General features: G+C 51.5%; 50 protein-coding genes (2 of these 50 running past the window's edge). 18 read left to right on the top strand and 32 right to left on the bottom strand.

Annotated features, from left to right (window positions below; genetic code table 11):
• Positions 1-29, bottom strand: the beginning of a protein-coding gene (locus JT719_RS08680; RefSeq protein WP_207432496.1) for a sensor histidine kinase. The gene continues 1,084 nt to the left of window position 1, outside the view; the window shows 29 of its 1,113 coding nt (coding positions 1-29); the start codon lies at positions 27-29; its stop codon lies off the left edge, out of view.
• A gap of 438 nt (positions 30-467) precedes the next feature.
• Here JT719_RS08680 and sugE point away from each other — a divergent pair, with 438 nt between their 5' ends.
• Positions 468-794: a quaternary ammonium compound efflux SMR transporter SugE gene (gene sugE / locus JT719_RS08675; protein WP_207432495.1), complete on the top strand. Its 327-nt coding sequence runs from the start codon at positions 468-470 to the stop codon at positions 792-794.
• Positions 795-863: 69 nt separating this feature from the next.
• Here sugE and JT719_RS08670 read toward each other — a convergent pair whose 3' ends face one another.
• The 5 genes from JT719_RS08670 to rsfS are packed head-to-tail and all read right to left on the bottom strand — an operon-like array spanning position 864 to position 5,679.
• The gene (locus tag JT719_RS08670; RefSeq protein WP_207432494.1) at positions 864-1,691 is read right to left on the bottom strand and encodes a hypothetical protein; all 828 of its coding nucleotides are present in this window, start codon (positions 1,689-1,691) and stop codon (positions 864-866) included.
• On the bottom strand, positions 1,672-2,451 hold the full coding sequence (locus tag JT719_RS08665) for a UDP-2,3-diacylglucosamine diphosphatase (RefSeq protein WP_207432493.1): 780 nt from the start codon (positions 2,449-2,451) through the stop codon (positions 1,672-1,674). Before JT719_RS08665 ends, JT719_RS08670 begins: the two co-directional genes overlap by 20 nt.
• A complete protein-coding gene (locus tag JT719_RS08660) occupies positions 2,435-3,085 on the bottom strand; it encodes a LutC/YkgG family protein (protein WP_207432492.1) in 651 nt (216 codons plus the stop codon). The genes JT719_RS08665 and JT719_RS08660 overlap by 17 nt, the downstream gene beginning before the upstream one ends.
• Positions 3,086-3,124: 39 nt before the next feature.
• On the bottom strand, positions 3,125-5,233 hold the full coding sequence (gene ftsH, locus JT719_RS08655) for an ATP-dependent zinc metalloprotease FtsH (RefSeq protein ID WP_207432490.1): 2,109 nt from the start codon (positions 5,231-5,233) through the stop codon (positions 3,125-3,127).
• Positions 5,234-5,280: 47 nt separating this feature from the next.
• Positions 5,281-5,679, bottom strand: coding sequence for a ribosome silencing factor (gene rsfS / locus JT719_RS08650; protein ID WP_207432487.1), 399 nt, complete (start codon positions 5,677-5,679; stop codon positions 5,281-5,283).
• Between the two features lie 40 nt (positions 5,680-5,719).
• Here rsfS and JT719_RS08645 point away from each other — a divergent pair, with 40 nt between their 5' ends.
• The 4 genes from JT719_RS08645 to rlmB all read left to right on the top strand — a co-directional run bounded on the left by JT719_RS08645 (position 5,720) and on the right by rlmB (position 11,515).
• On the top strand, positions 5,720-6,484 hold the full coding sequence (locus JT719_RS08645) for a biotin--[acetyl-CoA-carboxylase] ligase (RefSeq protein WP_207432485.1): 765 nt from the start codon (positions 5,720-5,722) through the stop codon (positions 6,482-6,484).
• Between the two features lie 182 nt (positions 6,485-6,666).
• A complete protein-coding gene (locus JT719_RS08640; protein WP_242693108.1) occupies positions 6,667-7,299 on the top strand; it encodes a T9SS type A sorting domain-containing protein in 633 nt (210 codons plus the stop codon).
• Between the two features lie 123 nt (positions 7,300-7,422).
• Positions 7,423-10,431: a glycosyltransferase family 117 protein gene (locus tag JT719_RS08635; protein WP_207432483.1), complete on the top strand. Its 3,009-nt coding sequence runs from the start codon at positions 7,423-7,425 to the stop codon at positions 10,429-10,431.
• A gap of 271 nt (positions 10,432-10,702) precedes the next feature.
• Positions 10,703-11,515, top strand: a complete 813-nt coding sequence (gene rlmB / locus JT719_RS08630) for a 23S rRNA (guanosine(2251)-2'-O)-methyltransferase RlmB (RefSeq protein ID WP_207432481.1) — start codon at positions 10,703-10,705, stop codon at positions 11,513-11,515.
• A gap of 138 nt (positions 11,516-11,653) precedes the next feature.
• Here the strand turns inward: rlmB and JT719_RS08625 are convergent, their stop codons facing one another.
• Positions 11,654-12,730, bottom strand: coding sequence for a mannose-1-phosphate guanylyltransferase (locus JT719_RS08625; protein ID WP_207432479.1), 1,077 nt, complete (start codon positions 12,728-12,730; stop codon positions 11,654-11,656).
• 1 nt (position 12,731) lies between these two features.
• The gene (locus tag JT719_RS08620) at positions 12,732-13,700 is read right to left on the bottom strand and encodes a KpsF/GutQ family sugar-phosphate isomerase (protein WP_207432477.1); all 969 of its coding nucleotides are present in this window, start codon (positions 13,698-13,700) and stop codon (positions 12,732-12,734) included.
• Between the two features lie 69 nt (positions 13,701-13,769).
• Between JT719_RS08620 and recQ the strand changes: the two genes are divergently transcribed.
• The 3 genes from recQ to JT719_RS08605 all read left to right on the top strand — a co-directional run bounded on the left by recQ (position 13,770) and on the right by JT719_RS08605 (position 18,889).
• Positions 13,770-15,947 carry a DNA helicase RecQ gene (gene recQ / locus JT719_RS08615; RefSeq protein WP_207432475.1) on the top strand — a complete coding sequence of 726 codons (2,178 nt, stop codon included), beginning with the start codon at positions 13,770-13,772 and terminating at the stop codon, positions 15,945-15,947.
• 173 nt (positions 15,948-16,120) lie between these two features.
• Positions 16,121-17,425 (top strand): phosphoribosylamine--glycine ligase, encoded by a 1,305-nt coding sequence (gene purD / locus JT719_RS08610; RefSeq protein WP_207432473.1) that lies wholly within the window; start codon positions 16,121-16,123, stop codon positions 17,423-17,425.
• A 180-nt stretch (positions 17,426-17,605) separates the two neighbouring features.
• Complete coding sequence (locus tag JT719_RS08605) at positions 17,606-18,889, top strand: acetyl-CoA hydrolase/transferase family protein (protein WP_207432470.1); 1,284 nt, start codon at positions 17,606-17,608, stop codon at positions 18,887-18,889.
• Positions 18,890-19,080: 191 nt separating this feature from the next.
• Here JT719_RS08605 and JT719_RS08600 read toward each other — a convergent pair whose 3' ends face one another.
• The 4 genes from JT719_RS08600 to JT719_RS08585 all read right to left on the bottom strand — a co-directional run bounded on the left by JT719_RS08600 (position 19,081) and on the right by JT719_RS08585 (position 22,803).
• A complete protein-coding gene (locus JT719_RS08600; RefSeq protein WP_278251857.1) occupies positions 19,081-19,497 on the bottom strand; it encodes a BrxA/BrxB family bacilliredoxin in 417 nt (138 codons plus the stop codon).
• Between the two features lie 220 nt (positions 19,498-19,717).
• On the bottom strand, positions 19,718-20,824 hold the full coding sequence (locus JT719_RS08595; RefSeq protein ID WP_207432468.1) for a cytochrome-c peroxidase: 1,107 nt from the start codon (positions 20,822-20,824) through the stop codon (positions 19,718-19,720).
• A 4-nt stretch (positions 20,825-20,828) separates the two neighbouring features.
• On the bottom strand, positions 20,829-21,587 hold the full coding sequence (locus tag JT719_RS08590; RefSeq protein WP_207432466.1) for an MbnP family protein: 759 nt from the start codon (positions 21,585-21,587) through the stop codon (positions 20,829-20,831).
• A 103-nt stretch (positions 21,588-21,690) separates the two neighbouring features.
• Positions 21,691-22,803 carry a cytochrome-c peroxidase gene (locus JT719_RS08585; protein WP_207432464.1) on the bottom strand — a complete coding sequence of 371 codons (1,113 nt, stop codon included), beginning with the start codon at positions 22,801-22,803 and terminating at the stop codon, positions 21,691-21,693.
• A gap of 388 nt (positions 22,804-23,191) precedes the next feature.
• Here JT719_RS08585 and rpsT point away from each other — a divergent pair, with 388 nt between their 5' ends.
• Positions 23,192-23,449, top strand: a complete 258-nt coding sequence (gene rpsT / locus JT719_RS08580; protein ID WP_066617290.1) for a 30S ribosomal protein S20 — start codon at positions 23,192-23,194, stop codon at positions 23,447-23,449.
• A gap of 241 nt (positions 23,450-23,690) precedes the next feature.
• Here rpsT and pyk read toward each other — a convergent pair whose 3' ends face one another.
• Both pyk and JT719_RS08570 read right to left on the bottom strand, forming a co-directional pair.
• Positions 23,691-25,121 carry a pyruvate kinase gene (gene pyk, locus JT719_RS08575; protein ID WP_207432462.1) on the bottom strand — a complete coding sequence of 477 codons (1,431 nt, stop codon included), beginning with the start codon at positions 25,119-25,121 and terminating at the stop codon, positions 23,691-23,693.
• Positions 25,122-25,124: 3 nt separating this feature from the next.
• Positions 25,125-25,550, bottom strand: coding sequence for an IPExxxVDY family protein (locus JT719_RS08570; RefSeq protein WP_207432460.1), 426 nt, complete (start codon positions 25,548-25,550; stop codon positions 25,125-25,127).
• 178 nt (positions 25,551-25,728) lie between these two features.
• On the opposite strand from JT719_RS08570, the gene JT719_RS08565 reads away from it, so the two are divergent.
• The 5 genes from JT719_RS08565 to JT719_RS08545 all read left to right on the top strand — a co-directional run bounded on the left by JT719_RS08565 (position 25,729) and on the right by JT719_RS08545 (position 30,900).
• Positions 25,729-25,965, top strand: coding sequence for an acyl carrier protein (locus JT719_RS08565; protein WP_048919546.1), 237 nt, complete (start codon positions 25,729-25,731; stop codon positions 25,963-25,965).
• Between the two features lie 77 nt (positions 25,966-26,042).
• Entirely contained in the window at positions 26,043-27,296 is a 1,254-nt protein-coding gene (gene fabF / locus JT719_RS08560; RefSeq protein ID WP_207432458.1) for a beta-ketoacyl-ACP synthase II, read from the top strand.
• Positions 27,297-27,388: 92 nt separating this feature from the next.
• Positions 27,389-28,051 (top strand): ribonuclease III, encoded by a 663-nt coding sequence (rnc, locus tag JT719_RS08555; protein WP_207432456.1) that lies wholly within the window; start codon positions 27,389-27,391, stop codon positions 28,049-28,051.
• 209 nt (positions 28,052-28,260) lie between these two features.
• Positions 28,261-30,123, top strand: a complete 1,863-nt coding sequence (gene nadE, locus JT719_RS08550) for an NAD(+) synthase (RefSeq protein WP_207432454.1) — start codon at positions 28,261-28,263, stop codon at positions 30,121-30,123.
• A 150-nt stretch (positions 30,124-30,273) separates the two neighbouring features.
• Positions 30,274-30,900 carry an HD domain-containing protein gene (locus JT719_RS08545; protein WP_242693107.1) on the top strand — a complete coding sequence of 209 codons (627 nt, stop codon included), beginning with the start codon at positions 30,274-30,276 and terminating at the stop codon, positions 30,898-30,900.
• Between the two features lie 72 nt (positions 30,901-30,972).
• Here the strand turns inward: JT719_RS08545 and JT719_RS08540 are convergent, their stop codons facing one another.
• The 9 genes from JT719_RS08540 to JT719_RS08500 form a co-directional block, all read right to left on the bottom strand.
• On the bottom strand, positions 30,973-33,390 hold the full coding sequence (locus tag JT719_RS08540; RefSeq protein WP_207432452.1) for a TonB-dependent receptor domain-containing protein: 2,418 nt from the start codon (positions 33,388-33,390) through the stop codon (positions 30,973-30,975).
• A 357-nt stretch (positions 33,391-33,747) separates the two neighbouring features.
• Positions 33,748-36,270 carry an outer membrane beta-barrel family protein gene (locus JT719_RS08535; protein WP_207432450.1) on the bottom strand — a complete coding sequence of 841 codons (2,523 nt, stop codon included), beginning with the start codon at positions 36,268-36,270 and terminating at the stop codon, positions 33,748-33,750.
• A 332-nt stretch (positions 36,271-36,602) separates the two neighbouring features.
• Positions 36,603-37,520: a carboxypeptidase-like regulatory domain-containing protein gene (locus tag JT719_RS08530; protein WP_207432448.1), complete on the bottom strand. Its 918-nt coding sequence runs from the start codon at positions 37,518-37,520 to the stop codon at positions 36,603-36,605.
• A gap of 322 nt (positions 37,521-37,842) precedes the next feature.
• On the bottom strand, positions 37,843-40,383 hold the full coding sequence (locus JT719_RS08525; RefSeq protein WP_207432446.1) for a TonB-dependent receptor: 2,541 nt from the start codon (positions 40,381-40,383) through the stop codon (positions 37,843-37,845).
• A gap of 384 nt (positions 40,384-40,767) precedes the next feature.
• Positions 40,768-41,457, bottom strand: coding sequence for a hypothetical protein (locus JT719_RS08520; protein ID WP_207432444.1), 690 nt, complete (start codon positions 41,455-41,457; stop codon positions 40,768-40,770).
• Positions 41,458-41,476: 19 nt separating this feature from the next.
• Positions 41,477-42,232 (bottom strand): LVIVD repeat-containing protein, encoded by a 756-nt coding sequence (locus tag JT719_RS08515; protein ID WP_207432442.1) that lies wholly within the window; start codon positions 42,230-42,232, stop codon positions 41,477-41,479.
• A 4-nt stretch (positions 42,233-42,236) separates the two neighbouring features.
• Positions 42,237-42,743: an LVIVD repeat-containing protein gene (locus JT719_RS08510; protein WP_207432440.1), complete on the bottom strand. Its 507-nt coding sequence runs from the start codon at positions 42,741-42,743 to the stop codon at positions 42,237-42,239.
• A gap of 330 nt (positions 42,744-43,073) precedes the next feature.
• The gene (locus JT719_RS08505) at positions 43,074-43,400 is read right to left on the bottom strand and encodes a 2Fe-2S iron-sulfur cluster-binding protein (RefSeq protein ID WP_207432438.1); all 327 of its coding nucleotides are present in this window, start codon (positions 43,398-43,400) and stop codon (positions 43,074-43,076) included.
• Between the two features lie 3 nt (positions 43,401-43,403).
• Positions 43,404-44,417 (bottom strand): NAD(P)/FAD-dependent oxidoreductase, encoded by a 1,014-nt coding sequence (locus JT719_RS08500; RefSeq protein ID WP_207432436.1) that lies wholly within the window; start codon positions 44,415-44,417, stop codon positions 43,404-43,406.
• A gap of 197 nt (positions 44,418-44,614) precedes the next feature.
• Here JT719_RS08500 and lgt point away from each other — a divergent pair, with 197 nt between their 5' ends.
• Positions 44,615-45,445 (top strand): prolipoprotein diacylglyceryl transferase, encoded by an 831-nt coding sequence (gene lgt / locus JT719_RS08495; RefSeq protein WP_207432434.1) that lies wholly within the window; start codon positions 44,615-44,617, stop codon positions 45,443-45,445.
• 109 nt (positions 45,446-45,554) lie between these two features.
• Here the strand turns inward: lgt and JT719_RS08490 are convergent, their stop codons facing one another.
• From JT719_RS08490 to yidD, 7 genes are all read right to left on the bottom strand, one after another.
• Positions 45,555-46,385, bottom strand: a complete 831-nt coding sequence (locus JT719_RS08490; RefSeq protein WP_207432431.1) for a hypothetical protein — start codon at positions 46,383-46,385, stop codon at positions 45,555-45,557.
• Between the two features lie 202 nt (positions 46,386-46,587).
• Positions 46,588-47,169 (bottom strand): peptide-methionine (R)-S-oxide reductase MsrB, encoded by a 582-nt coding sequence (gene msrB / locus JT719_RS08485; protein ID WP_207432429.1) that lies wholly within the window; start codon positions 47,167-47,169, stop codon positions 46,588-46,590.
• A 215-nt stretch (positions 47,170-47,384) separates the two neighbouring features.
• Complete coding sequence (locus JT719_RS08480) at positions 47,385-47,990, bottom strand: tetratricopeptide repeat protein (protein ID WP_207432427.1); 606 nt, start codon at positions 47,988-47,990, stop codon at positions 47,385-47,387.
• A gap of 32 nt (positions 47,991-48,022) precedes the next feature.
• Positions 48,023-48,577 (bottom strand): metal-dependent hydrolase, encoded by a 555-nt coding sequence (locus JT719_RS08475; protein ID WP_207432425.1) that lies wholly within the window; start codon positions 48,575-48,577, stop codon positions 48,023-48,025.
• A gap of 123 nt (positions 48,578-48,700) precedes the next feature.
• The gene (locus JT719_RS08470) at positions 48,701-49,138 is read right to left on the bottom strand and encodes a nucleoside deaminase (protein WP_207432423.1); all 438 of its coding nucleotides are present in this window, start codon (positions 49,136-49,138) and stop codon (positions 48,701-48,703) included.
• A complete protein-coding gene (locus JT719_RS08465; protein ID WP_207432421.1) occupies positions 49,135-49,878 on the bottom strand; it encodes a DUF4184 family protein in 744 nt (247 codons plus the stop codon). Before JT719_RS08465 ends, JT719_RS08470 begins: the two co-directional genes overlap by 4 nt.
• A gap of 182 nt (positions 49,879-50,060) precedes the next feature.
• The gene (yidD, locus tag JT719_RS08460; RefSeq protein WP_207432419.1) at positions 50,061-50,291 is read right to left on the bottom strand and encodes a membrane protein insertion efficiency factor YidD; all 231 of its coding nucleotides are present in this window, start codon (positions 50,289-50,291) and stop codon (positions 50,061-50,063) included.
• Positions 50,292-50,356: 65 nt separating this feature from the next.
• On the opposite strand from yidD, the gene JT719_RS08455 reads away from it, so the two are divergent.
• From JT719_RS08455 to JT719_RS08445, 3 genes are all read left to right on the top strand, one after another.
• Positions 50,357-52,663 (top strand): S46 family peptidase, encoded by a 2,307-nt coding sequence (locus JT719_RS08455; RefSeq protein WP_242693106.1) that lies wholly within the window; start codon positions 50,357-50,359, stop codon positions 52,661-52,663.
• Between the two features lie 159 nt (positions 52,664-52,822).
• Positions 52,823-53,662 carry a PorV/PorQ family protein gene (locus JT719_RS08450; protein WP_207432417.1) on the top strand — a complete coding sequence of 280 codons (840 nt, stop codon included), beginning with the start codon at positions 52,823-52,825 and terminating at the stop codon, positions 53,660-53,662.
• Complete coding sequence (locus tag JT719_RS08445) at positions 53,659-55,758, top strand: ComEA family DNA-binding protein (protein WP_207432415.1); 2,100 nt, start codon at positions 53,659-53,661, stop codon at positions 55,756-55,758. The genes JT719_RS08450 and JT719_RS08445 overlap by 4 nt, the downstream gene beginning before the upstream one ends.
• 28 nt (positions 55,759-55,786) lie before the next feature.
• On the opposite strand, the gene JT719_RS08440 is transcribed toward JT719_RS08445, so the two are convergent.
• Both JT719_RS08440 and JT719_RS08435 read right to left on the bottom strand, forming a co-directional pair.
• A complete protein-coding gene (locus tag JT719_RS08440; protein WP_207432413.1) occupies positions 55,787-57,313 on the bottom strand; it encodes a hypothetical protein in 1,527 nt (508 codons plus the stop codon).
• A 28-nt stretch (positions 57,314-57,341) separates the two neighbouring features.
• On the bottom strand, positions 57,342-57,671 hold the 3' end of the coding sequence (locus tag JT719_RS08435) for a hypothetical protein (RefSeq protein ID WP_207432411.1). Its footprint extends 1,209 nt past the window's final position; 330 of the gene's 1,539 nt are visible here — the last part of the coding sequence; its start codon lies beyond the right edge, outside the window — the gene reads right to left on this strand; the stop codon is at positions 57,342-57,344.

The raw sequence follows: 57,671 nt of genomic DNA, 5'->3' as shown, positions 1-57,671 counted from the left end.
CTGTCCAAAAGCTCGGTAGAGAGAATCATAGTTCAAAACACAATTGATGACCATACCCCAGTTTCAATTGCTGAAAGGCACGTTCTGCTCATGGTATTATTAATGTTCTAATCTCTGGATAGCGGCGTACTTTTGAAAAAACAGGCGCAAAACAGCGTAGCTGGTTAGTGTAAGAAACCTCGAAATTAATTGTTCAGGAGGACTTTTCCTTTAAACAACGTCTCAGGGCCAAAAACATGATTTGTCCAGATTCAGGAGAACAAAAGTCTGGAAGCACTACCTGCCTGCGGCTTTTTTCATAAGTTTGCCGTAACAGAGAAAGCAATATAGCTTTCCCGCTAAGTTTGCAAGTAGAAGTATTGCCCTCAAGTACGCAATCAAATCCTGACCAAAACGGAAATTAACGTGCTGAACCTGTGGTAACTACCTCCTGAGCATCCGTACACATACTAGAAAAGATGAAGAGAATGAATACAGCCTGGATCTACCTTATCATAGCCGGCCTCTGCGAAATTGGCTGGGCCATAGGCCTGAAGTACACCGAAGGATTTACCAAGCTTTGGCCTACCATCATTACGGTGGTGATCATGATTCTGAGCTTTGTGTTACTGGCCCAAGCTATGCGTACTCTGCCGGTGGGTACTGCCTACGCTTCCTGGACCGGAATTGGGGCCGTAGGAACCGCCATTCTAGGCATGATTCTGTTCAATGAGCCCAAAGACGTGATCCGGTTGGTGTGCATCGGGCTGATTATTGCCGGGGTGCTTGGGCTTAAGTTTCTGGCGAAAGAATAAGCCTGCCGCGTATCTGCGGATAGCTTCCGTTTCAGGCTGGATTTTCTGGAATCAGGCCTGAAACGGGAGTTACTTTTTACGGTAAGCGAAAAGTGAATCGGTGGTGAGCAGGTAAATAAACTTATCGCCCACCAAAACCTGACGGTAAGGCTGGGCTTGTTCTGGCAGGGCCACGGTGCGGGTCTGGAACGTGTACAGGTGCTGGAACTGAAGCTGGTTATTGGAGAGATAATACAGTTCATCGCCCACAAAGCCCACGTACGTAAGGTTAGGGTAGGGAAGCTTCTTCTGGTAATTGCCCATGTTGTCAAACACGTAAATGCCCGAGAGCCGGTCTACCATGTACAGCTTGCTTTGATACTCGCGCAGGAACGTGATGTCGTGCTGCCGGCGGTCCAGCAGCAATTCCAAAGGGTTCTCAAACACCGCCCGGTTCACGCGGGTATCAATTTTCAACAGCCTGAAGGTGGTCTCGTCAAAGAGCCAAAGCCGGTCATCGGCGGCTAAGGTAGCGGCCCTGATGGTGCCATCGGTGTATTCTCTCAAGTCGGCCAAACCTAGGGGCGTCAGAAAACGGTCCAGCAATTGAACGCGCTGGCGGTCATCGTAGAACACCGAGATTTTGGCCGGGCTCCAGGCCTCTACCATGGCCACTCTGCCCTGCACCGGCGGCGAGAACGTGTTCACCACCTTGCCCAGCGTATCTAATTGAATAATATTCTGCCTGGTGTCTGATAGATAAGCGCGGTCAAACCGATCGATGGATAGCAACGCATTTCCCTTGGCGGGCAGCTGAAACGCCAACGACCAGGTTGGGGCGGGTGCCTGACTTAAACCCGTTTCTGGCCTCAAAAAGCCAGAAAGCAGGAAAACCAAGCTAAGCAGGCTGCTTTTCAAAATACGTAAGGGTAAGTTCCTGACCATCATAGACTGCATAGGAGCAAAAATTGACCCATTCTCCCAGGTTCAGGTAGCGGCTGCGTTCGCCAATGGGTAAATCCAGGGGCAAATGCCGGTGCCCGAAGATGTAGAAATCATGGTGCTGCCGTCCTTCCACGCGGTTACAGTAGTGCACCAGCCACTCGTCATCGCCTTTGAACACCTCGTCTACCTTGGTGTTCTGGATGCGGCTTTTGCGGGACCAGTAACTAGCCAAGCCAATGCCCATGTTGGGGTGAATACGCGCGAAAAACCATTGGCTCAACGGGTTGGCAAACACCTTTTTCAGGACTTTATAGGTGTAATCCTTGGGGCCCAGACCATCGCCGTGCCCGATGTAGAACGTATGGTTACCAATTCTGGTGGAAATGGGTTTCCGGATGATGGGGATGTTCAGTTCCTTGGGGAAGTAGTCAAACATCCACATGTCATGGTTTCCCGTGAAAAGGTAGATGGGAATGCCGCTGTCCGCGATTTCGGCCAGTTTTCCCTGAAGTCTGATAAAACCGCGTGGGATGGCGTGGCGGTACTCAAACCAGAAATCGAAGATATCGCCCAGCAGGAAAATGGCGTGGGCGTCTGTTTTCACCTGATCTAACCACCGCACAATTTTTTTCTCGCGCACCAGGCTGGACTCCGGGTTGGGAACCCCTAAGTGGAAGTCTGAGGCAAAATATACTTTTTTACCGGGGGGTAAGACGTCAATCGGAGTGATCATCAACGAGGAACAGAATGAGTTCTTTGGGGCCGTGGGCGCCCATGACAAGGGTTTTCTCAATATCGGCGGTACGGCTGGGGCCGCTCACCAAAGACAGCATGGACGGTAGCCGCTTGCCGTACTTCTCCTGCACAAACTGCAGCGCCTGCTTTATATCGGGTACCAACTGTGACAATTTGGCCACCACTAAGTGCATGGCCGGGTACACTGAGAGCCTTCTGCCGCTGGCGTTAGCCGAGGAAACCAGGATACTTCCCGTCCGCGCCACCAGCGCCTCACAGGTAGTCAAGGCCGCCTGGGCGTTGTTGATGAAGTCGTCTTCGGTGCCGTTGAAGTTGATACCGCCCGCGTGCAGAATCTTCTTGAGCGTGGGCTCCCACACGTACAGGTTGTCAATGCCGCGCTCTTTCTTGAACTCAAACAGCTGGTCAAAGAAGTCTTCCTCGTTCTCGCAGTACACAAAGGTGCCGCTGTTGCGGATGAACGTCTCGGCGAAGAGCACGGAGAGGTCTTCCAGCAAAGGCCCGTACACCGAGGTGCTGAAGTCAGGGGTAGGAGGCAGAAAAGGCGCTGACTTAGCCAGCGCCTCTCTTACCTTGCGGAGCACAATCTCTTTGGATTTAGCTTCGTACATGTTTGTTTTTCGGTTTTAAGCCTACTTTTCAGAAAAGAGCTACGAATTGAACGTAGTACCTTCTCCGGTGGAAGTTGGTGCGCCCGTTGGCTCTGCTGCCGTAGGCGTGTCTTCCTGGTTTTGCTGCGCTCCGGTTGGAGTGGTAATGTGGCTTTCACCGGCCAGCTCGCTCTGGGTTTTACTGCGGTCTGTGCCCGCCGTATGCGCCTGATAGGTGGTAAGGCCATCAAATGGACGCTTCCCAACCAGACGCTCAAGGTCGTTCTGGAAGATGATCTCTTTCTGCAACAACTCCTGCGCCACCAACTCCAGTTCATGACGCTTGTCGGTCAGCAACTGAATGGTGCGGTTGTAGGCATTCTCTACCAGCAATCTTACCTCGTTGTCAATGGTCTCAGCGGTTGTTTCTGAGTACGGCTTGGTGAACGTGGTGTCAGGCTGCTTAGAGTCATAGAAAGACAGGTTCCCGATGCGTGGGTTCATTCCGTACATGGTCACAATGCTGTAGGCCATTTTGGTGATGCGCTCCAGGTCACTCAAAGCACCGGTAGAGATCTTCCCGAACACGATCTGCTCAGCGGCACGACCACCCAGGGCCATGCACATCTCGTCAATCAACTGCTCAGTGGTGTACAGGAACTGCTCTTTTGGCAGGTACTGGGCATATCCCAGCGCGGCAACACCACGCGGCACAATGCTCACTTTCACCAACGGGTCGCAGTGCTCCAGGAACCAACCGGCAATGGCGTGACCAGCCTCATGATACGCCACAATTTTCTTCTCTTCCGGAGAGATGATTTTGTTTTTCTTCTCCAGACCACCAATCACGCGGTCAATGGCGTCATTGAAGTCCTGCATGTCAATGGCCTTCTTGTTACGGCGGGCCGCAATTAAGGCAGCTTCGTTACACACGTTGGCAATCTCAGCTCCGGCAAAACCAGGCGTCTGAGCGGCCAGTTTACGGGCGTCAATGCCATCGGCTAATGAAAGCGGGCCTAAGTGTACGCCAAAGATCTGGGTACGGCCGTTGATGTCTGGCTTGTCAATGCTGATCTGACGGTCGAAACGGCCGGGGCGCAGCAAGGCAGAGTCCAGGATGTCAGGACGGTTGGTAGCAGCCAGGATGATTACGCCGGAGTCAGTGGCGAAACCGTCCATCTCCACCAACAGGGAGTTCAGGGTGTTCTCACGCTCATCGTTACCGCCTGGCATCTGCCCGCGGCTCCGTGAACGACCAATGGCATCGATCTCGTCAATGAAGATGATACACGGGGCTTTGGCTTTAGCTTGCTTGAACAAGTCACGCACGCGGGCAGCACCCACCCCCACGAACATCTCCACGAAGTCAGAACCTGACAGCGAGAAGAACGGTACATCGGCCTCACCGGCAACGGCTTTGGCTAACAAGGTTTTACCGGTACCCGGAGGGCCTACCAGCAACGCACCTTTCGGGATTTTACCTCCCAGAATGGTGAATTTAGTGGGGTTCTTCAGGAACTCTACAATCTCCTGGATCTCTTCTTTGGCTTCTTCCAGCCCGGCTACGTCTTTGAACGTGATTTTCACCTTGTTCTCGGCGTCAAACAGGGCGGCGCGTGATTTTCCGATGTTGAAAATCTGCCCTCCGGCACCCCCAGTGGCCATACGGCGCATCAGGAACCAGAAGCCTACCATGAGTAGGATGAAGAACGGCCAGCCCATCAGGAGCTCTAAAAGGCCAGTTCGTTTCTCAATCTCCAACGGCACACGCTGCTCGCGCGGAATTTCGGCCTGCAGTTTGTCAAGATCCTGCTTAAAGCTTTCAGCAGTGATGATAGGGAAGTGGTAGTGAGCACCTTGGGTACTCATGGTTAATCCGCCACGATTCTCCAGCTCAGCTCTGTATTTTTCGTTTTTCAAGGCTTCCTCTTTCAAGGTCACCTCCACCATGTTGTTGTTCACAACGGCCACTTTCTTCACGTCCTGCGCCAGGAGCATTTCCTCAAAGCGCGGCTGACGGATTTCTACCGTTGCGTTCAGGTTGTTATAGTAGGTAAGTCCGAAAATAAAGATCACGAGCGCTGCCAACACCCAAATCTGCATGGTTGGGCGCGGCGGAGTGGTGGGGATTATTTTCCTTTTTTTCTTATTCTCTGGTTTGTCTGTCATGGATTGTTCTCTTCAATAAAAAGTAAACCTCCGGGCCGGAGCTTTGTTTAAACAACGGCCGAGGTAGAGTCTTCCGTAGACTCTACGTGCGTAATTTCGGCATCGCCCCAGAGTTCTTCCAGTGCGTAGAAATTACGTTTTTCCTTCAGGAAGATATGGGCCACCACGTCTACGTAGTCTAGCACCACCCACTCACGGTTGGTACGGCCTTCACTCTGCCAAGGATGCTCTTTGGTTAGTTTGAAAACTTCTTCTTCAATGGAGCTGGCAATGGCATCCAACTGGGTGTCTGAGCTAGCTGAGCTAATGATGAAGTAGTCTGAAACGGCGTTTTTCAAAGATTTCAGGTTAAGAACGACAATATCGGCTGCTTTCTTTTCCTGCATACCTTTTACCACCAGTTCTGCCAATATGTCGGAATTGTCCTGAATCGTGTTTTGTTTCATTTGGGAAATATAAATTTGATCTTCAAAAATACTAAAGTCTTTGCAAAAATTTTCTCCTGAAACCCTGTTTATAGGCCAGCAACTGGTTTTTTTACCAGAGTGCGCCTCTACCAACACAGAGGCACATGAGCTTCTTTACAAAAATGGGGCCACGGATGGTTGCGCCATTGTGGCGGGCGCCCAAACCGGCGGACGCGGCCAACGTGGCAATACCTGGGACGTGGAACCTGACAAAAACATTACGTTATCTGTCATTTTAAAGCCAACTTTTTTAGAGGCACAGCAACAGTTTTCCTTGAACGTTGCGGTGTCTCTGGCTGTCCTTGACCTCTTACGCGCCCATCTGCCTTCTGGTGCTTGCCTCAAGTGGCCTAATGATCTCTACTGCCACAACCGCAAGGTAGGGGGCATTCTGATAGAAAACTCCATCAGTGGCCGCTTTTTGCAGCACAGCGTGGTAGGCATTGGGCTAAATGTGAACCAGGTAACTTTTGCGCATCCCAAGGCTTCTTCACTGGCCTTGCTTACCGGAAAGCAGTTCCCGCTCCCGAAAGTAACAGACCAGTTGCTGGAAAACCTAGAGCGCCGGTACCTGGCTTTGCGCAGCGGGGCCGCTGAGGCACAGAAACGGGAGTACCTGCAGTACCTGTTCCGTTACCAGGAGTGGCATCCGTTTGAAGTAAGAGGGCGGGTAGTATTAGGGCAAATTACCGGGGTTGACGCTGCCGGACGGCTGGCAGTATTGATAGAACAGAAATTGGAGTTCTTCCAGTTCCAGGAAATCAAGTTTGTGATTGAAGATTAAGCGTTTTTGGCTTAATTTTTGAACAGTTGGCCTAAAATAATCTTGGATGAAGAAAAGGCAGGATTGTTCTTTTTGAAGTCAAATATGGGAAAAAAACTATGAATTAGTTTGAGGTTTAGACATAGGTTCTTATATTTGACCAGATCGGAAAAATAGGCACTAACCTCTTTGCAATATATGGCATGAAAATCTTTACGCGCGTTTTCCTGGGGCTTTGGGCTTTGGGCTTGGTTTTTGGCAGCAAGGCGGCTTCATTGGGGGTGATTCCAGGTGGGTTGCCATTAGGCACTCGCACCACAACTACCTCAAGTTCTGACACGGTTTTCCTGAGTTGGCGTACAGCTGCTCCTATAACGGTGACAGAGATGGTAAAATTGCCCGCGTTGAACATGCCTTCGCATAACCCCAATGCTAAAAAGTATACTCCATTTCTTTACCTGACCAAAAATAGCGGGGCCATGGCCCTGAAACCCGGTGTAAGAAATGTCTCTACTTCTTACGCAAGCACCAGCCGGAACATTGTTGTTAACCAAGGCACCAAAGACGGCAAGCTGATTCCCTCTTTGAATGCGTATCCTAACCCTTCCAGAGGAGTGACCAGGATCTCGTTGAGCGCGCTGGGAGATGACAACTATAAAATCAGGATTTCCAACGCCATCGGGAAAGTGTACAAGGAGATTCCCGTAACGCAGCCCGCCACCACTGAGACCATTGTGGTGGATCTTTCGCCGCTGCCCGCCGGGGTTTACTTCTACAGCTTGTTGGTAAACGAGAAAATGGTGGAAACCAAACGACTTATCTTGCAGCAGCAATAAAAACTGCGCATCTGAGTTATAGAAGAGCCGGCTTTTTGCTGGCTCTTTTTTTATTTATTGACCTGTGCAGAGGTTAGACGTTCAGAAAATTGCTAATTTCGAGGGTTCAATCTTAAACACATCATGTTGCAATACAATCGGATCAACAATCTGGTGGGTTGGCTGGTATTTGCGGTGGCTACTATTGCCTACGTTCTTACACTGGAGCCAACGGCCAGTTTCTGGGACAGTGGAGAGTTCATTGCCTGCTCTTATAAATTGCTAGTACCGCACCCTCCGGGAGCCCCTTTTTATCTGCTCTTAGGCCGTATCTTCTCTCTGTTTGCGGGTGATCCTTCGCAAGTGGCCTGGTGGGTGAATTTACTGTCTGCCCTTTCCAGTTCCTTTACGGTGTTGTTCCTGTTCTGGACCATCACCATCCTGGCCCGTAAACTATTAGTGCCAGCCCGCCGTCCCAGCACCATTGGGGCGATGGCTACCGCTACTGCGCCAGAAGAGACCTTGGTGCCTACCTTAGGGCAGACCATTGCCATCATGGGAGCGGGAGCTGTGGGAGCCCTGGCGTTCACGTTCTCAGATTCATTCTGGTTCTCTGCGGTAGAAGCCGAGGTATACGCTTTGTCTTCGTTCTTCACCGCCTTTGTGGTGTGGGCCATGCTTCGTTGGGAAAGCCGTGCCCATGACCCTGCCTCTGATAAATGGCTTATTCTCATTGCCTACATGGTGGGCTTGTCTATTGGGGTGCACTTGCTGAACCTGGTAGCTATCCCTGCTTTGGCGTTTATCTTCTTTTTCCAGCTTAAAAAGTATTCCAATAAGGGTGCCATCATCACGCTGGTGGTGAGTGCCTTGATCTTAGGAGTGGTACTGGTGGGGATCATCCCTGGCTTGCCTTCCTTGGCAGGTAGCTTTGAGGTGATGTTCGTGAACAGCTTCGGGTTGCCGTTTGGGTCAGGGGTTATCTTCTTTGTGGCGCTGTTCATTGGAGCCATTGTTTGGGCCGTGCGGTATGCCATCCGGACCGGAAACCGTACTCTGCACACCGCGCTGGTGAGCTTTATCTTCGTTTTGATCGGCTACTCCTCTTACCTGATTATCCCAATCCGCTCGGGCTACGACCCTACCATTGACGAAAACGACCCTGAGAACATTGTATCGTTTGTGTCTTACCTGAAACGGGAGCAGTACGGGGACCGTCCGTTGCTGTTAGGGCCACAGTTCAACGCTGAGCCGGTTGACCAGGAAGAGGGCGCTGCCCAGTACATCAAAGGAAAAGACAAGTACATTGAGGTGGGTCGTAAGGTTGAGCCAGTGTACGATTCAAAAGACAAAGTACTGTTGCCACGTTTGTACAGCAACCAGCCGGGCCACATTGCCCAATACAAAAAGTGGGTTGATGTGCAGGAAGGCCAGAAACCATCCTTCGGGGAGAACATGAGCTTCCTGATCCGGTACCAGATGGGCCACATGTTCTGGCGTTATTTCGGCTGGAACTTTGTAGGTCGTGAGGGTGATATCCAGCAGTCTGGGGTGTTGTGGCCGTGGGAAAGCTCAGAAGGCCTGCCAGACCGCGTTGCCGAGAGCAAAGCCCGCAATAACTTCTACATGCTGCCGCTGGCGCTGGGGATTATCGGCTTGATTTTTCAAATCAGGAGAAAACAGCGCGATGCCTTTGTGGTAGGATTGCTGTTCTTCTTCACCGGTTTGGCCATTGTGATTTACCTGAACCAGCCGCCTATTGAGCCACGCGAGCGCGACTACACCTTTGCCGGTGCCTTTTATGCGTACTGTATCTGGATTGGCCTGGGCGTGTTAGCCATTGCCGATTTCCTGCGCAGAACGGTTAAGTCTGACGTGTTGGCCGGGGTGGTAGCTACTGTGATTGGCCTGCTGATTCCGGGAATTATGGCGGCCCAAGGCTGGGATGACCATGACCGGTCAGACCGTTACCATTCCGTAGACTCGGCCAAGAACCTGTTGAGTTCGGTGGCGCCTAATGCCATCCTGTTCACCAACGGCGACAATGACACTTTCCCGCTGTGGTACGCCCAGGAAGTGGAAGGTTTTAGAACCGATGTGCGCGTAGCCGTACTCAGCTACATGAACACCGACTGGTACATTGACCAGATGAAGCGCCAGGCCTATGAGTCTGATCCGTTCCCGATGATCCTGGAAAACGAAAACTATCGCCAGGGCATCAACGACTATCTACCGTACGTGGAAAGACCTGAGGTTGCCAGCGGAATCGACCTAAAGCAATACATCCAGTTAGTGAAGCAAAACCACCAGGCACTGCAGATTGGTGACCGGGCCGGACGTACGTACCTGTCTTTCCCAACCAAAAACTTCTTCCTGAATGTAGACAAGCAGGCCGTGATTGCCGCCAATGCGGTACCTACGCAGTACCAGGATTCTATTGTAAGCCAGATGCGCTGGACCATTGACAAAGGTGGTTTGGAGAAAAAGCACCTGGCCATTCTGGACTTGATTGCCAACAACAACTGGAAACGCCCGGTGTATTTCTCTACAACCGCTGATAACTCAGATTTCTTAGGACTGGATAATTACCTGCAGTTGGAAGGATTAGCCTACCGCGTGGTACCGGTGCAAAGCAGAAACACAGATCAGTTGGGCTACATCGCCAAGAACATCATGTATGACAACATGATGAACAAGTTCAGCTGGCGTAACCTGGACCGCACCGATATTTTCTATGATGAGAATTACCTGCGGTTCCCGGCCAATGCCCGTGACAAGTACTACCAGTTAACCATGGAGTACCTGAAAGCCGGCGACAAAGCCACGGCCAAAAAGATCATGGACCACGTCTTTGCGGTTTTCCCAGACAAATCCATCCCGTATGACTACTACGTGCCGCCGTTTGTGGTGCCGTTGTACGAGGTAGGGGAGCAGAAACGGGCGCAGGAGATTGTGAACACCATGGCGGCCCGGGCCGATAACTCGCTCCGCTATTACTTCACGCAGAACTCCATGTTTGAGACAGAGATAAGAATCAACCTGTATATCCTGCAGCAGCTGATTCAGGTGGCCCGCCAAGTGGGCATGACCCAGAAAGCCACCGAGATTGAGCAGAAGTTCATGCAGTACTACGGACAAATGGGAGGTAGCTAAGCTGCCCCAGTTCAAAAAGAAAGGCCGGTTTCTCAACCGGCCTTTCTTTTTGGCTTTTGTTTTCGCTTTGTTTTTAATAAAACAGAGGAAAAACCAAGTGATTATTTGGCACCTGCTGTGGGCTGAAGAAAATAGGATGCTACTCTCTTGCAGTTCCTTTCGTTAAAGGAAAAGACGGTGAAGGGAGCATCTGGCAGTTATTAACAGAAATACGGCTACCTTTGCAGCCAATTTTAAATGCAGCTCAACTGCTAGTCAACGCATAACATCCATGGAAAATAGAAATTACAGAGATAGATCAGGTGGCGGTAGGCCGAGGTTCCACAGCCAACCCAAAGCCGATAAAATGGAGATGATCTTCGGTCTGCGGCCCATTCTGGAGGCTTTGCACGCCGGCAAAACCATGGAGAAAATCTATCTGCTGAAAGGCACCAAGCACAGCATTAGCCAGGAAATCACAGATCTGGCCAGAGAAGCCCAGATTCCTATTTCATTGGTGCCTAATGAGAAACTGGACCAGCTCACCCGCAAAAATCACCAGGGTGCGGTGGCGTACCTTTCGGCTATTTCTTACTCTCCGCTGGATGAGATTGTGGCCTCTCTGTTTGAGAAAGGCAAAGATCCCCTGTTGCTGGTGCTGGACCGGATTACGGACGTGCGGAACTTCGGGGCCATTGCCCGTAACGCCGAGTGTATGGGTGTGGATGCCATTATAATTCCCAGCCGTGGGGCCGCCCAGATCAATGCCGATGCACTGAAAACCTCGGCTGGTGCCTTGAACCTGATTCCGGTATGCCGGGAGGCCAACCTGAAGGACACGCTTCATTTCCTGAAACAGTCTGGCATACGGGTAGTAGCCTGTACCGAGAAAGCCGACGATAACCTCACCAATGCCGCCGTGGATCTGACCGGCCCTATTGCCATTATGATGGGCAGCGAAGAAGACGGAATCTCCCCTGAATACCTGAAAAGAGCCGATGTACGCGTGAAAATCCCGATGCTGGGCCAGGTACAGTCATTGAATGTGTCGGTGGCCAGCGGTATCATTTTGTATGAGGCCCTGAGACAGCGCCAGCAAGCGTAAGCCACTGTGTTTTCCAATACTATCAGTTGGCTGTTTTAGCAGTGTTTTTCTGAAAACTGCCTCAAAACTAATACCGAGTAAAAACAGAAGGGCCCCTGCTAGCAGGGGCCCTTCTGTTTTTACTCGCTTAAAGATATTCTAAATGAAGTTCTGTCCTTTCATGGCCTTCGCATCGGCTACAAAGTCTTTTACTTTCTGCTCATCTTCCCGGCGGCAAACCATGAAAACATTGTCATGGGAGGCCACAATATAATCTTGCAGGCCTTGCAGAACCACTAACTGGTTTTCAGGGGTTTTAATGATGCAGTTGTTGACATCATACAGTAACACGTTGCCGTTTACCACGTTGCCCTCGGGGTTCTTTTCAGAAAGGCTGTACAAAGAGCTCCAGGTACCCACGTCTGACCACCCAAAATCGCCCAGGATCACAAACACATTGTTTGCTTTCTCCATAAGGCCGTAGTCAATGGAAATGTTGCGGCAATGCGAATAAGCTCTGTTGATAAAGTTGTCTTCTTCCTCGGTGTCCATTTTAGAGAGGCCTTCTTCAAAGGTCTCGGCCATGTCACTGAGGTATTCCCGGAACGCTTTGATGATGGTTTGGGCGTTCCAGATGAAGATGCCCGAGTTCCAGACAAACTCGCCGCTGTCAAGAAACATTTGCGCAATCTCCAGAGAAGGCTTCTCAGTAAAGGTCTTAACCTTTTTAAGGGTATTCTCCGGGTCGTCAATGAACTGGATATAGCCGTAGCCGGTATCAGGGCGGGTGGGTTTAATACCCAACGTGACCAGAATATCGTTTTTGGCGGTGGCTTCCAGCCCTTCCCGCACGCAGTTGATAAAAGACTCCTCGCGCAGGATCACGTGGTCTGCCGGAGCAATCACAATGTTTGCGTTAGGGTTCTTCTTGGCAATCTTATAGCAGGCGTAGGCAATACACGGGGCGGTATTGCGGCCAATGGGCTCCTGCAGAATGCGGCTTTTGTCAACCTCGGGCAAATGTTCCTGCACCAGATTGGCATAATCACGGTGCGTGACAACATAAATGTTTTCAGGAGGGCATATCCCTCTGAAACGTTTCACGGTGGTTTGGATCATGCTCTCGCCGGTTCCTAATACATCGTGAAACTGTTTAGGATGGTTCACACGGCTAAACGGCCAGAAGCGGCTTCCAATTCCGCCCGCCATGATCACTACAAAGGTATTTTGATTCATTTTATACAAGTCCTTCTTTCAAAAGGTCGTGCAGGTGCACAAATCCTGCAAAGGCGCCAGTTTTGGTAACGATTAACTGGGTAATATTCTTTTTCTGCATGATGGCTAATGCTTCTACCGCGTACTCATTGCAATCAATGGTGAGCGGGGAAGGTGTCATGATGTCAGACGCGATGATACCGGAAAGGTTCTCAAAATTAGAAAGCATTCGCCGCAAATCTCCGTCTGTGATGATGCCCACCAGGTTATCGGCTTGGTTTGTGACGGCGGTGGCGCCTAATCTTTTAGAAGAGATCTCAATGATGATCTCTTTGAGGTTGGCGTCTGTCTTCACCTTTGGGGCGGCGTTCTGGGTGTAAATATCGCCAACTTTGAGGTACAGGCGTTTGCCCAGAGAGCCGCCCGGGTGCAGGGCACCAAAATCTTCGCTGCTGAAATTGCGAGATTCCAGCAGGCAAACCGCCAAGGCATCGCCTAAGGCAAGATGCGCGGTGGTACTGGTGGTAGGAGCCAGGTTATTAGGGCAGGCTTCCCGCTCAATGGTGGCGTTCAGGATAAAATCAGCTTGCTGTGCCAGGTAGGAATCAACGTTGGAAACCAGCGCCGCCAATTGTACTCCTTTGCGCTTGAGCAACGGTACCAGCACCTTTATTTCTGGGGTGTTGCCGCTCTTGGAAAGGCAGATCACGAAATCCTCAGACTGGATCATTCCCAGATCTCCGTGGATGGCATCGGCGGCGTGCATGAACAGCGCCGGAGTGCCCGTAGAATTAAGGGTAGCCACAATTTTAGACGCAATGTTCGCGCTCTTTCCAATTCCCGTGACCACTACGCGCCCTTTAATGGCTAAAATTGCTTCTACACAGGCCTCAAAATCCGAATTTATATAATCGGCTAGTTTGAGTACCGCGGCTGCCTCTTCGTGCAACACTTTTTTTGCGATGCTTTTGATATTTTTCGTGATATTCAAGTTAGATTTGTATTAGACAAGACAACAACTGATAGTACCAACCCTTGTTTGTAACAACAAGCTTAATTCATGTTAGTAAAACAAGAATCATTAAAGAACAAATTAAAGGAAGTTTTCGGCTATAGTCAATTTAGGGGCAACCAGGAGGTGATTATAGAGAACATCATGGCGGGCAAGAACACCTTTGTGATCATGCCAACCGGTGCCGGGAAGTCCCTGTGTTATCAATTGCCAGCCCTGGTAATGGAGGGGACGGCTATTGTTATTTCGCCGCTCATCGCTTTGATGAAAAACCAGGTAGACCAACTGAATGCCTTTGGAGTAAACGCGCAGTTCCTGAACTCTACCCTGTCAAAAGCAGAGATGAACAAGGTGAAGAAAGAAACCGTGAGCGGCGATGTGAAACTGCTGTACGTGGCCCCGGAATCTCTCACCAAGGAAGATACCCTGGATTTTCTGAAGCAAGCCAAAATCTCTTTCGTTGCCATTGACGAGGCGCACTGTATCTCTGAGTGGGGCCATGACTTCCGCCCTGAGTACCGCAAGATCAGAGGCATCATTGACAACATAGGCAACCTGCCCATCATAGCCCTCACGGCTACCGCCACCCCTAAAGTGCAACTGGACATTCAGAAGAACCTGCAGATGGATGACGCCTCTGTCTTCAAGTCTTCTTTTAACCGTACCAACCTGTATTACGAGGTACGCCCCAAGCACAACACCAAAAAGCAGCTGATCCAATACATTAAGAAGCACAAAGGCAAAAGCGGGATTGTGTACTGCCTGAGCCGCAAAAAGGTAGAGGAAATTGCCGAGCTGCTGAAAGTGAATGATATTAAAGCGCTGCCATACCACGCAGGCCTGGACGCCAACGTGCGCATGGCCAACCAGGATGCGTTCCTGAACGAGGACGCAGACGTGATTGTGGCCACTATTGCGTTCGGGATGGGAATTGACAAGCCCGATGTTCGCTTTGTGGTGCACTATGATACGCCTAAATCTATTGAGGGCTACTACCAGGAAACCGGTCGCGGCGGCCGTGACGGACTGGAAGGCAACTGCCTCATGTTCTATAGCTACGATGACATTGTAAAGCTGGAGAAATTCAGCAAAGACAAGCCTGTAACCGAGCGTGACAACTCCAAGCTGTTGCTGCAGGAAATGTCTGCGTACGCAGATTCAGCGGTGTGCCGCCGTAGACAGTTGCTGCACTACTTTGGCGAGCAGTTTGACAAAGACTGCGGCTTCTGTGATAACTGCGTACACCCGAAAGAGAAGTTTGAAGCCGAGCAGGAGCTGATCTACGCCCTGAAAGCAGTGGTGCAAACCAATCAGCGCTTCGGGATTGATCACCTGGTGAATGTGCTCATCGGGCACAAAGAACAACACGTGGAAAGCTACGGCCATGACCAACTGGAAGTGTTTGGCGTAGGCAAAGAGCAGGAGCCTCAGTTCTGGAACTCCGTTATCCGCCAGGCCCTCTTGTTCGATTACCTGGAGAAAGACATCGAGAATTTCGGGACGCTGAAAATCACCGAGAAAGGCGAGAAATTCATCCAGAGCCCGCACGCCATCAAGTTTGCCAAAGACCATAACTTTGACGAGGAAGTACAGCAGGAAGAAGAGAAAGAGGAAACCCAGGCCGCTGCTGGCCATGATGCTGTTCTCTTTGACATGCTCAAAGCCTTGCGTAAGAAGCTGGCCAAGGACATGAACCTGCCGCCGTACGTGCTGTTCCAGGATCCGTCTATCAAAGAGATGGCCACTACGTACCCAACCACCAAAGAAGACCTGGCGCACATTGCCGGCGTGGGTATGGGGAAGGTGCAGAAATTCGGGAAACCGTTCCTGGAGCTTATTTCCAAGTACGTAGAGGAGAATGACATTGTCACCGCGGCCGATGTGGTGGTGAAAACCACGGTGAACAAGTCTAAGCTTAAAATCTACATCATTCAGCAGATTGACAAGAAAATGGACCTGGAGGAGATTGCCAACTCCAAAGGCCTTACCATGCCAGAGCTGATTGAGGAGATTGAGCACATCTGCTACTCCGGTACCAAGCTCAACTTGGATTACTACATCAACGGAGTGCTGGACCAGGACCGTCAGGAAGAAGTAATGGACTACTTCATGCACGCTTCCACAGATAATATGGCGGTTGCCATCAAGGAATTAGGCACCGAGGATTATACGGAGGAAGACCTGCGTTTAATGCGTATCAAGTTCCTTTCTAAGTACGCTAACTAAAATTGACTTAGTGCTATCATAAAATTTAAAAGCAGGTGGTTTATCACCTGCTTTTTTTGTTTCCTTTGTATACTCCTTCCGTTTTTGGCCTAATTTATGGGGTTTAACCTGAAAACGGAAAGAAGCCCTTTTGTGACACGCTTGAGCCCGGCTTAAGCATAAATCCTGCTTGTATGAACGTACTGATAATAGGAGCGGGCGGCCGTGAGCACGCCCTGGCCTGGAAGATTAGCCAAAGCCCTTACTGTGACAAAATCTATGTGGCGCCCGGTAACGCGGGTACGGCCCAGATTGCCACCAACGTGGACATCTCCATCACTGACTTTGAGGAACTTGCCAAGTTTGCCACTGATTTCAACATCATGATGCTGGTGGTAGGCCAGGAGGCCGCCCTGGTAGAAGGTATTGCCGATTACTTCGCAGAGAAAGAATACCTGCAACACATCTTGGTGGTGGGGCCGCGCAAGACGGGCGCTCAGTTAGAGGGCAGCAAAGACTTTTCCAAGCAGTTCCTGTTGAAGTACGGCATTCCTACGGCCCGTTACCAGACGTTCACCGCCGACACCTATGACCAGGCCCTGGTTTATCTGCAGAACCACCCGTACCCGGTAGTGCTCAAAGCCGATGGTTTGGCCGCCGGCAAAGGCGTAGTAATTGCCCAGAATTACGAGGAGGCCAGCTTCACCCTGGCCGGGATGCTCAAGCACAACAAATTCGGTACTGCCGGAGACAAAGTAGTGGTAGAGGAGTTTCTGCAGGGCATTGAACTCTCGGCGTTCATCCTGACCGATGGCAAGGAATACGTGCTGCTCCCCGAAGCCAAGGATTACAAGCGCATTGGCGTGGGCGATGTGGGTTTGAATACGGGCGGCATGGGGGCGGTTTCCCCAGTTCCGTTCGCCGATGAGGCGTTCATGACCAAAGTGAGGCAGCGGGTGATTGAACCAACCCTGGTTGGATTGCAGCAGGAAGGCATTCCGTACACTGGTTTCCTGTTCATCGGGCTGATGAACTGCAACGGCGACCCGTACGTGATTGAATACAACGTGCGCCTGGGCGACCCCGAGACCGAGGCCATTCTGCCGCGCATTAAATCAGATTTGTTTGAGCTGTTCAAGGCGCTGCATGACCATGAATTGGGCAAGTTCCAACTGGAGATTGATTCCCGCTCGGCCACTACCATCTTCCTGGTTTCCGGCGGATACCCAGAGGACTACGAGAAAGGCAAGGAAATCCAGGGCTTAGACAAGGCATTGCCTGAGAACGTGCTGTGTTTCCACGCCGGTACCAAGAAAACCCACGAGGGAACCATTGTGACAGACGGCGGACGCGTCATTGCCATCACCGGGCTGGGCCAGGACATGGAAGAGGCCCTGAGCAAGGCCAACGCCGGAGCGGCGCAGATCAAATGGCAGGGAAGATATTTCCGCCAGGACATCGGCTTTGACCTGAAGCAATATCTGGCAGAGCGTTTTTAAGGTGATTTCTATAAAATATGCCGAATTCTGGAAAAGGTGTTTTCCCGCTGTTTTCAGAATAATAAGGCAAAAATGACAAAGGCCGGCAGAGATGCTGGCCTTTGTCATTTTCAGCCGGGAGGCAGAAGGTAATCTTTGCGCCGATTTTTCGTAGAACCAACATCATCAAGTCATACATCCATGTCTCAACAACCTGACTATACCTCCGCCGAAGAAGCCGTAAAACTCATTAAGTCTGGAGACCGCGTGTTTGTGCACGGGGCGGCCATGACGCCTTTGCGCCTGATCAATGCCGTAGCTGCCCGTGGCCCGGAGCTGCAAGACGTGGAGTTCATCCATATGCATACGGAGGGACCTGCGCCCTACACCTACCCAGAGCACGCCGGCAGTTTCAAGACCAACGCCTGCTTTGTGGGCGGTAACATCCGACAGGCGCTCAACGAAGGCACCGCCGATTACATTCCAATTTTCCTGAGTGAGATTTCGCTGCTGTTCCGGCGCAACATTCTACCGCTGGACGTGGCCATGGTACAGGTGTCGCCGCCCGATGCGCACGGGTACTGTACGTTGGGCGCCTCGGTGGATGTGGCCTTGTCGGCGGTGGAGACTGCCAAGATCTTGATTGCCGAGGTGAACCCGCGGGTGCCGCGCACCCACGGTGATGGCATTGTGCACGTAAGTAAATTCCACGCCAAAGTGTGGGTAGACGAGCCTTTGCCGGCTCACGCCGCGAAAGCCTGCGGTTTGGTAGAAAGCAAGATCGGGGAACTGGTGGCTTCTCTGGTGGAAGACGGGGCCACCCTGCAGATGGGCATTGGCGGTATTCCGGATGCGGTGCTGCAGCAACTGGGCAACCACAAAGACCTGGGCATCCACACCGAGATGTTCTCAGACGGTATTATTCCGCTGGTAGAAAAAGGAGTGATTACCGGAGCCCGCAAGAAAGTGCTGAAAAACAAGATTGTTTCCTGCTTTGTGAACGGCTCGCAGAAGGTGTTTGATTTCCTGCACGACAATCCGGGAGTGGTGATGAAGGAGACCGTTTTTACCAATGACACGTCCATCATCCGGCAGAACCCCAAAACCACGGCTATCAACAGCGCTATTGAGGTAGACCTCACCGGCCAGGTCTGCGCCGATAGCATCGGGACGTACCAGTTCTCCGGTGTAGGTGGCCAAATGGACTTTATGCGCGGCGCGGCCCTGTCAGAAGGAGGAAAACCCATCATCGCGCTGCCGTCTATCACCAACAAAGGCGAATCCAAGATTGTGAACATCCTGAAGCCCGGGGCCAGTGTGACTACTACTCGCGCCCACGTCCGCTACATCGTCACAGAATACGGCATCGCTGATTTGTACGGCAAAAACCTGCGGCAGCGCGCCAAGGAACTGATCAGGATTGCGCACCCTTCCCACCAGGAGGAACTGGAGCGTCTGGCGTTTGAGCGGTTCAAGGTACTGTAATTGCTGGTTGTTAATTGCTGATTGTTTTCAATGCCACGGTGCATGTTGTAATGCAAGCCATCAAACCTGTGAGGTTTTCAAAACTTAACAGGTTTTTACCGTTTATAGCCTGTTTCCTGAAAAACACCCTAAAAACAGAACGGCCTGACTTGTAGAAGTCAGGCCGTTCTGTTTTATGAAAACGAGGCAGATTAGCAGTAATCTTCAAATGCGCCTTGCAGGTTGTCTACAATGCGGGTTAAGTCATTGCCCTCGATGTGGTGGCGCTCAATCATGTGCACCAGCTCACCGTCTTTGAACAAGGCGATAGAGGGAGAAGACGGAGGGTAAGGCAGCATGTATTCACGCGCTTTGGCTACGGCTTCGGTTTCCATTCCGGCAAACACAGTTACCAGTTTAGAAGGTCTTTGCTCGCTGCTGGCAACGGCCATTTTCAGGGCCGGACGGGCTTTGGCAGCGGCGCAACCACATACAGAGTTAACGGCTACCAATACGGTGCCTTCTTTCTGGTTTAAAACCGCCTCAACTTCTTCAGGCGTCATTAGTTGCTCAAAACCGGCAGAAGTTAGGTCTTCGCGGATAGGGGCAACCATATATTCAGGGTACATTGCCATGGGTATGGATGAATTTAGGTGAATTCTGTTTCTGAGGTAAAATTACGAAATCAACCTTAAAACACAGCAGGCCCTTTTCTGGTTTCCGAAAGGATAGCAATTCTCTTCTTGGAAACTGGAAAAGGCTCCTCAAGCAATGTTTTCTTCTGATTATGAAGGTTTGGAGCCAAGACTTCAAGAAGAGAGAAGGCTTCAGCCGAACTTCTATCTACAATTACTTACTGGGTTGATGAGCCGGGTTCTGGAGAAAGTCTCTGTCTGTCAAGGTATGGAGAAAGGAAATGATGTCTGTTTTCTCTGCGGCGGAAAGGGGGAGGCCTAAGGAACCATCTGGGCGCTTAAAGATGGGGTCTAGCGTGGGCGAGGAAACCAGGCCGTGGGTGTAATGGTCCAACACCTGTGCTAGCGTCTGGAAACGGCCATCGTGCATGTAGGGGGCGGTAATAGCCACGTTCCTTAGCGTGGGGACCTTGTATTTGCCTATGTCCTCCGGGCGTTTCGTGATGCGGCCTCTTCCCCAGGCCATTTGCTCGTGGTCCACGGGGAAAACAGCGTCTAATCCGTTGTTGCGGTAGCTTTGGTCAGTAAAGAAATCGGTGGCGTGGCAGGGCGCGCAGTGTTGCCGAACCAAAGTTAATCCTCTCAGTTCCGCCGAGGTCAGCATGGCATTGGGTTCCTGGCGTGCGTAGTGGTCATACCGGGAATTGCCGCTGATGAGCGTGCGCTGGAATTGCGCCAAGGCCCGCATGATTGAAGATGATGTTATAGAATCGGTCCCGAAGGCGGCCTTGAACTGAGGGGGGTAGGAGGAATGGTTTTGCAGTTCCCGGGTCAGTTCCCTGAGGTCCTGCGCCATCTCGTCGGCGTGGGTGAGTGGCCCCACGGCCAGGGATTCCAGGTCTTTGGCGCCGCCGTCCCAGAACCAGCCCTGGCTCCAGGCCAGGTTCTGCAAGGCCGGTACGTGTCTCCGCAGAGGTTGCCCGGAAGCTCCCACTGTGGTGAGTGCCAGCCCGTCTGAGAAAGCCTTTTCGGGTTGGTGGCAAGTGGCGCAACTGATCTGGTTATTGCCGGAGAGAATCGGGTCAAAGAACAATTTCTTTCCCAGCAGCACGCCCTCTTTGGTAAACGGATTCCGCTCTGGAAACGGGACAGTGGTTCCCAGGTTCGCGGGTGCAGTCACTTCGTAGCGATTGGGCTCTGGATTGTCGGTTTCAACCCCTGACGAGCAGCCCATGACCCAGCAGCCCAGCAACCCTACAAGGCAGCCAGGTAAAGCAGGCCATCGGCGGAACGCCCGGGAGAAAAACAAGCCCCGTTGCATGGGTTTATTTCAGTTGAAACATTTGCCGGATGTTGTCAGCCACCAGGGCCGCATTGGCTCCGCCCATCACGCTGGAAAACCCCGTGGCGCTCAGGTCAATCACGTTAGGACCACCGAACAAGGTCCTGCTATTGGTGAGCAGGTCCAAGGTACGGTTCTCCCCGGTAAGGCCCCAGTTAGAAGGCAGAGCAAGGGTTATGGTGCGGTAATTCGCATCGTGGCCAATGTGGTACAGGAAGTTCTTGAAAGCACCCTCAGAAGTGTTGAAATACTGCCCTTCGGCTACCAGAAATTTGTAGCCGGTATCCCAGTCCCAGGCCATGTTCTGGTTGGGGTCCAGATCGCCTACCTGGTCGGTGGAGTGGTTGCTGGCAGGGTCTACGCCTACGCTGAAAGTAAGCGTGGTATACGTTCCCGCCGGCACATCCGGAAGGGTGAAACTCTCCTGGGTGTGATCGGCGGTGCGTTCGATGAGATGGTAGCTGTTGGGTTCCTCGTAGGTGGTGCCGTCTGGGCGGGTAAGCTTCACGTTACTGATGTAGTACCGGAAGGCGTGGAACTTCACTCGGTGCCCGTGCGCGTTGGTGTATTCCTGTTCTAGCGCGAAAGGCTGCGTGTTAAAGGTGTGCTGAAAAGCCAGCGTGACCTGACTAGGCTCCGCGACAGTAGATTCGTCATCGTCTGAGCAGCTCCAGGAAAAGAGGGCAAGCACCAGGAGGAAAGCAGCGGAAAGGTTTTTACCAAAAGTAAAACGTGACTTCATAATTGTAGGATAGAAAGTGGGGGATTCTGTATGGTGCGAACGTAGGCTGTTCGCCATTTCAGGTGTGGTTTAAAGAAAACAGGGCGGAAACGTGTTTCTTGGCTTACTTATTAGGGTCAGAGAAGCGAGGGTCTTTGACGAAGGTTTCATCTGTGAGGGTGTGCAGAAAGGCAATGATTTGCCGCTTCTCCTCGGCCGTTAGCCCTAGCGTGGCGCCCCCGAAATCATTACGGGCTTCTTCAATGAGTGGGTCCAGGTTAGGGTCCTGCATGTTTACGTGCTCATTGTAATGGTTTAACACGTCTTCCAGGGTCTTGAACCGACCATCGTGCATGTAGGGTGCGGTAAGCGCGATGTTGCGGAGCGAAGGTGCCCTGAACTTGCCTCGGTCACTTTCCTTGCCCGTAATCAGCCACCGGCCCGCGTCTTTGGGTTCGGCATCCAGCCCGTTGTTATGGAACGTGTTAAAGGTTTGCAGGGTGCCGCCGTGGCAGTCGCCGCAGTTGCCGCCGCGCAGGCTGATGTTGGGGTCTGGGTGTGTGAGGAAGAGGCGCATGCCCAATAACTCGTCTACGGTTAGGTTTTCCTTGCCCTCCTGGTAGCGGTCAAACCTGGAGTTGGAGGAGATGAGCGTGCGGGTAAACTGGGCTAGGGCTTTAAGCAGGTTCTCTTTGGTGATGGGCCCTCTGCCAAAAGCCTTTTCAAATAGCGCTGGGTATTTCTCTGTGGCCTGCAATTTGGCTACGGCAACATCCAGGTTCTGGTGCAGTTCAATAGGGCTCTCTAGCGGAATCTTCGCTTGTTCTTCCAGTGACTTTGGTCCGCCGTCCCAGTTGAACTGGGAGACCCACAGCAGATTGGCCAATGACATGGCGCTGCGCGTGCCGGCAATACCGTCAATTCCTTTGCTTACGGCCTGCCCATCGGTAAAGGCGAATTGCTGTTGGTGACAGCTTCCGCAGGACATGGTGTTGTTGGCAGAAAGCGCTTTCTCATAAAAAAGGGTTTGGCCCAAAGCCACGCCCTCCTGGGTAAGCGGATTATCGGCGGGAATCGCCTGAATGCCCCCGAAGCGCTGAGGAAGATCCAGTTGGTAGGGAGTAGGAGTCGGAAGGGCAGCAGGGGGCTCTTCCCCGGGAGAAGCCTCGCTGCAGCTTCCCAGGAAGAAAGTAATGGCCACCCAGCCCCAGAGCAATAGCTTATGGTCAATACGCATGAGATCGTATCTGATTTTAAGGATAACGGCGAAGAGATTGTTTTCCGTATTCGCCTGTTTCAGGGCAAATTTCAGGAAAGAAGGCCCAAACCGTACATCTAAGAACCGAAGAAATATCCGTTTTGCCTATTGGTGAGGTACATGCCAGTAAGGCAACCGCTTAATTCTTTTGCATAAAGGTGTTTTTAGATTGTTGTAAATGTTACCTTTGCATTGCAAAACGGAAACGCAGGGAACTCTTCTGGCTTGTATTTGTCTGTAAGAGAGGAAGAAAAGCAAAAAGTTGAATTATTTTTGAGAAAGATTTCTTGGAAATTAATCTGCAACCTTGTAGTTTTGCAAACTCATTTAGAATCAGAGTCAAAAGCATTTATCTATAATCACAACCATGGCTAACCATAAGTCAGCATTAAAGAGAATCAGATCCAACAACGCGAAACGCTTGCTGAACCGCTATCAGGCGAAAACCACCCGTACCTTTGTAAAGCGTTTGAGAAATACAACTGACAAAGCCGAGGCGCAAGAACTGTTCAAGACGGTATCTGGTATGCTTGACAAATTGGCGAAGAAGAATGTGATTCACAAAAACAAAGCGGCCAACAACAAATCTAAATTGGCTCGTTTCGTGAATACCTTAGCTGCCTAGTTTTACAGCAGTATTTACATTTCTTGGGTTATTTAAAAGCCTTGCTGTAAGCAAGGCTTTTGTGTTTGTGCCCACTTCTGGATTAGGGATTACCCGTTAGTGGTAGTTAGGCTTCACCGTTGTGTGTTTTTAGCCTTGAAACCAGAAACCAGTGCTGAAACGCGGAGATAAACAGATCTAAAACAGAAAGGCCTGCTACTCACATAGCAGGCCTTTCTGTTTTATTCAGGAGTGGTTTAGATTAGTGCACCACGCTTAGTTTGATCATGTTGGCGCGTTTTTTCTCCATTACCGGCATAGAGCCTATGTTGATGAAGATGTCGCCGGTTTGCAGGTGTCCTTCTCTTACCAGAATTTCTTTCAGGTCAGAAATGGTCTCATCCGTGGAAACGAAACGGTCATAGTAGTAGCCTCTGATTCCCCAAACCAAGTTCAAGGTGTTCAGAAGAACCCGGTTATCCGTGAACACGAAGATATCGGCTTTTGGACGGTGTTTCGCTAGTTGGAAGGCGGTGTAGCCAGACTTGGTAAGGCAGATCAACGCACGGGCATCGGTGTCACGGGCCAGGGTCACAGCGCTTGCTACAACGGTATCATTGTAGAATGTAGGGGACTGGGTGTTGTGCACGAAGTTGCGGTGGAATACCGGCGCCTGCGATTCTACTGACTGAATAGTGCGGGTCATGCTGCGGATGGTCTCTACTGGGTAGGCACCGGCGGCAGTTTCAGCGCTCAGCATCAGGGTGTCGGCGCCGTCCATTACCGCGTTGGCCACGTCATTGGTCTCCGCACGGGTTGGGCGTGGGTTGGTGATCATGCTTTCCATCATCTGGGTGGCCACAATTACCGGCTTGCCCAGTGCGTTGCATTTCTCCACAATCATTTTCTGCAGCATAGGTACTTCTTCCATACCCACTTCCACCCCAAGGTCACCACGGGCTACCATTACGGCATCGGTGGCTTCAATGATAGAGTCAATGTTGCGGATGGCCTCTGGCTTTTCAATCTTGGCCACCACTTTTGTGTCTTTGCCACGCTCAGCAATGATGCGCTTGATCTCATAGATGTCCTCCACTTTTCTCACGAAAGAAAGGGCTATCCATTCCACATTGTTGTCCAGGCCAAAGTGCAGGTCCTGAATGTCTTTCTCAGTAAGGGAAGGAGCAGTTACCACGGTGTCTGGCAGGTTCATGCCTTTGCGGGGTTTCACCACGCCGCCGTACACTACCTCGGTTAACACCTCGTTCACGCCATCGGTGCTTAGAACACGCACTTCCAGTTTACCATCGTCAATCAGGATAGCATCGCCGGGGCGCACATCCTGGGCCAGGCGGGCGTAGCTGTGGGAAAGTTTCTGAGGGGTACCAATTGACTTGTCATAGACAAAAGTCAGCTGCTGGCCTTCCACTATCTCAATGGCGCCGTCCTGTACATCGTTGATCCGGATTTTGGGGCCCTGCAAGTCTTGCAGTAAGCATATATTGAAGCCTTCGGCAGCATTGATGGCGCGTACGTGTTCAATCACCTTCAGGTGTTCCTGGTGGGCGCCGTGTGAGAAATTCAGGCGAAAAACATCTACCCCTTCCTGGATAAGGGCGCGTAGGCGCTCAGGGGTGTTGCTGGCCGGGCCAACCGTTGCAATAATCTTGGTTTTGTTGAAGTTAATAGCCATGCGCTAGAATAGCAGGTTTTCTTTGTAACGTAAACAATGCGGGTCAAAGGAACGCACGTACTGTACCAGCGGTACGGCGTTAAGTGCCTGCAGCAGCTCCTGCTGTAAATGGCTGAGCCCGCCAGACACTTGTATTACATAATCGTATTCTTTGATATCTGGTACGAGAAAAGGCGAGGCAAGGGTGCTGGTTCCCACAGATCTGTTCCTGAACAAACGCAAAGAGCCATGTTCTGCCAAATGCAGGTAGTTGGAAATAACCAACCTGCCTTTGTTCAAAAACTCAATGCACAGATCTGCCTGCTTCACTAACCTAATACGAAAGTACTTATTCAATGCCCAGGCAAGAGTGTGTTCCTTACTAGAAGAGACAACTCCGTATAAGTCGAAATCAAAATCATGTTCTATGTCCAGACGGAAAGATTTCATGAGTTGTATTGCTCTGCCAGGGTAAATCTAAAGTTGGGTGGCAATTTAAAGAAGGTTATTGGAAACACCGCAAACCTTTGCAGAAAAGTGTGCCAATAAAACTATTGCTCGTATTTTGTTTGACATTGTGTTCCCAAATCTATTTCTTTGCACTGTGTTTTAAAAAACTTCTAAAAAAATGTCAGAAATCGCAGAAAAAGTAAGAGCTATCATCATCGATAAATTGGGCGTTGAGGAATCTGAGGTAACGCCTGAGGCTAGCTTTACAAACGACCTGGGTGCCGACTCTCTTGATACAGTTGAATTAATCATGGAATTTGAGAAAGAATTCAACGTGTCTATTCCAGACGATCAAGCTGAGAATATTGCAACGGTAGGCCAAGCGATCAGCTATCTGGAAGAGCACGCAAAGTAATCCCTTCCTTCCTTTTTTCTTCTATCGATCCAATTTTTACCTAATCAATACAGGTTCTTTCCCTCTACTAGCAGCGTATGGAGCTTAAGAGAGTTGTAGTAACTGGCCTTGGTGCGCTTACCCCTCTGGGGAATACCGTCTCTGAATACTGGAACGGCCTCGTAAACGGGGTGAGTGGGGCAGCGCCCATCACTCGCTTTGATGCCTCAAAATTTAAGACCCAATTTGCCTGTGAAGTAAAAGGGTATGACCCTGAGCAATACTTTGACCGTAAAGAGGCCCGTAAAATGGACCTCTTTACGCAATTTGCTGTCATAGTAGCCGATGAAGCCGTAAAAGACGCCCGCCTGGAGGATGAGTCTCTTGACAAAGAGCGCATTGGGGTAATCTGGGGCTCTGGTATTGGCGGCTTGCGTACCTTCCAGGAAGAATGCGTGAACTTTGCGAATGGTGGCGGAAACCCACGGTTCAATCCTTTCTTCATTCCTAAAATGATCGCCGACATCAGCGCCGGTCATATCTCCATCAAATACGGGTTCAGAGGTCCTAACTTTGTGACCGTTTCTGCCTGTGCCTCTGCTACCAACGCCTTGATTGACTCCTTCAACTACATCCGGTTGGGTATGGTTGACGTGGTAGTGAGCGGTGGTTCTGAAGCAGCGGTGACCGAGGCCGGTATTGGTGGTTTCAATGCTCTGAAAGCCCTTTCTGAGCGCAACGATTCTCCAGAGACTGCTTCCCGTCCGTTTGACAAAGACCGCGATGGTTTTGTGTTAGGCGAAGGCGCGGCGGCCATTGTACTGGAAGAATACGAGCACGCGAAAGCCCGCGGTGCTAAAATATATGCTGAGCTGATTGGCGGCGGTATGTCTGCCGATGCGTACCACATCACTGCGCCCCACCCAGAAGGATTGGGAGCCCGCAACGTGATGGCCAACGCGCTGAAAGACGCTGGCATCAGACCAGAAGAGGTAGACTACATCAACGTACACGGTACGTCTACTCCGCTGGGAGACGTGAGCGAAGCCAAAGCCATTGAGTATGTGTTTGGCGAGCACGCGTACAACCTCAACATCAGCTCCACTAAATCTATGACCGGCCACCTTCTGGGAGCTGCCGGGGCTATAGAGGCCGTAGCATCTATCCTTTCTATCCAGAACGGAGTGGTACCGCCCACTATCAACCACACTACCAGTGATGACCAGTTTAATCCGCAGCTGAACTTTACGTTTAACAAAGCGCAGCAGCGGGATGTGAAGGTAGCCATGAGCAATACCTTCGGTTTTGGCGGCCATAACACCTCTGTGATTTTCAAAAAATTCAGTGAGTAGTGTTTAGCCCGATCAGACCGGTCTTTCGCGCAATAAACAGATTCTTTTACAAAGACAAAGTATTTGTAAATGCCATTACCCACATTACGGGCATGGCACCAGACAACCTTCACCTTTACCAACTGGCGTTTACGCATACCTCGTATGTGCGCCAGAACCTGAAAGGGAACCAGGAAACCAATGAGCGTCTGGAGTTTTTGGGCGATGCCATTCTGGGGGCGGTCATTGCGGAGTATCTTTTCAAAAAGTATCCTTACAAAGACGAAGGTTTCTTAACCGAGATCCGGTCGCGCATGGTGAACCGCGAGTCTCTGAACAACCTTGCCGTTAAAGTAGGCTTGCACTCCCTGATCAAGGTTGATAACATTTCTGGTGTTACCCGCCATAAGTTCATCAATGGGAATGCCCTGGAGGCTTTGGTGGGCGCCGTGTACCTGGACAAAGGCTACACCGATACCAAAGAGTTTATCCTGAAGAAGCTGGTGAAACCGCACTTTGACCTGCACCAGCTCACTACCACCACCAGCAATTTCAAGAGCAAACTGATTGAGTGGGCGCAGGGCCAGAACCGCAGCATCCGGTTCGAGATTGTGGGCCAGAAGCAGTCTGGCAGCACCACAGAATTCACCGCCGCCGTGGTGGTAGACAATGACATTATTGCCAGCGGAAGCGGTCTTTCCAAGAAGAAAGCCGAGCAAGCCGCCGCCGAAAAAAGCATGGAAGTGCTCAGGTCCACGGGCGTTATCCTGCCGTAATTTCGTTTTTCTCCTCTTTTTCCAGAAACACAGCCAAAACACCTATCCTGTCTTAAGGTGCGGAAGAGGCATGTTTCTTTCTTGGTTCTAATGAGAAGGTTCTTAGTTTTGTAAGGTACGGTGACGGGGATATGCCTTATCCAAACACGTATTTCTAACACGTAAGGTATTTCTTGCGTTAGAAAAGCCTTAAACACCAAGATTAAACTATGAAACTTGCTGGCGCGGCCCTCAACCAGACTCCACTGGATTGGGACAACAATCTTCGTAACATCAAATCAGCCATTGAGCAGGCGAAAGAGCAGAACGTAGATATCCTCTGCCTCCCCGAGATGAGCATTCCCGGGTACGGCTGCGAAGACCTTTTCCTGAGTGAGTGGGTGTCTCTGGAGTGTTTTGAGCGATTGCTGGAAATAAAGGAATGGTGCGAGGGCGTGATTGTGTGCGTGGGCCTTCCCATTCGGTTGAACAATACCACGTACAACACAGCCTGCGTCATTTCAAACAAGCAGATATTAGGCTTCACCGCCAAGCAGTTCCTGGCCAATGATGGCGTTCATTACGAGCCGCGCTGGTTCAGTTCCTGGGTGCCCAATACGGTAGAGAAGTTTGAGATGCTGGGCCAGACCTACCAGATTGGGGACATTATCTATGAACACCAGGGCGTGAAGTTTGCCTTTGAGATCTGCGAGGACGCCTGGCGCAATGCTAACCGCCCGGCCTATCGGCACAAGCCCAAGGGAGTGCAGCTCATCATCAATCCAAGTGCCAGCCACTTTGCCATGAGCAAGACCGATGTGCGTTACCATCTGGTGGTAGATGCCTCCCGGGAGTTTGAATGCACCTACCTGTACGTGAACATGCTGGGCAACGAGGCTGGCAGAATGATCTATGACGGTGAAACCATCATTGCCCAGAACGGGAATGTGATTCTGCGCAACCAACTGCTTTCCTTTAAAAGCGTGGACTTTGAATGCGCCGAGGTCTCCTTTGAAAATCCACTGCCGCCGGTAGATGTATTGCCCTTACCGCCGGTAGACGAGAACATAGAATTCATCTCGGCAATTACGCTGGCTTTGTTTGACTACCTGCGCAAAAGCCGGAGCCGGGGTTTTGTTCTGTCGCTCAGCGGTGGGGCCGATTCATCTTTGTGCGCCGTAGCCGTAGCCGAAATGGTGCGCCGGGCCGTAGCCGAGATTGGGTTAGAAGAATTTGTGCAGAAAACCAACTGCCTCACCCCCGAAGAGTTTCCTGTTTTCAGGCAACTTTCCGCAGATGAGCTCAGAAACGTCTTAGTAAGCAAACTACTGGTAACGGCCTATCAAGGCACCATCAACTCCTCAGATGATACCTATCGCTCCGCGGAAGAACTGGCCAGATCCATTGGGGCGGTTTTCTACAACTGGACCATTGACGAGGAAGTGAAAAGTTACCGGGGCAAGATTGAACATGCCATTGGCCGTGAACTCACCTGGGAGCATGATGATTTGACCCTGCAGAACATTCAGGCCCGGGTGCGTGCCCCCGGCATCTGGATGCTGGCCAACCTCAGAAACTCGCTGCTCTTGGCTACCTCTAACCGCTCAGAGGCATCGGTAGGGTACGCTACCATGGACGGAGACACCGCCGGTAGTATCTCACCCATTGCCGGGGTAGACAAAGCGTTCATCCGGCAGTGGCTGGTGTGGGCCCAGTTGCAATTAGGTTACGAAGGATTGCAGTACGTGAACAACCTGCAGCCCTCGGCGGAGTTGCGGCCCCTGGAGAAAACCCAAACCGATGAAGAGGACCTCATGCCTTATCCGCTCCTGAACCAGATTGAGCGGTTGGCCTTTTACAACCGTCTTTCGCCGCAGCAGGTATTTCAGGAACTGAAAGGCACGTACCCAGATGACAAGTTGCGGCAGTTCATCCAGCGGTTTTACTCGCTCTGGAGCCGTAACCAATGGAAACGTGAACGCTATGCCCCGGCTTTCCACCTGGACGATTACAACGTGGACCCCAGAAGCTGGCTCCGGTTCCCAATCCTGAGCGGCGGGTTCCGGCAAGAGCTTAACCAGTTACCTTCTTAGCCGTGTGCCCTTCGGGGTGAAGGAACTTGCATTCGTATTTTCAGCTACCCAACCGGATTTTGGCCTGTTTTGTAAAAAATAAGCCAAAATCCGGTTTTATTTTAGGTGTAGGCCGCATGATTCCGTATCCTCTAACAAGCATCAGAGAGTATGTTTCTCATGGAACAGTTAGTTTGTCCATTATTCTTTAATGAACAGGAGCGGGCCACGTGGCATTTTGCCGTAAAGGCACACGGGGAGCAGCGCCGGAAATACAACAACGAGCCGTACGTGCGGCATCTGGAGCGGGTGGCCCACATGGTGATGACCTACGGCGGCACCACCGGAATGGTCATGGCCGCGCTCCTGCACGATGTGCTGGAAGATACCCCCGTCACCGAGGCCGAATTGCAGGCCTTCCTGGAAGAGGTATGCCAGGGCTCCATTGTAAAGTCCGCTGAGGTGCTGCAGATGGTGGTAGACCTCACTGACCAGTTCACCAAAGAACAGGCTCCCGGGCACAACCGCAAACGACGTAAGGAAATGGAGCGGGCGCGCATTGCCACCACACTGCCCCGGGCCCAGACCATCAAACTAGCCGACATCATTGACAACACCCGCGACATCATCCGGAATGATTTCAGCTTCGCGAAAGTGTACCTACCGGAAATTGTGGCGGTGCTGGAGGTGCTGAAAAGGGCCGAGCCGTTCCGCCTGTACATGCTGGCCTGCTATGAAGTACAGAAAGCGTTGCTCAAATTAGAGGAAGACCGAAACCTGGAATACTGGACGGCCTAGCTTCCGGATAAAAGCAAATCGGGGCTGATTTTCAGAAATCAGCCCCGATTCAGGAGTCACTCAATTCTTTTCTTATTTGCCGCCGCTGGCCGCGTCATCGTTCTGGATGGTTTTCTTCTGGCGGTTGCTGGCCTGCATCTTCCCGAAGTTCCAGTCAAAGCTGAGGCGCAGGGTCCGGTTGTAGGTGTAATTGTGAACCTCTTGCGTATAGGCAGGCGTGCTCACCCTATGGTTGTAATCAATGGTTTTGGCAAACGGATTGTTCACCCCAAAGCTGATGCTGCCTTTGTCATCCAGAATCTTCTTACGCACCGAGAAGCTGGTGTAGTAGCTGGAGCCCCACTCGCCCTGCAGGATCTGGCCGCCGGAGTAATAGCCCCCAGACACCTGAGCCGTAAGCGTTTTGTTTATGTCATAGCTGGTGTTCAGGTTGAAATTATACTGAAAACCTTTGTTGGAGAGCCCGTTGCTTTTGATGTCTACATAATTCAGGTTAAAGCTGGGGCTGATGCTCAAGGCGGATATTGGTTTGGTAGAGCCAGACAAGCTCAAGCCATAGGCGCGGTTTTTAGCCAGATTATCAAAAGTGATCATCAAAACGTCGCGGGTGGTGCCGTCAATGGTCATGGGCTCAGATTTTACCACATGCTGGATGGCGTTGTCGGTTTGGCGCATGAACACAGAGGCGTTGATGGAAGTGGTTTTGAAGAACGTGTTATAGCTGATCTCATACGAGTGGGTGAGTTCGGCGTCCAGTGTGGGGTTTCCTCTGAACCCGTTGTTGAAGTCCTCTAGCTGCAGGAACGGGTTCAGTGACCAGATCTGCGGACGCTGGATGCGCTGGGTATAGCTCACGCGCACGGTGTGGATGGAGTCCAGAGTGCGGGAGACAGACAAGCTGGGAATCACGTTGTCATAGTCGTTGGCGAAGGTGCTGCGTTCCAAAGTGCCTTTGTTGGTGTTATGGAAAACGCCTTTGGTGGCGGTGTGCTCATAGCGAGTACCCAGGTGGAAGCTGTATTTCTTCTTGAGCTGGAAAGCGTAGGTGAAATAGGCGGCCACTACATCCTGGTCATAATCAAAGTTGTTGATCACCACAGAATCTGCCTTGGCCGGGAAAGAGAAGTTATAGGAGGTGTTACTGGTGGCATCGCGCAGGATGGTTTTGGCGCCCAGTTCCAGTTTGCCCTCGTTCTTGAACCCTCGGCTGTAGTCTACCTGAAATGTCTTTTCATCGCTGGGGGCATCGTTGTTGTTCACCTGGCTTTGGAGCAGGGCATTCTCTGAGTTGAACAGTTTGTTGTCATACACGTCATCAGACTCGTTGTGGTTCCACTGGGCCAGCACTGAGAGCTCATGCTGCGGTTTGAAGGTGTGGGTGTACCCAAAGTTCATGTCAACGCCTGCGCCTTTCCAGATGTTCTCCAGGTCTGAGTACTGGAGGCCGTTGGCATCACGGGTGAATTGGTCGCCGCGGCCGGTGAAGTTGTTTTGCCGACCGGCGATGCTGAGGTTGAAGGCATTGAGGGTATCGGGGTCAAAGGTTACCTCGGCCTGGCCGTAGAAGCCGTGGTTTAGTGCCAGGTGCTTCATTTCCTGGGAGAAGATGCTTTGCCCCTCTACGGTGCGGGTCACTGAAGAAATCCGGCGGTTATTGTTGTCATAGCCGCTCACCCGGGAGTTGAACCCGAATTTTCCTTTGCGGGCATTCAGGCTGGCGTTCAGGTTGCGGTTGCGGTTACCCAACGTAGCCCCCAGTTTACCGCTTACGCCTTGCATGCTGTTCTTTTTGGTGATGATGTTGATGATCCCGGCGGTACCCTCGGCATCGTACTTAGCCGATGGGCTGGTGATTACTTCCACGCTCTTGATCACATCGGCTGGTATCTGTTTGAGGGCATCGGCCAGGTTGTTGGCCATGATACCGGAGGCTTTGCCGTCCATGAGTACCTTGAAGTTGCCGCTGCCGCGCAGTTGCACGTTGCCGTCGGCGTCTACCGTGATGGAAGGCACTTTCCGGAGCACGTCTGAGGCGGTGGTTCCTATGTTGCTGATATCCTGCTCGGCGTTGTACACCAACCGGTCGCCTTTGTCTTCAATCAAGGGTTTCTGCCCTACCACGGTTACTTCCTGCAGTTTGGTGGCGCTGCTCCGAAGGCCGATCTTAGGGAATGAGATTTCCTGCTTGGCGGCAGACAGGGTAAAGGCGGGTAGGGTAGAAGTTACGTAGCCTAAGTAGCTCACGCTAACGGCGTAAGAGCCGTACGGCACTTTGGAGAAGGTGAACTGGCCTTTGTCATCGGTGATGGTGCCGTCTACGGGTTTGCCGGTGGCGGTATTGGTAAGGGTTACCGTAGCAAATTCCACAGGTTTGGTGGTGGCGGAGTCAGCCACGGCACCGGTGACTTTTCCGGTTTGCGCCTGAGCCTCTAAGGCAGTGAAAGAGAAAAGACAAAAGGAAAGTAGCGCGAATATGATAGAGAGCCGCATAGGATTTCTGATGAGGGTTACGGTGGTTTAGTAAGTTCATAGGGTTAGGCATGCCGCTGAAAACTGGTGCTGTGGCGTCACAGTACTGGTAAGGGCAATGGTAGCAGAAGCGGGTAAGAACGGTGTGTCGCGCAACTATCTATTAGATGAAAGACAAGGAAGATCGGTTGCCTCCCTATTCAAACTTTTTTTGTTTTTGTGCTACTTTCCTGAAAACAGGCCTGAAATGCGAGGCTTGAAGGTTTTTTAGGATTTCAGATGCTTGATAGTTAGATGGTTTTGAGAAGTTTTCCAGAAAGTAGGGCAAAAAAAGAAGCACCCGGTTGGGGTGCTTCTAACAGATAGATTTATTGTAGGTTAGTTACTTTCGCCGGCTTTGGCGTCATCGTTCCGGATGGATTTCTTACGCCGCGGCTGTTGGTTCATCTCCATTTTCCCGAAACGGTACGAGAAACTCACCCGCACGCCCCGGTTGTAGTTCTGGCTTAAACTGTTCTGCACAAAGGTCTCGTTGGAAAGCTCAGACTTGAACCGGATGGCTTTGGCAAACGGATTGTCTACCCCAAAACTCAGGCTGCCTTTCTTCTGCCACAGCTCTTTGCGCACGCTGAAACTGGTGTAATAGAAACCCGAGAATCTTCCCTGAATGGTGGGCCGGGGCGAGCTGTAGGAGCCAAAGAACTGAGCCGCCAAACCTTTCCCGAAATCGTACCCCGAGTTCACGTTCACGTTGTACTGCCAGGCGGCGTTGTTCTGGAAAGAGCTTCTCAGGTTAATGTAATTTAGGTTCAGGCTACCGCCTATGTTCCACTTAGGAATGGGTTTGGTGTTCCCCGAAAGGCTCAGGCCATAGGTCGCATTCTTCCCGATGTTATAGTAGGTAGTGTAGGCCACGTTTTCTTTCTGCCAGGTGGTTTCGTCTATGGGCAATGCATCTTCCTGGCCCACAATCCGCCGCACCGATTCAATGGCGTTGTTTGTCTGCCGCCAGTACACCGAGAGGTTGATGGAACTGGTCTTGAAATAATTACTGTAGCCCAGTTCGTAGGAGTGCGTCAGTTCCGGCTCCAATTCCGGATTCCCGAAGGATACGTTCTTGGGGTCCTGCTCATTCACGTACGGGTTCAGGTACCAGATCTGCGGCCGCTGGATGCGCTGGGTATAACCAGCCCGCACCGTTTGGCTTTTGAAACTGCGCGAAACCATGACGTTGGGAATGAAATTGCTGTAGCTGTCGGTGAACGCGGGGCGTGCCGGGGCAATGTAATTCCCCTGCAGATCTGTGTACTCAAAGCGGGCACCGCTTTTCACGTTGTAGTTCTTGAGCAGTTTAAAGCCGTAAGACGCGTAGGCAGAGTACACATCCTGGTCATAGGTGAAGGCGTTGGGCGTTTCGGTCTGCACACCGGTAGAAAGAAACTCGCGGCGGTACATCGCATCACTCTCCGCGTGCCGAAGGATGGCCTTGCTGCCTATTTCCAGCGAAGTCTTGTTTTTGAACGGATGCGTGTAGTCAGCCTGAAAGGTCATCTCACGGTTGGCGCCTTCATTGGTGTTGCGCAGCAGGTTGTCAACAAACTCGTTTTGGTCCAGGTAATTATCCTGGTTGGAGAGGTTGTTCATCCTGCCGTTGGTCCATTGCCCCAACACAGATAACTCCTGCTGCGGCTTAAAGATGTGCGTGTAGCCCAGGTTCAGATCCAGGGAGTTGTTCTTGTTCCGGCTGGTGAGGTCAGAGTCAATGATCTGGGTTCCGTCCTTGTTTACTGTGCGGGAAAACTGATTACCCCGGCTCCGGAAAGTGCCCTGGTACAGGTTCATGCCCGCCGAAATGGTGTTGCTGGAATCCAGATCGGCATCAAAGCCAACCTGCCCGAAGATGCCCCCACCGTTCCGCTTAAAATCCCCGTTCTGGTTCAGCGTACTGGAATAAGCTTCGGCCCCCGGAATTTCTGTAATGAATCGCTCCAGCTCGTTATCGCTCTTGTTGTTGTACGACTGGTGCGTACCCAAACTGGCGTTGAAGCCTACTTTGCCCCGGCGGATGTTCACGTTCCCGTTTCCGTTGGAGCTGCGGTTTCCTACCGAGCCTCCCACGCTGCCGTTTACGCCGTACAGCGTGTTTTTCTTGGTGATGATGTTGATGATACCGGCGGTACCTTCGGCATCGTACTTGGCAGAGGGGCTGGTAATCACTTCCACGCTCTTGATCATGTCTGATGGGATCTGGCGCAAGGCCTCGGCCACGCTGTTGGCCATGATGCTGGAAGGCTTGTTGTTGATAAGCACCCGCACGTTAGAGGAACCCCGCAACTGCACGTTCCCGTCCAGATCCACCGAGAGCGAAGGCACTTTCTTGAGTACATCAGAAGCGTTCCCGCCAATGTTGGTGATGTCCTGCTCGGCGTTGTACACCATGCGATCCACTTTATCCTCAATCAGCGGCTTTTCGCCCACCACGGTCACTTCTTTGAGCTTGTTCTGGATGGGTTTGAGCACAATTCGGCCCAGTTCCACTTCCGGGTCTTTTTCAGAAACCGTAAAAGTCGGCCGGGTGTGCGGTTCATACCCAATGAAACTTACGGTCACCGAGTAGCTTCCGTAGGCCACGCGGGAGAGAGTGAAGCGGCCCCGGTCATCGGTCACGGTGCCGTCTACGGGTTTGCCGGTGGCGGTGCTCACCAATGAAACAGTGGCAAACTCAACGGGTTTGGAAGTAGTTGAATCTGTGACCACACCGCTTATTTTACCCGTGGCGAATTTGAGACCTCCGCCGGAGGCAGTGGTTTGGGACGGAGTAGGCACAGGTGCGGGCGTCTGCGCCCAGGCATGGGGGACAGTTGCCAACCCTAACAGGGCAAGCCATAAAAAATGACGCATGAAGAGAAGTTAGAAGGTTGTTTTAGGAATAGTTATAAGGTATAAATAGGTAAGTTCTTGATTTTGCTATAAGTAATATTGGTAAGCTGTAAGTGGTTTATTGGTAAATAGTTATAGTTGAACTAGCTAGCTGATTCAAAATGGCCGCAAGCCTGTTTTCTATTTGTTTTTATAAAATCTGAAGGAATAAAAAAACTGGCTCTGCTGTGCTTTACAGGACAAGAAGCCACACTAAGATTACTATGGGTAAATGATGATTCCTGTTTTAGGCTTATTTCTATAAAAGTAAGCACAAATCAGTACACCGCAATTTGGATAGTCTTGTAGTTTGTTCAATTTTCTTGTTGCAGAACCACGTTCATGCCCATGCCTGCTGCTGACATTTTATCCCACTTAGCTTGGCTGGCGTCTTTATGATAAATGGTGTGAAAACCAGGCAAAGCCGCTGCTAAAGTCAAGGACTTTGATGAGTCCAAAGGGCTACCTGCAATCCATTCCAAGGAGATGACGAAATCCTGTTTCATGTAGAGATTATAAGGCTCCAAATCTGCCTGAATCCAACCTCTTTTCTTATCTTTCACAGAGATAATAATGTCTTGAGAGGCTATGTTTTGGGAAGGCTTGCCATCGTGCAAAGTATATATGTTCACCCTGAATTTCACTTCCTCAAACTGATTGGAGGTGAGGCAGAAATTCAGTTTACTTAGAAAAGACTGCTTCGGACCATTTGGGATGAGGATGCCGTGTTCACGGCCTAGATTTTCCTGAATGGGTTTAGGCATAATGGTGAAGGTATTATGCAAGAGGGTAAAGGGCCCAGCGTTGCCTCCTAATTCCTTCTTTTTCCAGTGTTTGCCATCCACTTTCACCTCGGCCAGTTGCACCGGCTTGGAAACAAGGGAAATCTTCAGCTTTTTCCTTTCGGCAACCGTGGCTAGCAATTGCTCTATCTCCAAGTCCTGGGGCTCATACCCTATGGCCGAAATCCTGATTTTCTTACTTCTCTGGGCAGCGGGTATGCTCAGGGAGAAAGCACCTTCTTCGTTGGAAATGGTTCCGGTAGATTCATCCAGCACGCCTACACTGGCGTAGGCAATGGGCTTCTGGGTGCCGCTGTCCAGGACAATTCCGGTGATAGCAGTGGTTTGAACATTGTGTTGGCTCCGGTGGATGATGGTCCCGGAATACGCCGGAAGACACGGACCTGCAAGGGCGCTCGCCAGCAGCAGCGAGTGAATAAGCTGTTTCATGAAGTGGGGGATATTCTCAGCCAATGCAAAGGGTGAGCAACGGATGAGGAGTGAGCGATAAACAATACCTGAAAGCGCTGAACAAGAAAGAACTCACCCCTTCACCCAAACGGCACCGCCTGATAGCAGCTTTTGCATTATGAACGGGTTGTATATAGGATTATTATATATAGCTGAATGATATTTTTGACGCGGAGGTAAATGGAATTTTGGATTTACCCTGCTTTCAGAAAAACGCCCCTGAAACAGTATAAAAATGAGAGGGTATAAAAAAGAGCGATGCCATTGCTGACATCGCTCTTTTTTATAAGGTGGGGTTTGGTTATTGAACTCCGCCGCCGTCGCCTTGTTTGGCGTCATCGTTGCGGATAGATTTCTTGCGCTTAGGCGGGCCTTGCTGCTGCATCTTCCCGAAGCGGTACTCAAACGTTAACCGGAAACCACGGTTGTACTGGGTAACCAGGGTATGGGTGCGGAAAGGCAGACGGTTGGTTTGGTTTTCGCCAGCCAGTTCGTTTTCAAATCGCAGCGCTCGTCTGAACGGGTTATCCATCCCTAAGCTAAGCGCGCCCTTTTTCTCAAACAATTCTTTCCGGATGGCCAGATTGTGGTAAGAGAAAGAAGACGCCGTACCTTGTAACTGTACTCTTGAGGAGTTGAACCCGCCAGAGAACTGGGCACTCACGCCTTTCCCGAAGTTGTATCCTGAACTAACGTTAATGTTGTACATCAGGCCCTCGTTTGAGGCGGTCGGGGAGTTCAGGGTCACGTAGTACAGGTTCACGTTTCCGTTGATGTTCCAGGCCGGGATGGGTTTAGTAGAGCCTGACAAAGTCATACCGTACGTCTTGTTTTTGGCGATGTTGTTGAACGTCACAAAAGTGGTATCGCGCAGCACTTCAGAAACTGACTCAATCGCATTATCTGTCACGCGCATGTAGGCAGACACGTTGATGGAAGTAGTCTTGAAAAAGGTGCTGTAGTTCAGTTCATAGGAATCAGTTAACTCAGCATCCAATCTGGGGTTACCATACACTACCAGGTTTGGTCCCTGCTGCTGACGGTATGGGTTCAGGAAGAACAACTGCGGTCTTTGGATACGCTGGGTGAACGTAGTGCGCAGTTTGCTGTTCTGCGTTAGGTCATAGGCCAGGGTGATGTTCGGGATGAAGTTGTCATAGTTGGTGGTGAAGTCTTGCGCCGGGTTGGCGAAGTCACCGGCTACATCGGTGTACTCATAGCGTCCGCCAAATTTCAGGGCCGTCTTTTTGTTCAGGTTGAAACCGTAAGACAGATAAGACGCAATCACGTTCTGGTCATAGGAGAAGTCGCCGTTCAGGTCTCTGCCATCATACAAAGAAGAGCTGGAAACATCGCGCAGAATGCCTTTGGCCCCAACTTCCAGCAGGGTATTTTTAGGCAGTGGGTGCGCATAATCGGCCTGGAAGGTAAGCTCTTTGTTTAGGCCTTCGTTCTCATTGATGGTGGTAGACCGTAACGGCCCCTCAATTTCGTACCGGCTTTGGTTTACTTCGTTGTCCTGATCGGTTTGGCTGTAGAGGGCCAACAATGTGAGTTCCTGCTGTGGTTTTTTGAACTGATGCGTAAAATCCAGGTTCAGGTCCATGCTCAACCGATTGTTGTTGTTCTTCATGGACAGGTTGTATTCATCTGTTAACCTGGGAGCGAGGAAACCAGTTTTAGCCTCATTCTGGTCTGCCTGGTAAACGGTGGCAGATTGGTGAGAACGCATCTTGAATTCTCCGGTGTTTACCCTAATTCCGGCAGAAAGGGTATTTTTCTCATTGATGTCATAGTCTAGGCCTAACTGACCAAAACCAAACATACCGTCTACGGTGCTGGTACCTACCTGATACGTATTGTTCTCATATCTCTTAACTACTGCCGGATCTCCAATAGAGACTTCTGATTGGTTCATCTGGGCCAGGTTCATGCCGCCTTTGCTGTAGAAGCGGTTCACGCCCGCATTCAGGTTCACGCCCAATTTGCCTTGCTTCATGCTTACGTTGGCGTTGCCGTTGCTGGCGCGTGTACCTCCGGTCAAGCTCACAGAACCAGTTACACCTTGCAGGGCATTTTTCTTCGTGACGATGTTCACAATACCGGCGGTTCCTTCGGCGTCATACTTGGCCGAGGGGCTGGTGATCACCTCCACGTTTTTGATCACATCGGCGGGAATTTGCTTCAAGGCATCGGCTACGCTGCCGGCCATCACTGTGGATGGTTTTCCGTTGATGAGAACCCGTACGTTGGAAGAACCGCGCAGCTGGATGTTGCCGTCCTGGTCCAGGGCCACGGAAGGTACTTTCTGCATCACATCGGCGGCGGTACCCCCGGTGTTGGTGATGTCTTTCTCAGCGTTGTACACCAGGCGGTCTACCTTGTCTTCAATCAGAGGTTTTTCGCCCACCACAGTCACTTCCTGCAGTTTGGTCTGGGCCGGGCTCAGGCCTATTCTGTTCAGGTTGGCGCTTTGGTCAGCGGCCGAGATGGTGATTTGTTTCAGTTCCTTGGTTTCGTAACCAATGAAGCTGATGTTGAGGGTGTAGGTACCGTTTGACACGCGAGCCAGGGTGAAACGGCCTTTGTCATCGGTTACGGTTCCGTCTACGGTTTTGCCGTTGGCAGCATTGATCAAAGCAATAGTGGCGTACTCTACCGGCTTAGAAGTTTCAGAGTCTACCACAGTACCGGTAATTCTGCCGGCTCCCTGCGGAACCTGGGCGGCAGGAGCGGCCCCGGCAGGACCCGCTTGCGGACGTGGAGGATTAACTGGGTTCTGTGCCCAAAGTGGGGCAGAGGTGGCGCAGCTTAACAAGGTTAAGAGCAGAAGTTTTCTCATAAGGGTTTATAAAGAGTAAGTGCAGTGTTTTGCTGATTGCAGAAAAGGGGCAAAGGTAAGCTAGGCCGGCAAAAGGCTCACCCGTGGTATTCCTTTTCTCATCAGTTGTGGCATTAGTACACCTAGGGGATGGTTTATTACAGGCTAATCCAGAAAAAGGCGGCTTTTAACAAAACTTTAACAAAGTGGGCTGTGCTTTTTAACCGAGATTGAAGGGCAAGTGCCTGGTTCAGGAGCAAAGAAGGGCATTTTGAGCCTAGTTTTGCCAAATTTAGCTCAAACGGCAGAGTGGCTGAGAAGTGATTTCCGAGATAGGCGCTTACGCTATCCACATTCCATTTTTAGCCCGTTTTAAGAAAACAGAGGGAAAACGAAAGGATGGCCTCAAAGCACTACTCCCAATTTGACGCCGGGGTACAGGTAGAAGCCGGTGTACCCATAGTCCAGCATGTTTCTGTTATACCGGAGACTGGGGTAGCTGGATGAACCAGAACTATGGGTATAACCCATTGCCAGGTGTAAGTCAACCAACAGGCGGTCTGAGAGGAACCGTTCCTGAAGGCCCAGGTATAAGACGGCCCCCAATCGGTTCACCACTTCCTTGAACGGGCGGTCAGGTCCTAACCGATAGTAATAAAGGCCGTCTTCTCCCAGTTCTTCGCCCCAGCCTTCTTTCCTGAACCGGATGCCGAAGCGGTGGAAGTTCACGCCGTACCCAAAGTAAAAGTTGTGGTCATACAGGTCTATCAGGTCGGTGGAGTAGAGGCGGTGCTGTAGTTCAGCCCCGAAGCCTTTCACCCTTGATTTGTCTTCGGGTTGTTCCTGGCGGACGGTGAAATTGTCCACAAACCGGGTGGTGCCCCAATACACCCTTGGGGAGAACAGCAGGCTTTGCGTACCGGCTTGCTTCAGCTGCTTTTCAACGTCCAGGTGCAGGCCACTCAGCAAGAGGTGCTGCGGGCTCACCCTGAGCACAAACCAACCATTCTGATACTTATTGAATTGCGCCAGAGCCGGAAAGGACACCAGCAACAGCGCGGCCCATAGTACCATCGGCAACGTTCTGGAAGGCATTAGGAGAGGCATCAACAGGCTATTCTTTGGCAGGTTGCACCTCAATTTTACTCAACAGGCTGACGTCTTGCCCGTTGTACCTGTACTGGTAGAAACCATCCGTCCCGATGACCAGCAGATGACCATTGCCGGGGATCACGTCATAGGCATTGATAGGGAAATGATGTTTCTGCGCCAGTGCTGTCACGTTAGAGGCATCAAATACTTTAAGGCCGTTGTCACAGACAAAAAGAAGATTACCGTCTATTCCCAGCCCTTTGGGGTTGGTCATCTGGTACCGTTTCAGCAGGGTAGGAGCCGTTAAGTTCTGAAGGTCCAGGATATGCAATTCATTGACACCCCGCTGGCAATTGGTACCAGAACTGACGGTCACGTAGGCATAGCGGCCATCGGTGACCACGGGATCACAGCTGGCCACGTGTTCATAAGTAGAAATCTGCTGCGGCGCCTGCGGATTCTGAATGCTGAGAATGTGCATGCCGGTTTGGGTGCCTATGAAAAGTTTATCCTGAAACGGGAAGATGGTTTCCACGCCCACCCCCAGGCTTACATCCTTAGTCTTTATGGGATTGGCGGGCGAGCTGATGTCAAAGAGGTGCAGATTGGCATCATCTACCGTGTACAGAAAATCACCGCTTACGGTAAATCTGGCCATGGAGCCCCCTTTCCCGGTAGTGGGCTGATTGACGGCAGACAGGCTGGCGTCATCGCTGCAGGAAACCAAAAGCCAGACCAGAGCTGCCGCAAAGCATAATTGTTGAAGTCCTTTTCTCATAGCCTTACTTTCTTTTGATCTCCCACCCTACAATGACCGCATCTTTGGGAATACCCTTCAGGTTTATCTCGCTTCCCCAATTATCCGGAGCTGGTAAAGCCGGGAAAGTGTTAGGGATCCGCTTGGTAACGGTGATTTGCGGCAGGTCATGGATATCAATTGCCACCAAGTCAACGGCATTGTCCACGTACAAAACATCGCCCCTCACCGCAAAATCAACGTTGCCGGGTACTTGTATGAAACCGATATTCTGGGGTGAGGCAGGATCCTGGTTCTGGATGATGTGGATACCCTTGTACCGCTCATTGATGAAAATGTAGGAGCCATACTGGTACAACTTACCGGGGTTAGAAATGGGCCGGGCGGCCTGGTGCTTCACCGACGTTTCCAATTGCTGCCGGCTCATAAGTACCGGTTGGTAGGAGGAGAACTCATCGGGCTCTGGGCCGGGGCAAGATGTTAAACCTGCCAATACAAACAGAAGGAAGCACAGGTATAGGTTTTTCTTCATAAGCAGCCAATCAGAAAGCGTTGGTATTCTGGGTAATATAAAGAAAAAGAGAAGTGCCTCAGGGAATTAACGAAAACATAATCTGAGGCACGTACGCCCTGCGGTTGAGCCTGGAATTGAAAGGGTTCTGAAAAGAGAATAACTAGGGCTGTCTCTAAGACAAGCATACATCCTTTCACCCCTACGGGGAAAAGAAAAAATTTTTACACAACCAGACAGAGGGTAGAGGTTTCCGGCTTGTTTTCAGGAAACAGGCCGGAAAACAAAAATCCCGGTAGCTACTGAAAGAAGTAATTACCGGGATTTAATACTATGCTAGAGCAAGAAGGTCTATTCAAAATCGGCCATCACGCGCAGTACGGTGCCGTCCAGCTCAGGGGTGACTTTTATTTGGCAGGAAAGACGGCTGGTGCTGGTAGGGTTAGGTAAGTTCTCCAGCGTGTACAACTCGTCATCAGAGGGCTCGGGCAGCTCAGGGGCTTCCACCAACTGGATGTGGCAGGTGGCACAAAGCGCCATGCCGCCGCAGGTAGCCTGAACGTTGAATTCACTGGCCTTCAGCACTTCCATCAAACTCAGGCCCATGTCAGTAGGAGCGGGTACGGAAATACGCTCTCCCGAGGGAGTTTCTACGTAAACGGTGATGTCTTCTTGCATGGCTTAAAGGGTTGGCACTCCGTTTACGGTAGTGTATTTCAAAACGAATTTCTTGTCTGGGTTGATGATGGAGTACGCACTCTGCGCCATCAGGGCCGCTTCATGGTAACCGCACAGGATCAGCTTCAGTTTGCCTGGGTACGTGTTGATGTCGCCAATGGCGTAGATGCCCGGGATGTTGGTGCTGTAGTCTACGGTGTTCACCACAATGGCAGATTTCTCCAGCTCAAGTCCCCAGTTCTCCAATGGACCCAACTTAGGCACCAACCCGAAAAGCGGAATGAAGTAATCGGTTTCAATCTGGTAAGACTCTGAACCGTCTGGCAAGATGGTTACCGCGTCTAGTTTGCCGTTACCGTGTACTTCGGTTACGTTAGATTTCAGAAGCAGACGCATGTGGCCTTCCTCGGCCAGGCTGGTCACTTTAGCGGCAGATTCAGGCGCGCCTCTGAAGGTAGTACCGCGGTGCACCAGGGTCAGTTCTTTGGCCACATCGGCTAAGTAAATGGCCCAGTCCAGGGCAGAGTCCCCGCCGCCGGCCAGCACCACGCGCTTGTCGCGGAAGTGCTCGGGGTCCAGAATCATGTAGTTTACACCTTTGCCGCCTTCAAAGTTGGCCAGGTTCTCAATGGCGGGTTTACGGGGCTCAAAGGAACCCAGACCACCGGCAATCACTACCACTTTGCAGAAGATCTCGGTGTTTTCTGACGTCACCAGACGGAAAGAGCCATCCTCCAGTTTCTCCAGATCCTCCACACGCTCACCTAAGGTAAAGGTAGGGTGGAAAGGGGCAATTTGCTCCATCTGATTCTTGATCAGGTCACCAGCCAGAATGGAAGGGAAACCCGGAATGTCATAGATGGGTTTTTTTGGGTAAATCTCGGAAAGCTGGCCGCCAACCTGAGGCAGGGCATCTACCACGTGGCACTTCATTTTAAGAAGGCCCGCTTCAAATACCGCGAAGAGCCCCACCGGACCGGCGCCGATGATACAGATATCAGTAGTTACAGTTGACATATAAGGTATTGTGTCTAAAGCGGCAATAAGAGGCGGTTCCTGCTACTGCCAATATTGGTCTGGCGCAAACGTTTCACTTTTGGGTTTGCGCCCACAAAGTAACATCATTTTCGGGTAAAGTGTTTCCTCAGAAGCAGAACTGATTCTTGCTGCTCATAGATTAAATTGTAATTTTAGCCCCACTAACCAGATTTTACATGCTGAACTTCATCACCTGGGATGTTTCTCCCGATATTTTTTCCCTGGGTCCGGTGACCGTGCGTTGGTACGGCCTGCTGTTTGCCCTTGCCTTTGTGCTCACCCAGCCCATTGAGAAGTACATCTACCGCAAAGACGGCCGCACCGATGAAGACGTAGACATCCTCACCATGTACATGATCATTGGAACGGTGATTGGTGCCCGCTTGGGCCACTGCCTGTTCTATGACCCGGTGCATTACCTGTCTAACCCCATTGAGATTTTCAAGATCTGGGAAGGCGGGCTGGCCAGCCACGGCGGTACCATTGGTATTCTGCTGGCGCTTTACATGTTCTGCCGCAAATACAAGTTCGATTACCTATGGGTGCTGGACCGCATTGTGATTGTGACCGCCCTGGGCGGGGCCTGTATCCGGTTAGGGAATTTGATGAACTCAGAAATTATTGGCCGCCCTACCGATGTGCCGTGGGCGTTTAAGTTTGTGCGGAACGGCGAGTTGTTCAACGGAGTGCCGGCTTATGAACTTCCGCGCCACCCCACGCAGCTCTACGAAAGCCTTTTCTGTATTTTCCTGTTCGTGCTGCTGTACTTTCTCTGGAAGCGCGGCGCCGGGCAAGTACGCGGACTGCTGTTCGGGCTGTTTGTGACACTGCTGTTCTCGTTCCGTTTCCTGGTGGAGTTCCTGAAAGAAAACCAGGAAGAGTTTGAGAATGCCCTTCCGCTGAACATGGGGCAGTGGCTGAGCATTCCATTGGTGCTGGTGGGCATTGCCGTGCTTTTCTACGCCATGAAACAACCCAAGCAACCCAGCCGACCGGTGAAAGTATAGCGGTTTTACGCTTCTTTTCCAGAAAATAGCCTTAAAACGGAGAGGGCCAGCAGACATACCTGCTGGCCCTCTCCGTTTTTTATGTAGATGAATATCCGGGAGGAAGTTCTTACAAGGTGTATTTAAACAGGTTGCCTTCCTCGTTGGAGAGAATCAAAGTACGGTTGTCTTTGAACAGAACGGCCTCGGCCTGACCGCTGCGGGGCAGATCCAGAATCCGGGGTTTCTGCGCGAAGAACTGAGTAGAGCCTTTGGCTACCGGGTAAAGGTGCACTTTGCCGTACGTCAAAACCGCCATATGGCGCCCGTCGGGGCTCAGGTCGGCAGAGGTGACCATGCCGGGCAGTTCCTTTTTGGAGACCAGGCGGGCGGTGTGCGTGCCGGCATCGTCTGGTAAGGAATACAGCTTGGCGGTGCGGGAGGCGCCGCGGTCTTTGGAGATCAGGTACAGTTTACCGCTGTGCCAGAAGAACGCCTCGCAATCGAAGTTCCGTCCTTCCTTGGCTATTTTGCCGGCGGGCAGGTCTTCGTAGGTGAATTTGATTTCCTGCGCCTTCAGCCCTTTGTTCAGGGCCACTTTGTAGATTTTGAGGTCTTTGCGTTTGTTGCTGTTGTTGCCCGTGTCACCGATGTACAGGTTGCCCGCGTTGTCTTTGGCCAGGTCTTCCCAATCGGTGTTGGTGGCGCCGCTGATGGTGACCTGCTTCAGCAGTTTGCCTTTCTCGTTTATCTGGTAGAGCACCGGGGCGTTGCCGGCATCATTGTGGGTCCAGTAGGTGTTGGGGGTATCGGCCAGTTCCAGGCCCGAGCTTTCGTTGATAGCATCGGGCAGTTTGGCCAGGTGGATCAGCTCGCCGGCCGGCGCGTACACCGGTTGGAAGCCGCTGAGCAGAAAGGTTAAAGGGAGCGTAAGAAAAGCAAAAGCACTGATTCGCTTCATTTAAATGGGGGATTACGTGAAACAAAGCCTTGAAAAGCGGCAAAATCGATCCCTTATAACGAAGCACTTCCGCGCGGGTTAAACTTTTTAAGAAGAAGTAACCCGATTCGTTTTGGGGCTGCTTTCCGGTAACAGGCCCGAAAACAGAAAGGCTCTGCCCGTTTTCCGTGGCAAAGCCTTTCCAAAAATTGTCTGTGAAAACTTAGTTGACCTGTAAACCGGCGTTGGGCACAAAGTCCAGTGAGACGGAGTTCATGCAGTAGCGCTTGTAGGTGGGGGCGGGGCCGTCATCGAACAAGTGGCCCAAGTGGGCATCGCAGCGGCCGCATAGCACTTCAATGCGCTCCATGCCGTACGAGTGGTCTTCCTCATATTTCACGGCCGTTTTCCGGAAGGTCTCAAAAAAGCTGGGCCAGCCACAGTCGCTCGCGAACTTGGCATCTGAGGCGAACAGCTTATTCCCGCAGGCGGCGCAGTAATAGGTGCCCCGGCCCGTGTAGTTCCAGAGTTTGCCGGTGAAGGCCCGTTCCGTGGCTTTCTTGCGGGCCACCTGGTACAACTCCGGCGACAGCACCTTTTTCCATTCCGCGTCTGAGACGTTGAGTCTGGTGGTATCGCTGCGGGAATAGTACGGGTTGTTGGAATGCTGCGGATCTGAAGAGACTGGCTGGTGTGCTGCTACTGCTGTAGCAGCGTGTTGCGGTCTCTGCTTTTGCTCCGGACCGCTTTGGCAGCTAAGGAGAGGGAACAGAACCAAGACATATAGGTAGAAAAGGCGTTTCATGGGGTTAGTTTTAAGAGATAGGTGCTGCTTTGAAACAAGGCGGATCACAGGAAAGTTTAGGTCAAAACGTACGTCTATTGGCGGATAACCGGATTTAGGTTTCAGGGCTGTTTTCTTTTAAACGAGCAAAAAGCAACCGGAATTTTATGGATACCTTTTAATGGTTAAATGCTGTTAGACGTGAAGGAGGTATATATAAATGAAGCTTTTTTCTTTCAATATATTCCGCCGCTGTCTTTAAACTTTAGTTCATACTCTACTTGTTTCCCTCTCTGTCCTATCCTTTTGTACAGCCTTGACAATTCCAGGTAAACGTATTCAGAAGAAGGCCCAAATTCTTCACTTTTCTTGAATGCTTCAATTGCCTCTTCTTCTCTGTTCTCATCCCTTAAAATATATCCAAGGTCTTCCGCAACTACATTTCTGTTTGTCGCTTTATCAAGGCCTTCCTTAAGGATATCAACTCCTATTTGAGGGTTTTCCTTTGCATAGAATAAAGTATAAACGCCAAAACAGTCTGAGGCAACGGCCGGAATGACCGAGTTTTCCTGCTCATCAATACTTTCAGCAACTACCTTTCCGTCTATGTCTTTTTTGATAACCGTTTCGGCTAATCGCTCAGGTGTCATAATACCAATGAAGCAGTCTGCTGTCCTGTTTGAAAAGACTTGTTTGGCTTTTACAAAGTAGATATTCTCTTCTTCTGGTAGAAGTTCGTAAGTGGTGGGTTCAATAATCCATTCTAATTCATCTTCCTTTTCTGAATCCAACACGACAAATACTTTTGTGTCTGCATTTGAGAATAGGTCTCTGACTTTCATAGGTTTGCTTTTACATTAGCTTACATAGGGAGCTAAACAGAAGTCTGTTTTCTATTTGATTTTCCGAAAATCTTCAACGCCAGAAACCAAACCAAACACGGCAGCCCCACCCACACCAATTCGCTTTTGATCACCGCCAAACCTTTCTCGCTGAAGAACCGCCCCGCCCCGATGGGTGATACCTGGATAGGTCGCCAGGGCAGGAAGTAGCGGGTGTTGTCAAAGGGGGAGAAGACGCCTACGCCCAGGCCGCCGTTGGTGAGGGCATCCAGCAGAATGTGGGAGGCGGTGCACAGAAAGAAGAAACTCACCAGTATCAAGCCTCGGGAACTGAACAACGGAGTGCGGCGGTAAAAGAGAATGGTCATCACAATGCCCAGCAGCAGCGCGAACACCAGCGAGTGGGAAAAGCCCCGGTGCCCCAGAAAGTGCTGGTACGGAATCCCGAATTTGAACATGACCACATCGGCATCCGGGAAGATGGAGCAGAACGCGCCCAGCAGAAACAGCTTTGTTTTGTTTTCCGGTTGGGTGTATCGTTTCCCGATGGCCACCGCCATCAGGGCATGGGCAAAGGCAGATGCCATGTCTCAGTTTCTTGAATAAATGGGCAGAAAGAAAGGCAGCCTATAACACTATAAGCTGCCTGAAGGAATCTATTGGTTTTCGGCTTGAAATCAGAAAATCAGGCCTGAAATGTAGCTGAGGGATTACACGCCTATGTCTTCGTTCCAAACCTCGGGTTTCTCCCGGATGAACTGCTGCATGAGCTCGTAGCACTCTTGGCTGTCTTCCACGGTCACGTCTACGCCGCGGGAGCGCAGCAGCTCCTCTTCGCCCATGAAGGATTTGTTTTCGCCCACCACCACTTTGGGGATGCCGTACAGCAGAATGGTGCCGGAGCACATAGAGCAAGGCGATAGGGTAGTGTAGATGGTGCACTCGCGGTACACCGAGGCGGGCAACCGACCGGCGTTCTCCAGGGCATCCATCTCGCCGTGCAGAATGGCGCTACCGTCCTGTACGCGTTTGTTGTGGCCGCGGCCGATGATCTTGCCGTTGTGTACCAGCACTGAGCCGATGGGAATGCCTCCTTCTTCGTAGCCTTTGCGGGCTTCCTCCAGCGCAGCTTGCAGAAATTCGTTCATGTTTTAAGTCTGATGGTTTCCTTGATCCTGAACAAATACGGAAGAATAATCAAACTTAGCAACCCCGCTGAGATAGCCGCTATGAAAATGTAGTATCGGTTGTGTTTGCCGCCGGCCACAAACCACAGCGCCACCACTATCACCACCAGCACCGTCCATAGCACCCAGTAGCCCAGAATACTCCTGGGTTCCGGCTCTTTCTTCTCTTTGGGCAGCATGAAAATGAAAAGCACCATAATGTAACCGCCCAACGCAGACAAGACCTGTTGCAGCAGGGAGTACAATGGCCGGGTAAACGGCTCGGGCAGTACGTCTTGCAGCAGAAACGGGAACAGCCGCACGCCCAAACCATCGCTGTGCGTGAAAGAGTCCCAGCCCAGGTGCGAGACAATGCCCACCAGCAAAGACAGCAGGATCACGCCGTAGTGCCGCTTGAAATACGCTTTCCAGTTGAACCGCTTGTACCGGTTGAACCGCTGTCGCAGGAAAGCGGGCAGGTGGTCTATGAGGGCATCGCGCACAATCAAATGGAAGACGAAGCACAGCAGAATGCCCATGGGCAGGTTGAAGTAGAAAATGCCCTGCCAGGTATGGCTGTGCGGGTCATGCAAACTCATCCGGATGAACTTCTCAAAATCGGGGGCCATGCTGCCCACAATGAGCCCGGTGGCCGAGCGCCAGCGCTGGGGAATTTTGATCAGGGGCAGAATGATGGCCGGATGCGAAAAGGTGAACGGCATGGGGATGTGGCTTAAGTCCTCTTAACGGGAAAGCGGCGCAAAATGGTACACCAGGTTTTCAACTGTCCGGCGGTTTTGATGTAGGATTGGGAAGGAACTGAAAGTTTATTTACGATTTCGGCCTGATTTCAGGAAAACAGGGCAAAATCTTTAATCCTTCTTCCCACGTTCCTACGAAACATCTACGGCACCGGATCATACCCGTGTCCGCCCCAGGGATGGCACCGCCCAATCCGCTTTAAAGCCATCCAGCCGCCTTTGAACGGACCGTACTTCATAATGGCCTGGTGCGCGTAGGCCGAGCAGGTGGGCGTATAGCGGCAACTGCCGGGCGTAAGCGGCGAGATCATGTAGCGGTACACCCACACAATGCCTAAGAAAAGGTGCCTGAAAAGCCAATTGATTGCCTGCATTTCGTGCTAGTTCGGGAAAAAAAGCCACAAATCCTTACCTTTGCGGTTTCTAACTAACACACGTTATGCTTAAAAAAGTTTATAGTATACTCCTTGCCGGCTGCCTGGGCTTGTCGCTCAACGCCCGCGCCGATGAGGGGATGTGGTTGCCGCTGCTGGTGAAGCGCCTCAACCACGTAGATATGCAGAAACAGGGCCTGCAGCTTACCGCTGAGGAAATTTACAACGTGAACAACGCCAGCCTGAAAGACGCCATTGTGCAGTTTGGCGGCTTCTGTACCGGCGAGTTCATCTCCAAAGAAGGTCTGTTGCTCACCAACCACCACTGCGGTTACGATGCCATCGCCAACAACTCCACGCCGCAGGACGACATCCTGAAGAACGGCTGGTGGGCCATGACCCGCGAGCAGGAAAAGAAAAACGAAGGCCTGTTCGTAGACATTCTGGTGCGCATGGAAGACGTGACCGGCCAGGTATTGCAGGGCATCACCCCGCAGACGCCGGAGCAGGAGCGTACCAAATTGGTAGCCGAGCGTTCCAAAGCGTTGGCCGATGCCGCCAAGAACAACGGCCAGTACGTGGCCTACGTGCGCGATTTCTTCAATGGCAACGAGTTCTATATGTTCGTGTACGAGCGCTTCTCTGATGTGCGTCTGGTGGGAACCCCGCCGGAAAGCATCGGGAAATTCGGGGGCGATACTGATAACTGGATGTGGCCGCGCCACACCGGTGACTTCTCTATGTTCCGGGTATACATGAGCCCAGACGGAAAGCCCGCCGCTTACTCTGAGAAAAACGTGCCGTACCGTCCTAAGCACCACCTGCCGGTGTCTATGAGCCCCGTGAAAGAAGGTGATTTCTCCATGGTGTTCGGGTTCCCGGGCCGTACCACGCGTTTCATGGCCGGTTCTGGTTTGAGCATGGCCGTGGAGCAGTCTAACCCGGCCCGTATCAAACTGCGTGAGCGCCGCCTTGCTTTGATGAAAGAAGCCATGGATGCTTCTCCCGCCGATCGTCTGAAACTGGCTTCCAACTACGCCAGCATCAGCAACTACTACAAATACTACATCGGGCAGAACGCAGGCATCAAGCGCATGAAAACGCTGGACAAGAAAGCCGCCGAGGAGAAAGCCTTCCAGGCCTGGGCCACTGCCGATGCCAACCGCAAAGCCCTGTACGGCTCTGCCTTAGCAGACATCAATGCCTCTTACGCCGGACAGCGCACCTACAACCTGTCGGCTATCTACCGCACCGAGGCCGCTTTGGCGCCGCAGCTGATCGCGCACGCCTACCAGTACACGCCGCTGTACAACCTGCTCAAGGCCGGCAACGCAGACAAAGCCAAGCTGCAAGAATTGGTAACGGCTTACAAAGACATGAACAAGGAGTTCTACGCCAGCTACGTGCCGTCCTCTGACCAAAAGATCTTCGCTGAGCTGATGCAGATGTACTTCAACGATGTGCCCAAAGCCCAGCACGCTGACATCTTCAAAGACCTGACGTCTACCTACAAAGGTGACTTCAAGAAGTGGGCCGCTGATGTGTACAGCAAATCCCTGCTTTCTTCTGAAGCGAAGGCTAATGCGTTTTTGGCCAATCCTACGTTAAAGGCCCTGGAAACAGACCCAGCGTTCAAGTTCATGCGTGCCGTACAAACTAACTACCAGGACAATATCCTGCCCAAACTGAACGAGTACAACGCTGCTTTAGGCCGTGCCAACCGTCTGTACGTAGCCGGTCTGCGCGAAATGCACCCGAACAAAGTATTCTACCCAGACGCGAACTCTACCCTGCGCCTGACCTACGGAACCGTGAAGGACTATGAGCCAAGAGACGGCGTAGAGTACAAGTACTACACCACGCTGCAAGGCATAGCCGAGAAAGAAGACCCAACCAACCCAGAGTTCATCGTGCCGGCTAAACTGATCGAGCTGTACAACAAGAAAGACTACGGCCGCTATGGCCAGAACGGTGAGTTGCGCGTGGCCTTCATCACCAACAACGACATCACGGGTGGTAACTCTGGTTCGCCGGTGATCAACGGCCGTGGTGAGTTGATCGGGTTGGCCTTTGACGGCAACTGGGAAGCGATGACCGGCGACCTGGTGTTTGACCCCGAGTACAAGCGCTGCATCAACGTAGACATCAAGTACGTGCTCTTCGTGATTGATAAACTGGCCGGTGCCGGTCACCTGGTGAACGAGATGACCCTGGTAGACAACGGTAACCCGAACACGACTTTCAACCCGTCTTTGAACGATGTGAAGATGGACGGCAAAATGGAAATTGAGACCGCCGATTCAGAGATCAAAATCAAGAAGAAAGGCAACGAAACCAAAATCAAGAAAGAAACCAAGAAACAAAAAAGCTAAGCTGTTTCAAGCCTCTTTTCTGAAAAATTGACCCAAAACGCCCGGAAAATCTCCGGGCGTTTTTTTGTGCCTTAGATTTTAAGGTATATTCCTAAAGAAAGATGGTGTAGCATTTTGAGTGATTGTGCGTAGAGGGAAAACCCCTAATCCTTCATGCCTATGCAGCATTTTCTACGGTGTATTGTTCTGCTTTTCTTGTATTTAGGTGTCCCTCTCTGCGCACAGGGGCAAATCAACAATGCCGAGGTAGGTGCGCGGGCCGTCAGCTTGGGCGGCTCTGCTGTGACCTTGTCAGATGTGTGGGCGTTGAGCAACAATCCGGCGGGCATGGCCGCTTCAAAGCCACTGGAATTGGGTGCCTACGCGCACAACCGCTTCTCCCTGAAAGAACTTACCACCGTAGGGCTGCTGGCGGTATACCCCACTCAACGGTTTGGGACCATAGGCATAGACGTACAGCGTTTCGGAGGTGAGTTGTATAATGAACAGCGGCTCGGGATTGGATTTGCGCATCAATTGGGCGTAGTCAGGTTAGGCCTGAAGGCCGATCTTCTGCAAGTGCGGGTGCAGGAGTGGGGCAGCCGCAAGGCCGTGGCGGTGAGCATGGGCATCCAGTCCGATCTCTTGCCCAAGCTTTCCTTCGGGGCGCACATTTACAACCTGAACCAAGCCAAACTCGCCGAGTTTGAGGACGAACGCGTGCCCACCGTCATGAAGCTTGGGTTGAGTTATCAGGCCGCTACCAAGGTGCTATTGGTGCTGGAAGCCGAGAAGGAGCTGGAGTACCCCGTGGCGGTGAAAGGCGGCCTTGAATATCGCTTGCTTCCGGCGCTTGGGCTCCGGACCGGGTTCAATACCGGTACCCGAGCCGGTACGGCCGGGGTAGACGTCAAATTCAAGCAGTTCCAGGTGGCCTATGCCTTGGGAGCGCAACATCAATTAGGCATCAGCAATTACTTATCGGTGGGGTACCAACTGAAGAAGGAGCCGCAGCCATGAGAATCTGTTTCGGGCTTCTTTTCCTGATTTTAGGCCTGAAACAGGTGACGTGCGCCCAGGACCTGCCGCGCCCGGCCGTGGATGTGGAACTGTTGGTGCAGGAACTCTTCGCCCAGCAAGACGATGAGAACCCCGTGGCTTACGAAGACCTCTACGAAACGCTGCTCCAGTACTATCGCCAGCCCTTGGATTTGAACCGCGCCTCCCGTGAGGAACTCCGAGGGCTTTGGTTACTCTCAGAAGGGCAGATCTCGGCACTGTTGCAGCACATCCAGGACAACGGCCGGTTACTCAGCCTATATGAACTGCAAGCTATCCCCGGTTTTGATTTGCTGACCATCCGAAGATTATTGCCCTTTGTGACCGTGCAGGCGCTAGGGCAGATGGGCCAGCGCACCTGGAAAGAACGCCTGAAAGCCGCCGATACTCACACGTTGTTATTCAGATATGACCGTACGCTGCAGGAACGCCGCGGCTACACGCCGCCGGAGGGAAGATCTACTACGCGCTACCGGGGCTCCCCGGATAAATACCTGCTCCGCTACCGGCTAAGCCATCCCCGCGATTTCAGTTTCGGGATTACCGCCGAGAAGGACGCCGGTGAGTCCTTCACGTGGAACCCTGGCCAGCGGCTTTACGGCTTTGATTTTCTTTCGGCGCATGCCCAACTCTATGATCGGGGAGCCTTCAAGACCATTGCCCTGGGTGATTACCAGTTGCAATTCGGGCAAGGCTTGTTGCTCTCCAGCGGCTTGAGTGTGGGCAAAGGAAGCGAAACCATCACCACTGTTCGGCGGAGTCAGTTGGGCATCAGGCCGCACACGTCTACCTTGGAAACCAATTTCTTTCGGGGCATAGCGGCTACCCACCGCTGGAGGCAACTGGAGACAACGCTCTTCCTTTCCAGCAGGAGGGTGGATGCTTCTGCGGGAGATGCCCTACCCGAAGACAGCACGGTTTTTACTTTAGGTGGCTTGCAAACCTCAGGCCTTCACCGGACGCCTACTGAGCTGGCCAACCGACAACGGGCGCGGGAGCAGGTGCTGGGCGGCAATGTCACGTACCGAAACCCAATGCAAACCTTTAGTCTTGGCCTCACGGCTTTGCACACTTCCTACAGTACGGCATTGCAGCAAAAGCCCGAGCCATATAACCGTTTTACGTTCAGCGGAAGGCAGAACACGGCTGTAGGGCTGCAGTACAGTTACCTGTGGCAGAACTTCAACTTTTTTGGGGAGACTGCCCGCTCAGGAAATGGAGGTCTGGGAACGGTGAACGGAGTACTGGCGAGTTTGTCGGAGAAGGTGGAGGTGGCGTTGCTGTACCGATACTACGCCCGCGATTTCCAGACGCTGTACGGGGCGGCCTTTGGCGAGGGCAGCCGAAACCAGAACGAGAGTGGTTTGTACACCGGCGTTAAACTGAAGCTGAGCAACCGGTGGCAACTCACGGGGTACTATGATCGGTTTTCGTTTCCGTGGCTCCGGTACCGGGTTGATGCTCCGTCAGATGGAGAAGGGTATATGTTGCGCCTTCAGTTCATGCCCTCCAAAACCACGCTGCTCTACGGCCAATACCAATACGAGCGCAAGTCCCGGAACGAAACCGTAGAAGGAGAGGCGCTTCGGCAGGTAACCGACACCCATGCGCACCGGTATTTACTGCTGTTGGATGTAAGTCCGCTGCCCTCACTCAGGCTGCGGTCCAGAGTGCAGGCCAGCCGCTTCCGGCAGAATGGTCCCGCCCGTACCGGGTTCTTCGCGGCGCAGGATATCAGTTGGGAACATAAGGGAACCCGCATCAGCGCCCGCTACGCACTCTTTGACACCGATGATTACGAGACGCGCCTCTATGTGCCCGAGCAGGATGTGCTGTATGCGTTCTCCATACCGGTGTTCACGGGGCGCGGCACCCATGTGTACCTGCTGCTTCAGCAACAATTGGGTCGGCACCTGGATATTTGGTTTAAACTGAGCCTCACCCACTACCGGGGGCAAGACACGGTCAGCTCGGGGCTGGAGCAGATTCAAGGCACCCAAAGAACCGATGTGCGTGTGCAGGCGCGATATCGTTTTAAGGTGTTTTCTGGAAAGTAGGCTTAGAACAGGCTCATGAGAAATCGTTTCAGGGGGAGCCCGCTACAAAGTCCAGCTGCGGAAAAGAGGCGGGATCAACTTGGTACAGGTAGAAGTAATTAGGCGTGATACTGGCTTCGTCAAACCGGGCGACAAGCTTTACTGGGTACGGGTACCAGCCTAAATCAATTTTCTGCGAAGACAATAACATAATTCGCCTTTGCTCTTTTTGCGCCAGTGCCTTCGCCCATTTCAACGTCTGAAAAGGTGTCAGTTCGTTTTCTTCGGGACTATCGGGCTGAAAGAACGTGCTGGGCGATAATCTGGGCAAGTAAATAATCGGCTTCCCGTAATAGGCCACCACCGCAGAGAGAAGTATATCGTCTTCCACGACGATCAGATCTGAAGCTGGTACTTTCTCTTTTAAGTAGGCCGCAGTTTTCTTGGCAGGATGGAAAGAGTAGTTCACCTCCATAGCAACGGCGTAGATTCCCACCCCAAACTGGATGAGCACCGCCAGAAACAGGAGCTTTTGCAAACGTTGATAAGACTGTTGTATTCTTTGTGAGTACCCCTGGTAATAAGACAGGAGCCAGGTAAAAGCAACTGTAAAGGTGAAATAATGCCCAAAGTGGCGCAGGCTGCCCATGTACTTAAAAGCAAAAAACAGAGACAGCAGAACGATTAAGGCCAGAAATGGGAAAAAGAGGCGTTTTTCGGCTTTGAAGCAATGCAGGGTAAACAGGATTATGACCCCAGAAAAAAGTGCCTCCAGTGCATGGCCTGCTATGGTGGGAGTAAGGATATAAGAGTTCCAGAAATCCACGAAGAAATGAGGGATGGGAAAGAAAGCCTGCCAGGGTCTGGTCACTGCCCTGAGGTTGACCATTACCTGCCCCATCTCGGCCGGCCGGGCGATACTCCAAATTGAAAATAAGCAACCGGCGGTCCAAAAGAAAAATCCCAACCATTTCTTCATAGGAGCAATTTCTGATTGTGACGAAGCGCCTTTCCATACACCAAAAGCCTCTGAGAAGAGCAACAGGCCTAGCACTCCGGAGAAGAATAAACCAAAGAGATGGGTCTGAGCATTCAGCACCAACAGCAGGATATACAAGAACCAATTGGAACACCGCTTAGGATAAAAGGCGCAGATTAGAAAGGTGGTGAGTAGTTCCAGGGCGTACAATCGGCTGATTAGCCCGTATTCAAACAGCCCGTAGTACCCGAAACAGAAAAGTAACCGCAGAAGCCAGTGAAACGGTGCGTACCGCAGGAAAACAAAAACAAACCCCACGGCAAAGCTAAACTGACAGATCTGTAGCGCCTGTAGATTTTGGGTAAACCTGGTAACAGCAAAGAGTAAGCTGTACCACAGGTTGGGATGCCCTTCAAACCGTTTGTTGTACAGCAACTCACTATAGGAGTCGCTGTAGAGAGCCAGAAGCCACGGCTCCGTTTCATCAAACCAAAGCTCATGATAGGGCATGAGCCTTGCCAGTAGAAGGGCATATACCAGTGTGAAAAGCGGAGCAAAGAAGTTGGCTAGGAGCAGGGACTTTTGATATTGCTTCATCTGGATGCTCAAAATAGAAAGAAACCTGCTACTTGCCGATTGCCGGGTGTTCGGCTACCATGTACTTTTTTGAAATAGGGAGTGGGTTGATCTTGTAAGTAAAAATTGTAAAACCGGTGATAGAGTTTCTGCCGAAACATCTCAGGAACTCAACAGGGATAGGTGACAGCTGATAAGGTAAATCAGATCTACTGATTAATACAACAGGACTATTTTTTTCATGCGCCAGTTTACTAGCCCTGTCAAATAGAAGGTTTGGATGCAGGTAGTGATTTTCGCTTGAGTCAAGAGTATAAAAGCTTTTTAGATTTCCAGTGGTGAGATTAACTAATGGATATCCTAAATAGGCAATCACGTT

Source organism: Sabulibacter ruber, from assembly GCF_017355955.1.
Classification (GTDB): Bacteria; Bacteroidota; Bacteroidia; order Cytophagales; family Hymenobacteraceae; genus Nibribacter; species Nibribacter ruber_A.
The sequence above is the reverse complement of the archived record's forward strand: the minus strand, read 5'-3'. Positions and strand labels throughout refer to the sequence as shown.

Excerpts from the sequence above, each read along its gene's own strand:
- sugE (WP_207432495.1), top strand. The coding sequence starts at position 468 with ATGAATACAGCCTGGATCTACCTTATCATAGCCGGCCTCTGCGAAATT.
- JT719_RS08665 (WP_207432493.1), bottom strand. The coding sequence starts at position 2,451 with ATGATCACTCCGATTGACGTCTTACCCCCCGGTAAAAAAGTATATTTT.
- JT719_RS08660 (WP_207432492.1), bottom strand. The coding sequence starts at position 3,085 with ATGTACGAAGCTAAATCCAAAGAGATTGTGCTCCGCAAGGTAAGAGAG.
- ftsH (WP_207432490.1), bottom strand. The coding sequence starts at position 5,233 with ATGACAGACAAACCAGAGAATAAGAAAAAAAGGAAAATAATCCCCACC.
- rsfS (WP_207432487.1), bottom strand. The coding sequence starts at position 5,679 with ATGAAACAAAACACGATTCAGGACAATTCCGACATATTGGCAGAACTG.
- JT719_RS08640 (WP_242693108.1), top strand. The coding sequence starts at position 6,667 with ATGAAAATCTTTACGCGCGTTTTCCTGGGGCTTTGGGCTTTGGGCTTG.
- JT719_RS08635 (WP_207432483.1), top strand. The coding sequence starts at position 7,423 with ATGTTGCAATACAATCGGATCAACAATCTGGTGGGTTGGCTGGTATTT.
- rlmB (WP_207432481.1), top strand. The coding sequence starts at position 10,703 with ATGGAAAATAGAAATTACAGAGATAGATCAGGTGGCGGTAGGCCGAGG.
- JT719_RS08625 (WP_207432479.1), bottom strand. The coding sequence starts at position 12,730 with ATGAATCAAAATACCTTTGTAGTGATCATGGCGGGCGGAATTGGAAGC.
- recQ (WP_207432475.1), top strand. The coding sequence starts at position 13,770 with ATGTTAGTAAAACAAGAATCATTAAAGAACAAATTAAAGGAAGTTTTC.
- purD (WP_207432473.1), top strand. The coding sequence starts at position 16,121 with ATGAACGTACTGATAATAGGAGCGGGCGGCCGTGAGCACGCCCTGGCC.
- JT719_RS08605 (WP_207432470.1), top strand. The coding sequence starts at position 17,606 with ATGTCTCAACAACCTGACTATACCTCCGCCGAAGAAGCCGTAAAACTC.
- JT719_RS08600 (WP_278251857.1), bottom strand. The coding sequence starts at position 19,497 with ATGTACCCTGAATATATGGTTGCCCCTATCCGCGAAGACCTAACTTCT.
- JT719_RS08595 (WP_207432468.1), bottom strand. The coding sequence starts at position 20,824 with ATGCAACGGGGCTTGTTTTTCTCCCGGGCGTTCCGCCGATGGCCTGCT.
- JT719_RS08590 (WP_207432466.1), bottom strand. The coding sequence starts at position 21,587 with ATGAAGTCACGTTTTACTTTTGGTAAAAACCTTTCCGCTGCTTTCCTC.
- JT719_RS08585 (WP_207432464.1), bottom strand. The coding sequence starts at position 22,803 with ATGCGTATTGACCATAAGCTATTGCTCTGGGGCTGGGTGGCCATTACT.
- rpsT (WP_066617290.1), top strand. The coding sequence starts at position 23,192 with ATGGCTAACCATAAGTCAGCATTAAAGAGAATCAGATCCAACAACGCG.
- pyk (WP_207432462.1), bottom strand. The coding sequence starts at position 25,121 with ATGGCTATTAACTTCAACAAAACCAAGATTATTGCAACGGTTGGCCCG.
- JT719_RS08570 (WP_207432460.1), bottom strand. The coding sequence starts at position 25,550 with ATGAAATCTTTCCGTCTGGACATAGAACATGATTTTGATTTCGACTTA.
- JT719_RS08565 (WP_048919546.1), top strand. The coding sequence starts at position 25,729 with ATGTCAGAAATCGCAGAAAAAGTAAGAGCTATCATCATCGATAAATTG.
- fabF (WP_207432458.1), top strand. The coding sequence starts at position 26,043 with ATGGAGCTTAAGAGAGTTGTAGTAACTGGCCTTGGTGCGCTTACCCCT.
- rnc (WP_207432456.1), top strand. The coding sequence starts at position 27,389 with ATGGCACCAGACAACCTTCACCTTTACCAACTGGCGTTTACGCATACC.
- nadE (WP_207432454.1), top strand. The coding sequence starts at position 28,261 with ATGAAACTTGCTGGCGCGGCCCTCAACCAGACTCCACTGGATTGGGAC.
- JT719_RS08545 (WP_242693107.1), top strand. The coding sequence starts at position 30,274 with ATGTTTCTCATGGAACAGTTAGTTTGTCCATTATTCTTTAATGAACAG.
- JT719_RS08540 (WP_207432452.1), bottom strand. The coding sequence starts at position 33,390 with ATGCGGCTCTCTATCATATTCGCGCTACTTTCCTTTTGTCTTTTCTCT.
- JT719_RS08535 (WP_207432450.1), bottom strand. The coding sequence starts at position 36,270 with ATGCGTCATTTTTTATGGCTTGCCCTGTTAGGGTTGGCAACTGTCCCC.
- JT719_RS08530 (WP_207432448.1), bottom strand. The coding sequence starts at position 37,520 with ATGAAACAGCTTATTCACTCGCTGCTGCTGGCGAGCGCCCTTGCAGGT.
- JT719_RS08525 (WP_207432446.1), bottom strand. The coding sequence starts at position 40,383 with ATGAGAAAACTTCTGCTCTTAACCTTGTTAAGCTGCGCCACCTCTGCC.
- JT719_RS08520 (WP_207432444.1), bottom strand. The coding sequence starts at position 41,457 with ATGCCTTCCAGAACGTTGCCGATGGTACTATGGGCCGCGCTGTTGCTG.
- JT719_RS08515 (WP_207432442.1), bottom strand. The coding sequence starts at position 42,232 with ATGAGAAAAGGACTTCAACAATTATGCTTTGCGGCAGCTCTGGTCTGG.
- JT719_RS08510 (WP_207432440.1), bottom strand. The coding sequence starts at position 42,743 with ATGAAGAAAAACCTATACCTGTGCTTCCTTCTGTTTGTATTGGCAGGT.
- JT719_RS08505 (WP_207432438.1), bottom strand. The coding sequence starts at position 43,400 with ATGCAAGAAGACATCACCGTTTACGTAGAAACTCCCTCGGGAGAGCGT.
- JT719_RS08500 (WP_207432436.1), bottom strand. The coding sequence starts at position 44,417 with ATGTCAACTGTAACTACTGATATCTGTATCATCGGCGCCGGTCCGGTG.
- lgt (WP_207432434.1), top strand. The coding sequence starts at position 44,615 with ATGCTGAACTTCATCACCTGGGATGTTTCTCCCGATATTTTTTCCCTG.
- JT719_RS08490 (WP_207432431.1), bottom strand. The coding sequence starts at position 46,385 with ATGAAGCGAATCAGTGCTTTTGCTTTTCTTACGCTCCCTTTAACCTTT.
- msrB (WP_207432429.1), bottom strand. The coding sequence starts at position 47,169 with ATGAAACGCCTTTTCTACCTATATGTCTTGGTTCTGTTCCCTCTCCTT.
- JT719_RS08480 (WP_207432427.1), bottom strand. The coding sequence starts at position 47,990 with ATGAAAGTCAGAGACCTATTCTCAAATGCAGACACAAAAGTATTTGTC.
- JT719_RS08475 (WP_207432425.1), bottom strand. The coding sequence starts at position 48,577 with ATGGCATCTGCCTTTGCCCATGCCCTGATGGCGGTGGCCATCGGGAAA.
- JT719_RS08470 (WP_207432423.1), bottom strand. The coding sequence starts at position 49,138 with ATGAACGAATTTCTGCAAGCTGCGCTGGAGGAAGCCCGCAAAGGCTAC.
- JT719_RS08465 (WP_207432421.1), bottom strand. The coding sequence starts at position 49,878 with ATGCCGTTCACCTTTTCGCATCCGGCCATCATTCTGCCCCTGATCAAA.
- yidD (WP_207432419.1), bottom strand. The coding sequence starts at position 50,291 with ATGCAGGCAATCAATTGGCTTTTCAGGCACCTTTTCTTAGGCATTGTG.
- JT719_RS08455 (WP_242693106.1), top strand. The coding sequence starts at position 50,357 with ATGCTTAAAAAAGTTTATAGTATACTCCTTGCCGGCTGCCTGGGCTTG.
- JT719_RS08450 (WP_207432417.1), top strand. The coding sequence starts at position 52,823 with ATGCAGCATTTTCTACGGTGTATTGTTCTGCTTTTCTTGTATTTAGGT.
- JT719_RS08445 (WP_207432415.1), top strand. The coding sequence starts at position 53,659 with ATGAGAATCTGTTTCGGGCTTCTTTTCCTGATTTTAGGCCTGAAACAG.
- JT719_RS08440 (WP_207432413.1), bottom strand. The coding sequence starts at position 57,313 with ATGAAGCAATATCAAAAGTCCCTGCTCCTAGCCAACTTCTTTGCTCCG.